The organism is Bacillus sp. P4_E1 (assembly GCF_056401715.1).
This window is the reverse complement of sequence record NZ_JBFUIV010000010.1, coordinates 115,344-173,014: the sequence shown is the minus strand read 5'-3', so window position 1 is coordinate 173,014 and position 57,671 is coordinate 115,344. Positions and strand designations below refer to the sequence as shown.

At 35.2% G+C, this 57,671-nt stretch carries 49 protein-coding genes and 2 pseudogenes (2 of these 51 cut by a window edge); 34 read left to right on the top strand and 17 right to left on the bottom strand.

What is annotated here, in order from left to right:
* From AC1DS7_RS15925 to AC1DS7_RS15890, 8 genes and pseudogenes are all read left to right on the top strand, one after another.
* Positions 1-502, top strand: the 3' portion of a protein-coding gene (locus AC1DS7_RS15925; protein ID WP_002140315.1) for a hypothetical protein. The gene continues 320 nt to the left of window position 1, outside the view; only the last 502 of its 822 coding nucleotides appear in the window; the start codon falls outside the window, past its left edge; the stop codon is at positions 500-502.
* Positions 503-545: 43 nt separating this feature from the next.
* Positions 546-1,274 (top strand): C39 family peptidase, encoded by a 729-nt coding sequence (locus tag AC1DS7_RS15920; protein WP_002125127.1) that lies wholly within the window; start codon positions 546-548, stop codon positions 1,272-1,274.
* A gap of 293 nt (positions 1,275-1,567) precedes the next feature.
* Positions 1,568-2,611: pseudogene (locus AC1DS7_RS15915) on the top strand (HAMP domain-containing protein); the annotation flags it as partial.
* The gene (locus AC1DS7_RS15910) at positions 2,603-3,550 is read left to right on the top strand and encodes a methyl-accepting chemotaxis protein (RefSeq protein ID WP_474372810.1); all 948 of its coding nucleotides are present in this window, start codon (positions 2,603-2,605) and stop codon (positions 3,548-3,550) included. The pseudogene AC1DS7_RS15915 and the gene AC1DS7_RS15910, both read left to right, overlap by 9 nt.
* 78 nt (positions 3,551-3,628) lie before the next feature.
* Positions 3,629-5,227 carry a sensor histidine kinase gene (locus AC1DS7_RS15905; RefSeq protein ID WP_002029689.1) on the top strand — a complete coding sequence of 533 codons (1,599 nt, stop codon included), beginning with the start codon at positions 3,629-3,631 and terminating at the stop codon, positions 5,225-5,227.
* A 1-nt stretch (position 5,228) separates the two neighbouring features.
* A complete protein-coding gene (locus AC1DS7_RS15900; protein ID WP_016101858.1) occupies positions 5,229-5,936 on the top strand; it encodes a response regulator in 708 nt (235 codons plus the stop codon).
* A 122-nt stretch (positions 5,937-6,058) separates the two neighbouring features.
* Complete coding sequence (locus AC1DS7_RS15895; RefSeq protein WP_002029691.1) at positions 6,059-7,405, top strand: 2-hydroxycarboxylate transporter family protein; 1,347 nt, start codon at positions 6,059-6,061, stop codon at positions 7,403-7,405.
* 59 nt (positions 7,406-7,464) lie between these two features.
* Positions 7,465-8,667 carry an NAD(P)-dependent malic enzyme gene (locus AC1DS7_RS15890; RefSeq protein WP_016101857.1) on the top strand — a complete coding sequence of 401 codons (1,203 nt, stop codon included), beginning with the start codon at positions 7,465-7,467 and terminating at the stop codon, positions 8,665-8,667.
* A gap of 293 nt (positions 8,668-8,960) precedes the next feature.
* Here AC1DS7_RS15890 and AC1DS7_RS15885 read toward each other — a convergent pair whose 3' ends face one another.
* Positions 8,961-9,485 carry a DUF4871 domain-containing protein gene (locus AC1DS7_RS15885; protein WP_002010428.1) on the bottom strand — a complete coding sequence of 175 codons (525 nt, stop codon included), beginning with the start codon at positions 9,483-9,485 and terminating at the stop codon, positions 8,961-8,963.
* 181 nt (positions 9,486-9,666) lie between these two features.
* The gene (locus AC1DS7_RS15880; RefSeq protein ID WP_002140321.1) at positions 9,667-10,593 is read right to left on the bottom strand and encodes a DMT family transporter; all 927 of its coding nucleotides are present in this window, start codon (positions 10,591-10,593) and stop codon (positions 9,667-9,669) included.
* A gap of 120 nt (positions 10,594-10,713) precedes the next feature.
* On the opposite strand from AC1DS7_RS15880, the gene pdxR reads away from it, so the two are divergent.
* A complete protein-coding gene (gene pdxR / locus AC1DS7_RS15875; protein WP_016101855.1) occupies positions 10,714-12,114 on the top strand; it encodes a MocR-like pyridoxine biosynthesis transcription factor PdxR in 1,401 nt (466 codons plus the stop codon).
* Positions 12,115-12,147: 33 nt separating this feature from the next.
* On the opposite strand, the gene AC1DS7_RS15870 is transcribed toward pdxR, so the two are convergent.
* From AC1DS7_RS15870 to AC1DS7_RS15860, 3 genes are all read right to left on the bottom strand, one after another.
* Positions 12,148-12,660, bottom strand: coding sequence for a GNAT family N-acetyltransferase (locus AC1DS7_RS15870; protein WP_002029700.1), 513 nt, complete (start codon positions 12,658-12,660; stop codon positions 12,148-12,150).
* 146 nt (positions 12,661-12,806) lie between these two features.
* Positions 12,807-14,270, bottom strand: coding sequence for a HAMP domain-containing sensor histidine kinase (locus AC1DS7_RS15865; RefSeq protein ID WP_016101854.1), 1,464 nt, complete (start codon positions 14,268-14,270; stop codon positions 12,807-12,809).
* 77 nt (positions 14,271-14,347) lie between these two features.
* Complete coding sequence (locus AC1DS7_RS15860) at positions 14,348-15,019, bottom strand: response regulator transcription factor (protein WP_002010439.1); 672 nt, start codon at positions 15,017-15,019, stop codon at positions 14,348-14,350.
* Positions 15,020-15,352: 333 nt separating this feature from the next.
* On the opposite strand from AC1DS7_RS15860, the gene AC1DS7_RS15855 reads away from it, so the two are divergent.
* Positions 15,353-15,475 carry a hypothetical protein gene (locus AC1DS7_RS15855; RefSeq protein ID WP_002029704.1) on the top strand — a complete coding sequence of 41 codons (123 nt, stop codon included), beginning with the start codon at positions 15,353-15,355 and terminating at the stop codon, positions 15,473-15,475.
* 362 nt (positions 15,476-15,837) lie between these two features.
* Here AC1DS7_RS15855 and AC1DS7_RS15850 read toward each other — a convergent pair whose 3' ends face one another.
* Together AC1DS7_RS15850 and fdhD are read right to left on the bottom strand one after the other, a co-directional pair.
* The gene (locus AC1DS7_RS15850; protein ID WP_002010444.1) at positions 15,838-16,344 is read right to left on the bottom strand and encodes a GNAT family N-acetyltransferase; all 507 of its coding nucleotides are present in this window, start codon (positions 16,342-16,344) and stop codon (positions 15,838-15,840) included.
* A 501-nt stretch (positions 16,345-16,845) separates the two neighbouring features.
* The gene (gene fdhD, locus AC1DS7_RS15845; RefSeq protein ID WP_002125147.1) at positions 16,846-17,652 is read right to left on the bottom strand and encodes a formate dehydrogenase accessory sulfurtransferase FdhD; all 807 of its coding nucleotides are present in this window, start codon (positions 17,650-17,652) and stop codon (positions 16,846-16,848) included.
* Between the two features lie 295 nt (positions 17,653-17,947).
* Here fdhD and fdhF point away from each other — a divergent pair, with 295 nt between their 5' ends.
* The 8 genes from fdhF to AC1DS7_RS15805 all read left to right on the top strand — a co-directional run bounded on the left by fdhF (position 17,948) and on the right by AC1DS7_RS15805 (position 30,221).
* Positions 17,948-20,890, top strand: coding sequence for a formate dehydrogenase subunit alpha (fdhF, locus tag AC1DS7_RS15840; protein ID WP_476999106.1), 2,943 nt, complete (start codon positions 17,948-17,950; stop codon positions 20,888-20,890).
* Between the two features lie 12 nt (positions 20,891-20,902).
* On the top strand, positions 20,903-21,385 hold the full coding sequence (locus AC1DS7_RS15835) for a helical membrane plugin domain-containing protein (protein ID WP_002140332.1): 483 nt from the start codon (positions 20,903-20,905) through the stop codon (positions 21,383-21,385).
* A 154-nt stretch (positions 21,386-21,539) separates the two neighbouring features.
* On the top strand, positions 21,540-23,411 hold the full coding sequence (locus AC1DS7_RS15830; RefSeq protein ID WP_016101852.1) for a glycerophosphoryl diester phosphodiesterase membrane domain-containing protein: 1,872 nt from the start codon (positions 21,540-21,542) through the stop codon (positions 23,409-23,411).
* A gap of 368 nt (positions 23,412-23,779) precedes the next feature.
* A complete protein-coding gene (gene ald / locus AC1DS7_RS15825; RefSeq protein WP_002010453.1) occupies positions 23,780-24,913 on the top strand; it encodes an alanine dehydrogenase in 1,134 nt (377 codons plus the stop codon).
* A 103-nt stretch (positions 24,914-25,016) separates the two neighbouring features.
* On the top strand, positions 25,017-26,432 hold the full coding sequence (locus tag AC1DS7_RS15820) for an amino acid permease (protein ID WP_016101851.1): 1,416 nt from the start codon (positions 25,017-25,019) through the stop codon (positions 26,430-26,432).
* Positions 26,433-26,558: 126 nt separating this feature from the next.
* A complete protein-coding gene (locus AC1DS7_RS15815; protein ID WP_016101850.1) occupies positions 26,559-27,119 on the top strand; it encodes a class I SAM-dependent methyltransferase in 561 nt (186 codons plus the stop codon).
* 349 nt (positions 27,120-27,468) lie between these two features.
* On the top strand, positions 27,469-27,846 hold the full coding sequence (locus tag AC1DS7_RS15810) for an ArsR/SmtB family transcription factor (protein ID WP_002010461.1): 378 nt from the start codon (positions 27,469-27,471) through the stop codon (positions 27,844-27,846).
* 20 nt (positions 27,847-27,866) lie between these two features.
* Entirely contained in the window at positions 27,867-30,221 is a 2,355-nt protein-coding gene (locus AC1DS7_RS15805) for a heavy metal translocating P-type ATPase (RefSeq protein WP_016101849.1), read from the top strand.
* A gap of 225 nt (positions 30,222-30,446) precedes the next feature.
* Here AC1DS7_RS15805 and AC1DS7_RS15800 read toward each other — a convergent pair whose 3' ends face one another.
* Positions 30,447-31,910, bottom strand: a complete 1,464-nt coding sequence (locus AC1DS7_RS15800; RefSeq protein ID WP_002169184.1) for a nicotinate phosphoribosyltransferase — start codon at positions 31,908-31,910, stop codon at positions 30,447-30,449.
* 199 nt (positions 31,911-32,109) lie between these two features.
* Here AC1DS7_RS15800 and AC1DS7_RS15795 point away from each other — a divergent pair, with 199 nt between their 5' ends.
* The 3 genes from AC1DS7_RS15795 to AC1DS7_RS15785 all read left to right on the top strand — a co-directional run bounded on the left by AC1DS7_RS15795 (position 32,110) and on the right by AC1DS7_RS15785 (position 35,384).
* Positions 32,110-33,381 carry a tetratricopeptide repeat protein gene (locus AC1DS7_RS15795; protein WP_016101848.1) on the top strand — a complete coding sequence of 424 codons (1,272 nt, stop codon included), beginning with the start codon at positions 32,110-32,112 and terminating at the stop codon, positions 33,379-33,381.
* Positions 33,382-33,383: 2 nt separating this feature from the next.
* Positions 33,384-33,515 (top strand): quorum-signaling peptide NprX, encoded by a 132-nt coding sequence (gene nprX, locus AC1DS7_RS15790; protein WP_016101847.1) that lies wholly within the window; start codon positions 33,384-33,386, stop codon positions 33,513-33,515.
* Between the two features lie 168 nt (positions 33,516-33,683).
* Positions 33,684-35,384 (top strand): M4 family metallopeptidase, encoded by a 1,701-nt coding sequence (locus tag AC1DS7_RS15785; protein WP_002188261.1) that lies wholly within the window; start codon positions 33,684-33,686, stop codon positions 35,382-35,384.
* A gap of 63 nt (positions 35,385-35,447) precedes the next feature.
* Here AC1DS7_RS15785 and AC1DS7_RS15780 read toward each other — a convergent pair whose 3' ends face one another.
* Complete coding sequence (locus AC1DS7_RS15780; RefSeq protein ID WP_016101845.1) at positions 35,448-35,996, bottom strand: TVP38/TMEM64 family protein; 549 nt, start codon at positions 35,994-35,996, stop codon at positions 35,448-35,450.
* A 399-nt stretch (positions 35,997-36,395) separates the two neighbouring features.
* Here AC1DS7_RS15780 and AC1DS7_RS15775 point away from each other — a divergent pair, with 399 nt between their 5' ends.
* Complete coding sequence (locus AC1DS7_RS15775) at positions 36,396-36,914, top strand: RNase A-like domain-containing lipoprotein (RefSeq protein ID WP_002125157.1); 519 nt, start codon at positions 36,396-36,398, stop codon at positions 36,912-36,914.
* Between the two features lie 14 nt (positions 36,915-36,928).
* Positions 36,929-37,201 (top strand): hypothetical protein, encoded by a 273-nt coding sequence (locus AC1DS7_RS15770; protein WP_016101844.1) that lies wholly within the window; start codon positions 36,929-36,931, stop codon positions 37,199-37,201.
* A 54-nt stretch (positions 37,202-37,255) separates the two neighbouring features.
* On the opposite strand, the gene AC1DS7_RS15765 is transcribed toward AC1DS7_RS15770, so the two are convergent.
* The 3 genes from AC1DS7_RS15765 to AC1DS7_RS15755 form a co-directional block, all read right to left on the bottom strand.
* A complete protein-coding gene (locus AC1DS7_RS15765) occupies positions 37,256-38,518 on the bottom strand; it encodes a VanW family protein (RefSeq protein ID WP_016101843.1) in 1,263 nt (420 codons plus the stop codon).
* Between the two features lie 234 nt (positions 38,519-38,752).
* Positions 38,753-39,769 (bottom strand): LCP family glycopolymer transferase, encoded by a 1,017-nt coding sequence (locus tag AC1DS7_RS15760; RefSeq protein WP_002029713.1) that lies wholly within the window; start codon positions 39,767-39,769, stop codon positions 38,753-38,755.
* Positions 39,770-40,101: 332 nt separating this feature from the next.
* Positions 40,102-41,280, bottom strand: a complete 1,179-nt coding sequence (locus AC1DS7_RS15755) for a NupC/NupG family nucleoside CNT transporter (RefSeq protein WP_000668860.1) — start codon at positions 41,278-41,280, stop codon at positions 40,102-40,104.
* 91 nt (positions 41,281-41,371) lie between these two features.
* Here AC1DS7_RS15755 and gloA2 point away from each other — a divergent pair, with 91 nt between their 5' ends.
* The 3 genes from gloA2 to aspA all read left to right on the top strand — a co-directional run bounded on the left by gloA2 (position 41,372) and on the right by aspA (position 44,779).
* Positions 41,372-41,758 carry an SMU1112c/YaeR family gloxylase I-like metalloprotein gene (gloA2, locus tag AC1DS7_RS15750; protein ID WP_001017670.1) on the top strand — a complete coding sequence of 129 codons (387 nt, stop codon included), beginning with the start codon at positions 41,372-41,374 and terminating at the stop codon, positions 41,756-41,758.
* Between the two features lie 107 nt (positions 41,759-41,865).
* Positions 41,866-43,164 carry a hemolysin family protein gene (locus AC1DS7_RS15745; RefSeq protein WP_002140341.1) on the top strand — a complete coding sequence of 433 codons (1,299 nt, stop codon included), beginning with the start codon at positions 41,866-41,868 and terminating at the stop codon, positions 43,162-43,164.
* A 181-nt stretch (positions 43,165-43,345) separates the two neighbouring features.
* Entirely contained in the window at positions 43,346-44,779 is a 1,434-nt protein-coding gene (aspA, locus tag AC1DS7_RS15740; RefSeq protein ID WP_002091005.1) for an aspartate ammonia-lyase, read from the top strand.
* Between the two features lie 43 nt (positions 44,780-44,822).
* On the opposite strand, the gene AC1DS7_RS15735 is transcribed toward aspA, so the two are convergent.
* Both AC1DS7_RS15735 and AC1DS7_RS15730 read right to left on the bottom strand, forming a co-directional pair.
* Entirely contained in the window at positions 44,823-46,442 is a 1,620-nt protein-coding gene (locus AC1DS7_RS15735; protein WP_002029741.1) for a lactate permease LctP family transporter, read from the bottom strand.
* 203 nt (positions 46,443-46,645) lie between these two features.
* Positions 46,646-47,035 (bottom strand): TlpA disulfide reductase family protein, encoded by a 390-nt coding sequence (locus tag AC1DS7_RS15730; RefSeq protein WP_229193886.1) that lies wholly within the window; start codon positions 47,033-47,035, stop codon positions 46,646-46,648.
* Between the two features lie 536 nt (positions 47,036-47,571).
* On the opposite strand from AC1DS7_RS15730, the gene AC1DS7_RS15725 reads away from it, so the two are divergent.
* On the top strand, positions 47,572-47,859 hold the full coding sequence (locus AC1DS7_RS15725) for an ArsR/SmtB family transcription factor (RefSeq protein ID WP_001075217.1): 288 nt from the start codon (positions 47,572-47,574) through the stop codon (positions 47,857-47,859).
* Positions 47,860-48,066: 207 nt separating this feature from the next.
* Positions 48,067-48,246, top strand: a complete 180-nt coding sequence (locus AC1DS7_RS15720; RefSeq protein ID WP_002091002.1) for an acid-soluble spore protein H — start codon at positions 48,067-48,069, stop codon at positions 48,244-48,246.
* A gap of 40 nt (positions 48,247-48,286) precedes the next feature.
* Here AC1DS7_RS15720 and AC1DS7_RS15715 read toward each other — a convergent pair whose 3' ends face one another.
* The gene (locus tag AC1DS7_RS15715) at positions 48,287-49,672 is read right to left on the bottom strand and encodes a peptide MFS transporter (RefSeq protein ID WP_016093355.1); all 1,386 of its coding nucleotides are present in this window, start codon (positions 49,670-49,672) and stop codon (positions 48,287-48,289) included.
* 381 nt (positions 49,673-50,053) lie between these two features.
* A complete protein-coding gene (locus AC1DS7_RS15710) occupies positions 50,054-51,022 on the bottom strand; it encodes an ABC transporter substrate-binding protein (RefSeq protein WP_016101841.1) in 969 nt (322 codons plus the stop codon).
* A 172-nt stretch (positions 51,023-51,194) separates the two neighbouring features.
* Between AC1DS7_RS15710 and AC1DS7_RS15705 the strand changes: the two genes are divergently transcribed.
* The 3 genes from AC1DS7_RS15705 to AC1DS7_RS15695 are packed head-to-tail and all read left to right on the top strand — an operon-like array spanning position 51,195 to position 54,088.
* Positions 51,195-52,199, top strand: a complete 1,005-nt coding sequence (locus AC1DS7_RS15705; protein WP_002010489.1) for a FecCD family ABC transporter permease — start codon at positions 51,195-51,197, stop codon at positions 52,197-52,199.
* Positions 52,196-53,254 (top strand): FecCD family ABC transporter permease, encoded by a 1,059-nt coding sequence (locus AC1DS7_RS15700; protein ID WP_016101840.1) that lies wholly within the window; start codon positions 52,196-52,198, stop codon positions 53,252-53,254. Before AC1DS7_RS15705 ends, AC1DS7_RS15700 begins: the two co-directional genes overlap by 4 nt.
* A 12-nt stretch (positions 53,255-53,266) precedes the next feature.
* Positions 53,267-54,088, top strand: coding sequence for an ABC transporter ATP-binding protein (locus AC1DS7_RS15695; RefSeq protein WP_002188271.1), 822 nt, complete (start codon positions 53,267-53,269; stop codon positions 54,086-54,088).
* Positions 54,089-54,120: 32 nt separating this feature from the next.
* Here AC1DS7_RS15695 and AC1DS7_RS15690 read toward each other — a convergent pair.
* Positions 54,121-54,850 (bottom strand): annotated as a pseudogene (locus AC1DS7_RS15690) (class I SAM-dependent methyltransferase).
* Between the two features lie 212 nt (positions 54,851-55,062).
* Here AC1DS7_RS15690 and AC1DS7_RS15685 point away from each other — a divergent pair.
* The 3 genes in view from AC1DS7_RS15685 to AC1DS7_RS15675 are tightly spaced (at most 60 nt apart) and all read left to right on the top strand, a layout consistent with a single transcriptional unit that may run on beyond the window.
* Positions 55,063-56,253, top strand: a complete 1,191-nt coding sequence (locus AC1DS7_RS15685) for a glycine C-acetyltransferase (RefSeq protein ID WP_476999105.1) — start codon at positions 55,063-55,065, stop codon at positions 56,251-56,253.
* 44 nt (positions 56,254-56,297) lie between these two features.
* Entirely contained in the window at positions 56,298-57,263 is a 966-nt protein-coding gene (locus tag AC1DS7_RS15680; RefSeq protein WP_016101837.1) for an L-threonine 3-dehydrogenase, read from the top strand.
* A 60-nt stretch (positions 57,264-57,323) separates the two neighbouring features.
* Positions 57,324-57,671: the 5' portion of an NUDIX hydrolase gene (locus tag AC1DS7_RS15675; protein ID WP_016101836.1), read on the top strand. Its footprint extends 75 nt past the window's final position; only the first 348 of its 423 coding nucleotides appear in the window; its start codon is at positions 57,324-57,326; its stop codon lies off the right edge, out of view.

Sequence of the window (57,671 nt, the reverse complement as noted above, 5' to 3'; positions counted from 1 at the left end):
AGTGAGGAAAGAAGCGTTGAAACTAGGAATATCTATAGAGAATACGTCGATTGTAAGTTTAATTGATCAAATTAATAAGATTAAAATTAATAATGAAGCAGAAAAGCTTGGTGTTTCAACTGAAGGAAAAGAAATAGAAGAGATTGAGGAAGAAATCTACGGAACGAAAGTTAGAGAAGAAGCAGAAAAGCTAGGTATTGCTCAACAAGGAAAAGAGATGGAAGAGTTAGCAGGGGAAGTGTACGAACAAAAAGTACAGGAAGAAGCAAAAAAATATCATATTGATTTATATGGCAAAGATATATATCAAGTATTAAGAGAAATAAATGAGCAAAAGGTAATAGAAATAGCAGATGAGCTAGGTATGGATAGAACGAATTTGAAGATTCAAGATTTAGCGGAGAAGATAAATCTTGAACAACCTGAAAAGGGAAAAGAGCTTAAGTTTGTTCCTATGGTTCAAACAGATGCTAATGCGTTTTATTCGTATTTAACGAATTAAAAAGGGCGTGAGAGTGATACGAAAATGGAAGTGGTATATATGTATGGCCTTACTATGTATAGGGGTATGGGGTGCATATACAAATGGAATTACAAAGTATGTGGAGAAAGTAAAGGGGTTACTATTTTCAAGTGTACAAAGTCAAAAACGAATAGAGTTTAGTAATAACGATGAAAAAGTCATGTTATCAAATGTGCCTTTAATTCAGCAATTACCAGAGTTAGATAGAGGCTGCGAAGTAACAAGTTTAGCGATGATGTTACAATACGCAGGTGTTTCTGTAGATAAGATGAAATTAGCAAATGAAATAAAAAAAGTTAATTTTATGGAAGATGGTGTACGTGGGAATCCGAATGAAGGATTTGTAGGGAATATTTATACCTTTTCTGAATCCGGATACGGTGTATATCACGGACCACTTTTTCAATTAGCAAAAAAATATTTACCGAATAAAGCTGTGGACTTAACAGGGAAGAGTATAGAAGAAATTTATAAGAGTGTAAAAGCAGGGCACCCGGTAGTCATGATTACGAATGCAACATATGCTCCTTTAGATGAAGATGAATTTACTACATGGGAAACAAATAGTGGGGATGTTTCTATTACGTATAATGAACATTGTGTTGTACTTGTTGGGTACGATAAGGAATCTGTATATATTCGAGATCCCCTCGATGATAGCTTAGATGTAAAAGTGCCAAGAGGAAAATTTGAACAGGCATGGGTGCAGATGGGGAGTCAGGCAATTAGCTATGTAAATAACTCCAAATAAATTAGGAAGAAGAGCATGAACTATATAACTATAAGGTGAAGGATAAAGATTTAAGGAATTGTAAGAGAAGTTTTGCAGATTTTTTTGAAGAGAAGCTGTTAAAAAACAAGAGAACTTTAGCTTATTATATATGCTAAAGTTCTCTTGTTTTTTAGGATTAAAATGTTTAGGAGAAGTGGATATGTAAAAATGCATAATTGACGAAAAAATTACATGTTATCATTATATATTGTTTTATACATGTTGATTGTATAAAATTACACAAGTGTTCTATTACATAAAGGAGGATTATTATGCAAAAAATATTTAACTGGGTTAAATGTATGAGTATCAAGAAAAAATTAATCATTTCATTTTTTCTTATTTTAACTATACCAGGACTTATTATCGGTGGTGTTTCATATCAAACTGCCAAAACAAATTTTGAACAACAAATTACAGGTAAAGCAAAGGAAAATATTTCAGTTTTAAATACTGTTATTTCTCAAAATATAGAAGAGAAATTTGTTGATGCGGCGTACTTTGCAGACATTTTAACAGAGGATACATATCCAAACGGACAAGAAGAAATAGTAAGAACGAAGTTAGCGCAATATATAAAACTTCATCCAGAAGTAGAAGGTATTTATATTGGAACACAGGCAGGAAAGTTTATAAGAGAACCATTTATCCAAATGGCTGATGGCTATAACCCAACAGATAGATCTTGGTATAAAGAAGCGCATGAAAATAAAGGAAAGGTAATTGTTACTGCACCATATCAATCAGCATCTACTAAAAATATGGTAGTGACAATTGCTAAAGAAGTAAAAGATGGTAAAGGTGTTATAGGAATTAACTTAAATTTAGATAACATCTTAAAAATTTCCAAAATGATTAACATTGGTGAAAAAGGTTATGCAGTTATTTTAGATCAAAATAAGCAAATTGTTAGTCATCCATCTAGAAAACCAGGTGCAAAAGTTACTGATCCGTGGATTAAACCAATTTATGAAGAAAAACAAGGAAATGTGTCTTATACAGAACAAGGTGATAAAAAGAATTTAATCTTTGCAACAAATGAGAAAACAGGATGGAAAGTAGTTGGAGTTATGTTCGACGAAGAAATTACCCAAGCTGCGAATCCAGTGTTTTATAAGACTTTGATTGTCATTGCTATCGCTATTGTATTTGGTAGTGTATTAATTTATTTCATTACAAAGTCTATTACAAGACCATTAAGAAAAATAGCTGACTCGGCACATAAAATTAGTAAGGGAGATTTGACAGAGAAAATTACAATCCATTCCAAGGATGATATAGGGAAATTAGGGAATTCATTTAATGAAATGTCTGCCTCTTTACAAGATGTGATTACTCAAATTAGTTTTTCAGCAGAACATGTCGCTGCATCGGCTGAAGAGTTAACAGCGAGCGTACAGCAAGCAAATGATGCGACAGATCAAATTACAATTGCAATGGAACAAGTATCAGGTGGGGCTGAATCACAAAGTCAAGGTGTTGAAGAAGGTGCGGCTACATTACAACAGGTAAATACAGCAATTCAAGATGTAACTGGAAGCGCGGAATCAATTTCTATCTCCTCATTACATGCGAGAGAAAGAGCTGAAGAAGGGGAAGAATTGGTTGAACAAACAGCAAAACAAATGCAGTCTATTTCTAAATCGGTATCCGAGTCAGATGCTATTATTAAACTTCTTGATGAGAAATCAAAGCAGGTAGGAGCTATTTCTGAAGCAATTCAAAATATTGCTACTCAAACGAACTTATTAGCTTTAAATGCGGCTATTGAGGCGGCAAGAGCAGGTGAGCAGGGAAGAGGATTTGCTATTGTAGCTGATGAAGTTAGAAAATTAGCAGAGCAATCAGGAGAATCATCTGGAGAGATTGCAAATTTAATTGCAGAAATTAAGGCTGATATTGAACATACTGTTAAGGCAATGGATAATGTGAGTGGGGAAGTTCAACAAGGCTTAGATGTTGTAACAAAAACGAAAGTAAGTTTTACAGAAATTTTAAGTTCTACTACTCATATTGTTTCTCAAGTTAATCAAATGGTAGAAACAACGAAGAGAATCGCTGGAGATGCAAATGAAGTGACAAACGCTATTGATGAAATTGCAGCGGCTGCAGAAGAAAATACAGCTAGTATGCAAAGTGTTGCAGCTTCAACAGAAGAACAAGTAAATTCGATGGAAGAAATTAGTTCGGCTTCGCAAAACTTAGCTGAGATGGCCGAAGAACTACAAGCAATGACTAGGAAATTTAAAGTATAATAACAGCAAATAAGTAAGGTGAAAATAATATCACCTTACTTATTTTTATATTCAGTAATTAGGGGAGTCATTAACGGGATGAAAAAAAGAAAAAGACTATGGAATTTATGGAAAACGATTACATTGTTAGTTTGTACAGTTGTAATTTTTTCTTTACTTGTTACAGATATATTAATTAGTCATAATGTAGAGCGGACAACGGAGGATAGCCAGGCAGAGAAAGCGAAAACAATTGCACATATTGTGGCGAATGATTCGATTGTAATCGATGGTTTGATTGGGAAAGCAGGTACTTCTGCAATTCAAACGTATACAAATAGGATATTAAAAAACACAGGTGTTCAATTTATTGTAGTTATGGACATGAATGGAATAAGAAAATCACATCCAGATCCTCAAAAAATAGGTCATCATTTTATTGGGGGAGATGAAGGGCCTGCATTGAAAGGAAAGGAACATGTATCGCTAGCAGAAGGAACTTTAGGTATTTCAATGCGAGTGTTTGTACCTATATTTTCTGAAACAGGTGAACAACTTGGCGCGGTGGCCGTTGGTATCTCGGCAGATAATGTAAAAGAGAGAGTTAAGGAAAGTAGACATATTATTTATATCGGTGTCGGAGTTGGAGTATTAGTCGGACTTATAGGAGCAATATTGCTAGCTAGACATATAAAGAAAAGTTTATTCGGTCTTGAGCCGCACAGGATAGCGAAAATTCTTGAAGAAAGAAATACGATGTTACAATCTGTAAAAGAAGGCATTATTGCTGTAGATAAAGAGGCGAGAGTAACGTTAATTAATAATGAAGCGAAACGGCTATTTAAAAAAAGTGGACTGGAAGAAGATTTTATTGGTAAAGATGTTGAGTTGTATATGCCAAATTCGCGTATAAAAGAAGTGTTGCAAACGGGAGAGGTACAATTAAACGAAGAACAAAATATTTATGGAATTACGATTGTGACGAATCGTGTTCCTTTATATGTAAAAGGAGAAATAGTTGGTGCGATTGCAACATTTCGTGATAAAACAGAAATTAGAAAACTAGCAGAGGAACTAACTGGTATTAGGCTATATGCGGAAGCATTACGGGCACAATCTCATGAATTTATGAATAAAATGCATGTCGTATTAGGGCTAACACATATGAAACAGTATGAAGAATTGCAGAAATATGTAAGTAGTATGGTATCAGAGCATCAATATGAAATTGGCGGGATTATGAAAAAAATTCAAAGCCCAGTATTTGCTGGATTTTTACTAGGTAAACTTAGTTATGCTAGAGAGAAAAATATAAAGTTAGTTATAAAAGAGGATTCTTACTTACCAGAAATATATGATGAACGTATCATTCATGAACTGATTACCATTGTCGGAAATTTAATTAATAATGCATTAGACGCAGTGACGAATTGTGAGAAGAAGCAGGTTGAAGTTGGAATACAATATGGGGATACATTAATAATTACAGTACAAGATACGGGGAAAGGCATACAAGAAGATAAAATTGATGCATTATTTATAAAAGGTTATTCTACAAAGGGTGATAATCGGGGGTATGGTTTGCATCTTGTAAAGGAAAGCATACAGCGAATAGATGGGGAAATTTATGTTCATTCATCGTTAGGAACCGGAACGACAATAACGATTGAAATACCTAAAAGTAGGGATGAGAGATAAGATGATCAAAGTTTTGATTGTAGAAGATGATCCGATGGTTGCGATGTTAAATAAGCATTATTTAGAGCAAGTGGGAGGGTTTGAACTTGTCCATGCAGTTAACTCAGTTAAAGAAGCGATAGAAGTGATAGAGAGGTCACGAGTAGACTTCATATTACTTGATATTTTTATGCCTGAGGAGACTGGATTTGAGCTTTTAATGTATATTCGAAATCAAGAAAAAGAAATTGATATTATGATGATTTCAGCTGTACATGATATGGGAAGTATTAAAAAAGCATTACAATATGGAGTTGTAGACTATCTAATTAAACCATTTACATTTGAACGCTTTAAGGAAGCATTAACGGTGTATCGAGAAAAATTTACTTTCATGAAAGAACAACAAAAAATTAGTCAATCGGAATTAGATTCGTTAATTTTACAAAAAGAAAAAAGAGAGTCCTTTGACTATAAAGAGCTTCCGAAAGGATTAACAAAGCAAACATTGCAACTCATTTGGCAGAAAATCGAATCGCTTAATGGACAAGCATTTACAACTGATGAAATGGCGCAATTAGTAGGGGTTTCGAGAGTTTCTATTCGAAAGTATGTAATGTTTTTGACTGAAATCGGAGTATTAGAGAATGAAATGGTGTATCAAAATGTGGGAAGACCGGTGAGTAAATTAAGGTGTATTGACCGGAATAAAATAGACTTTTACGTATAAGCGGCTTATTATAAGTCGCTTATACTTTTTTTAATTACAAAACCAATTACAAAACTTACAAAAACTATTTTTACTATTGAAAGCGTTTTAATATTGTTATTAAGAAAACAAGGGGGTGCCATATGGGAATTCAAAAAAATGTGGAAGCGGTATCATTTTCTGAAGGCAATGAATTGAAAAGTGAATCTTTCGCTTCTAAAATTATGAACGTTAAAATCGGTGTTATACCTTTACCGTTATATGTAGTATTGGCTGCTATTATTTATGGAGCATCTGTATATAATAAATTACCAGCAGATATGATTGGTGGTTTTGCAGTTATTATGATCATGGGTATTTTCTTAGGTGACATTGGGATGAGAATTCCAATATTAAAAAATATCGGTGGTCCAGCAATTCTCTCATTATTTATTCCATCGTTACTTGTATTTTTTAACTGGATGAATCCAGCTTCAATGGAAGCTGCGACCATGTTAATGAAAAAATCGAACTTTTTATATTTATATATTTCATGTTTAGTAGTTGGAAGTATTTTAGGAATGAACCGTAAAGTATTAGTACAAGGTTTCGTTCGTATGTTTATTCCTTTAGTAGTAGGGACGTTAGCTTCTGTAGCAGTAGGCTTATTAGTCGGTTCACTATTTGGATTTGAAATGAAGCAGACATTCTTCTTTATCATCGTACCAATTGTGAGTGGTGGTATCGGGGAAGGAATTTTACCATTGTCGCTAGCTTATAGTGATATTTTAAATGAATCATCAGCAACATTTGTATCACAGCTTATTCCGGCAGCTATTATTGGAAATATGTTTGCAATCGTGAGTGCAGGGTATATGAAGCGTTTAGGTGAGAAGAAACCGGAGCTTAGTGGGAATGGTGTATTAGTAAAAACAGACAATCAAGCAGATTTATTAAAGGAGCAAAATACAGAAAAACCAATTGATTTCTCATTAATGGGAGCAGGATTATTGATTGCATGTACATTCTTTATTTTCGGAGGATTCGCTTCTAAGTTTATCGGTATTCCAGGAGCAATCATTATGATTTTTTCAGCGGCAATTGTGAAGTACTTTAATCTAATGCCAGCAAAAATGGAGCAAGGAGCATTCCATTTATATAAATTCATTTCAAAGAATTTAACATGGCCATTAATGGTCGGTTTAGGATTGCTATATATTCCTTTAAAAGACGTAGCAGCAGTTCTTTCGGTAGGATATGTTGTTGTGTGCGCATCGGTTGTTCTTACAATGGTAGCGTCAGGTTTTCTTGTAGGGAAAGTGATGAAAATGTATCCAGTTGAATCAGCGATTGTAACTGGATGTCATAGTGGTTTAGGTGGAACTGGAGATGTTGCTATTTTATCAGCTTCAAATCGTATGGAATTAATGCCGTTCGCACAAATTTCAACGCGTTTAGGCGGGGCAGCAATGGTCGTAACAGCGACAATTTTATTAAAAATGTTTTCATGATCAAACAAGCTAGCTATATTCATATAGCTAGCTTGTCAAATTAAGGGGAGATTATAAGTATGTTAGAAAAACAAATTAATGAAAGATCATTGTTATTGCATAAAGAATTAGTAGGGAAAATTGAAATTACAAGTAAAGTAGAAGTGAATACAGCGGACGATTTAAGTTTGACTTATACACCGGGGGTAGCAGAGTCTTGTAAAGCAATTGCGGCAGATGAGGAAACAGCTTATGACTATACAGCACGTGGTAATATGGTTGCAGTTGTTTCAGATGGAACTGCAGTACTTGGTTTAGGGAATATTGGACCGAAAGCGGCTATGCCTGTTATGGAAGGGAAAAGTATTTTATTTAAGACATTTGCGAATGTAGATGCTTTCCCGTTATGTTTAGGGACGACTGATGTGGATGAAATCGTTACCCTTGTTAAAAATTTAGAGCCTACATTTGCAGGAATTAATTTAGAGGATATTGCAGCACCACGTTGCTTTGAAATTGAAAAACGATTAAAAGAAGAAACGAATATTCCTGTATTTCATGATGATCAGCATGGGACGGCTATTGTTGTTTTAGCAGCTGTTATTAATGCATTAAAAGTTGTAAGTAAACAAATGGACGATGTGAAAATTGTTATTAACGGTGCGGGTTCGGCAGGAATTGCAATTGGAAAATTATTATTAAAAGCTGGCGCAAAACACATTACGTTAGTTAGTTTAGAAGGTATTGTTTGTGAAGGTGAAACATGGATGAACGAAGCGCAAATCGAAGTTTCAAAGAAGACAAATCGAGAATACGTACGTGGAACATTAAAGGAAGCGATTCATCAAGCTGATATTTTCATCGGTGTATCTGCTCCTAACGTATTAACGAAAGAACTTATACAGACGATGAACGAGAAACAAATTGTGTTTGCAATGGCGAATCCAATCCCAGAAATATTCCCAGAGGACGCATTAGCAGCTGGAGCTGCTGTAGTTGGAACTGGTCGTTCTGATTATTCAAATCAAGTAAATAATGTATTAGCGTTCCCTGGTATATTCCGTGGTGCATTAGACGTACGCGCGACTGATATTACAGAAGAGATGAAATTAGCAGCAGCATATGGGATCGCTAACATAATTACGGACGAAGAGCGTAATGCGAATTATGTAATTCCAAATCCATTAGATAAAAGAGTTGTTCCAAGTGTTGCAGAAGTAGTAGCGAAAGCAGCCATTGATTCAGGTGTGGCACAGATTACGAAAATGCCAAGTTATAAATAGTCAAAAGCAGCGCCTTAAAAAGGCACTGCTTTTTTTGAGATAAGAAATCAAAATAATGAAGAAGTGTAAATTTATTCAAGCCCCTTTCATTATTTATTTAACTCCATTGCAACTTGTTTACCATTTATTAAAACCTCAGTTACTGCTACGATCACTTCTATCATTTTTTTCATCTCTCATCTCTCCTCGCGTCATTTCTTACTTTAAGTATAAGAGAAGAGAGATAATCCACCTATCGAAGTACGTGACGTAGAAATTACATTGTTGTAAGGAAGTGTTTCAGTTTTGTCACTTTATTCGGCATTGATTACAAATTGATCATAATATCTTTCATTCACATATATGTTTAATACCCATAATCCAGATGAAGGTAGTGACATTACGAGAGGGAGTTCCTTTACGGTTGTATCGACTGTATTTGAAGTAGTCCAAGTTTGTTTGGAGGTTTCTTTTTGAAAGAGTACTGGTGTTGGAGTTGTAGTTCCTTGTTTTAACGCGATAATAGATAGTTTTCCAGTTGGCATTTCAGGATCCAGGAAGAACCACATTATTTCATTTTGCTCATTTGCGATAATAGAGCTATCAGCCATTGCAATTTTTCTTTCAATGCCTTTTAACGGTATTTTTCCTTCTACGAATGATGGTGCTTCTTCCCAATTTACATCTTTTAAGACACTAAGGTGAAAAAAGGAAGGTGCGTTAATTTGAGAGGATGAAGTTTCTATTACTTCTTTTTTAGGTACATTTGAATCGGGTTGCGATTGCGCGCAGCCAGTAATGAGGAAGGAGAAAAGTAGCATAGTTCCGATTTTTTTCATGGTGCCACACTCCTAAATTTTATTGTTAGTGTAATTGTATTTGCTAGAAGACGAGACAATTCCTTTAAATCATAAAAAGAGGTCGTAAGTTTTGTACGACCTCTTTTGACATTTTCTATTCCAATTGTTGAGGGCTAATAATCAGTGGGGGATGGAACCCCCCACTGATTAAAGTTTCACTTTATATTTGCTCAGTTGAAAAGGTTGGTTCTCTCTCTTTTTGAGGCATTGTTAAGAAAATAACAGAAAGAACGATACATACTCCGCCTAATAATTGATATGCTCCAAAAGACTCATTAAGCCAAGCGATTGAAACGATGGCAGCTACAAGTGGTTCAATGCTAGATAAAATACTTGTTTCTGTTGCTGCTAAATATTTAAGACTCCCGATATAAAGAAGGAAAGAAAGAGTGCCACTTATAATGATAAGAATAAGCATAGAAAAAGTTTGAAGTGTGAAAGTTTGCGAAATCTGATTCCATCCAAAAGAACGATTACAAATAAGCAGTGCAATCCCTCCAATTAACATCCCCCAGCCAATTACTATAGTTGTTCCGCATTCTTTAATAAGGGAAGCCGGATGAAGGGTATAAAACGCAAAACCAATCGCTGTTAATAGGCCGAAAGTAATAGCTGCTTTAGATAAAACAATATTTTCGATTGAGCCATTTGTAATAATAAAGTATGTTCCTGTTAGCGCAGTTATAATTGCGAGTATTTGCATAGAAGCAGGGAATTTCTTTTGCTCAAACGCAACGTAAATGGTAATAAGAACAGGGCCTAGAAATTGAAATAGCGTTGCCGTTACGGCATTACTAATATGAACTGTTTCGATAAAAGCGTACTGCGCACCAAGCATGCCAAGAATAGAGAAAATAATAAGCTGTATAGAATGTCTAGGGTGTCTCCAAATTTGAAATATGTTTTGTTTCTTTATTAGTAAGAAAGACAAAATAAATACTCCTGCAAGCAACAAGCGAATTGTTAAAAAATCAATTGATGATACGTTCGTATGTTGAAATAGCCATTGAATCATCGGTCCAGATAATCCCCATAATGTGGCTCCTGTAATAATCATAATGAGTCCGATACGTCTACTTTTGTTCATGATCATGCATCTCCTCTTTAGTATTTGATTTTTTATGTGTGACATGATAAAAGGAATTATATATAAAATCTGGTACTGTAAAAAGTATCAGATTTTAGTTTTATTAAGGGGTCAGATATTATGTTAGAATTAACGCCTAATTTAAATATGAATAGTAAGAAGGCATTGTATGTGCAGTTGTATGAGTATATAAAAAAAGAAATTAAAGATGGAACGATTCTATCTTTTACGAAATTACCGGCTAAGAGGAAGCTAGCAACATATTTACAAGTAAGTAAAAATACAGTAGAGGCAGCTTATGAGCAACTTCTTGCCGAAGGATATATTGAGTCGATTTCTAGAAAAGGTTATTTTGTATGTGAAATCGAGCAAATGATTCATGCGGAAGGTAGCGAAGAGGTAATAGGGGAAATACCTTTTCAAGAGCAGGTATATAAATTTGACTTCACTCAAACGGGTGTGGATACTAGCACTTTTCCGTTTCATGTATATCGAAAAATTACGAACGAGGTATGGCAATTTGAAAATAAAGATTTACTTTTTATTGGACATCCGCAAGGGGAGGTAAGTTTACGAGAAGCAATCGCGAGCTATTTGTATGAATCTAGAGGTGTGCGATGTTCGGCTAGTCAAATTGTAATCGGAGCTGGTACGCAAATATTAGTGAAGTTGTTATTTCAATTGTTAAAAGGAAGTGGTTATGCAGTTGAAAATCCAGGCTACCACCGAAAGATGGTTGTTTTTGAACAGGGTGAACAAAATGTTCAAATGTTATCTTTAGATAAAGATGGTATTTGTATTTCAGAGTTAGAAAATAGTTCAGCTAATATTGTGTTTGTTACACCTTCTCATCAGTTTCCATATGGGATGATTATGCCTATCACGAGAAGGATGCAGCTTTTACAATGGGCGAAGAAAGAAGAAGGTAGGTATATTGTTGAAGATGATTACGATAGTGAATTTCGTTATTCGGGAAAGCCGATTCCAGCGCTGCAAGGGTTAGATACAGACGGGAAAGTTATTTATATGGGGACGCTCTCTAAAGCGCTATTGCCATCATTACGGATGAGTTATATGGTGTTGCCAAAATCCCTCATTAAGCAGTATCAAGAGCAATATTTATTTTACACACAAAGCGTTTCAAGAATGGATCAAGAGATCATTAGGAAATTTTTAAATGACGGGCATTGGGAAAAACATATTCATAAAATGCGTGTTGTGTACCGAAAGAAGAGAGACCGTCTTGTTTCGGTATTAGAAAAATATTTTTCTAATCGCATTGAAGTAATAGGGGAAGATTCCGGCCTACATATTTTATTAAAAGTGCATAATGGGATGGAAGAGAAAGAATTAATGGAAGCTGCAGCTGAAAGGAGTATTAAAGTGTATCCTGCTTCGATATATTATAAGGAAGAGACTTCTCCCAAAAGTACAGTATTGCTTGGATTTGCGACTTTATTAGAGGAAGAAATTGAAGAGGCCATTCAATTATTATATACAGCATGGTTTACAAGAAAGTAAAAAACATCCTCATAAATGGAGGATGTTTTTTTATTACTTTTCTTCATCTAGGAAAAGAACCATATGCTCTTCATCCCAATATTGTCCGTTATATTTTAATGAACGTTCTTGCACGCCAAATGTTTTAAAGCCTAATGACTCATAAAGTTTTTTTGCACCATCGTTTCCGACAACAACATCAAGCATAACTTGCTCTACTTCTAAAGATTTAGCAAGCTCAAGACATTCTTTAATAAGTGCTTTTCCCGCTCCAAGTCCGCGTGCTTTTGGAGACACGTATACTGAACCGATTTTTGCTTTATGTTCTTGTTTTACATATGGTTTCGTTTCCAGTGTTGCAACTCCGATTAAAGTGCCATCTTTAAATGCACCTAGTGTATAGTTCTCATCTTGTGCTAATTTTTGGGCTTTATATTCAATAGCACACTCTTTATTAATAATATCTTCATAAGAAGAGCTGAAAGCTTCCGGATTTTGTTTTAATCCTTCTACTCGAAGTTCTAAGTAAATTTCTGCTTCGTCTTTTGTTAATACATGGATATCCAATTGTATCACCCTCCAAATCTTTGACAGTTATACCTATATTTTATATTGAAATAAGAATAATTTCAAAAGCTTAGCTTATAATAGTTGGTTTTATAAATAAAATAGCACCAGTAGTGTTGACTACTACTGGTGATTTCACGCATATATTATACAAATGGTAATTCAATTATAAATTCTGTTCCGACTTCTAATTCGCTTTTAACTTCAATAGAACCATTATGAAGTTCTACAATTTCTTTTGCAACGGCCAGTCCGATACCTTTTCCACCTGTAGCTCGTGTTCTGGATTTATCGACACGGTAAAAGCGATCAAAAACATGTGGGATATCTTCTTTTGGAATACCTTCACCTTCATCTTGTACACTTATTGTAAAAGTATTCGCACTGGTTAGTACACGTATTATTATAGAAGTGTTTTCTGGTGAATGTTGATAAGCGTTGTGTAATAAATTTAACATAACTTGTTCCATACGTCTTTCGTCTATGCAAACTTCTAAATCATCTTTGCAATGTACATGGAGTTGCATTTGTTTGTTTGTTAATGTTGTTTTTGTTTTTTCAACCATTCGTTCTAAAAATGGTTTAAGAATTACTTTTTGTTTTTTTATAACAAACTGGTGTTGCTCTAATTGTACAAGCATAAATAAATCTTGTACGAGATCGGTTACACTATCCGTTTCGTCTTCAATGATTTGTAAGTATTCTTCACGTTCTTCTTTCGTTAGAGAATCTCTTTTTGCTACCTTTGCATAACCTTTCATATAGGTTAATGGAGTTAGTAATTCATGCGCTACACTAGCGAGAAATTCGTTTCGTTCTTTTTTCATATACGTAAGTTCACTAGATAAATCTTCAATCGTTTTTGCTAAGCTTCCAAGTTCATCATTTCGTTTAATTCCTAATTGAATCGGCTTATTTAATTTTGACATTTTTTCTGTCGCCCGCTTCATTTTTATAAGCGGTTCTGTAATAACACGAGAAAAAACAAAGACAGAAATAGTAGTTAAAATAAGTGTCAAAACACTAATGATAAGAAATTGATTCATGAGTTTAAGTAACATATTTTCTAAGAAAGATGTCTTTAATAACATATATAACTTACCTTGAAATCCTTGAATTTCCAGCGGGCTTACTGTTGAGATGAATTTTGATTTTTTCCAGTTTTTTTCAACGATTAATCCACCTTCTGGGATAGTCTCTGTTTTACAAGTAAGTTGTTTTTGCATTTCTTTCGTTACGGGTTCTGAGGTAGAAATAATTTTGCCGTTATTGTCTGTTATAATGATAGCTATATCAGAGTTAGCAATTAATTCTGATTCAACTAAGTGTTCAGCCTCAGTGTTGATATCAAACTCGGGGTACACAGCACGTTTAGGCCGTTTACTGTGTTCAGCGCTTTCTGTGAGTTGCCTTTCTTTAGAATATGCACCCCACTTCGCGCGGTTTTTAATCATTTTACTATAGCGATTTCCTTTCTCTAAAAGAGCAAGAGTTTCCTCTTCAATGCGTATGTTTGAAAGGTTCTTATAAAAAGATACGAAGGCAATTGTTTCAATACATAAAGCTAATATTAAAAAGTATGTCCCAACTTTAAGGGAAAGTTTGCTCATGTTCTCACCATACCTTATTTCATATAGAGTGAAACTTTAATCAGTGGGGATTTATCCATCCCCACTGATTAAAGTAATTATTCACTTTTCCATTTATATCCGACTTTATAGACGGTTTCTAAGTAATCTTCAACTGGAAATTCTTTTTTGCGTAATTTATCACGGATATTACGAATATGTGAATCGATAGTTCTGTATTCGATGTCTGTTTGATAGCCCCAAATTTTTTCAATTAAATCATCACGGCTGTAAGCACGGTTTGTATTTTGTAAAAAGAGTCCAAGTAACGAGAATTCAATAGGAGTTAGTGAGATTCTTTCACCATAAACTGTAACAGTATGTTTCGTTTTATCCCACTCAATACCATTGAAGCTAACAAAGCCATCTTTCTTCGTACGGCGTAATATAGCCTCGATTCGCGCGACTAATACATGCTCATCGAATGGTTTTGTAATGTAGTCATCTGCTCCCATAGTCAGACCTTTGACCATATCATAATTTTGGTTGCGAGCTGTTAGCATAATAATTGGAACGTTGGAAATTTGACGGATTTGATAGCAAGTATCCCACCCATCCATATTCGGCATCATAACATCTAATAAAATAATATCGAAGTCCTTTTGTTCGATTAATTCTAGCGCTTCAAGGCCAGAAGTAGCTTTCATACAAAAATAGCCACGAGGGCTTAAGAACAGATCTAACAATCGTAACATACGTTCTTCATCGTCTACTAATAAAATTTTCACCATAATCTTGTGCACCCCAAACTATTCATTCTACTTGTATAGTTTACATGAAAATAATAAAAAACTCTTTTTATGTGATTGAATGGATGGCTGATTTTTTCAATCAGGGCAATTGACATAAAAAATGCACTAGTTTTGCACAACTATTTTTTATAATAGAAAACGTAGCGACACAAATACCCTATGTTGCGACATAACGTCATGTCATTTTATTTATAAAATGACAATTCCATTCTATTGTGTATGTGAGATAGAGAGGGTTTTCGTATTCACCTCGCATCGGATAAGAAAAATTTCCTATCTCACACTTTTTTTAATATAAAGGGGATTGTACACATGAGTAAAAAAGTAGAACGTTTACAAAAAGAAAAGCAAGATCGTAATGCGATTGTAATGTGTGTTGCGGTATCTATGCTTATTATGATAAGTTGTGTAAATAAATTTTTCGGGATTTTATAATAGAAAAAAAGCTTATTGCTTCTTAAGAAGCAATAAGCTTTTTTAATGTGTTCTATATAATAAACCAGGGTAGAATTGCCAGTCCAGAAGTTACAATTGCTGTAGCAAATATTAAAAAGATAGCTTGTTTGTTTTGTTTCATGTTACATTCTCCTCTACATATCAATTGCATGCTATACGTTCATTTAATAATTAGCGGGAGACGGATCCTCCTCGCTGAGTGAAGTTTCACTTTATATTTTTAGTATAACGAATGGAAAGGATTGGAACGATCGATAAAGGTGACATGAAGATTACATTGTTGTAATGAAAAAAGCATCTTAATTAATAAGAAGATGCTTTTGAAAAATTATATTAAAATGTTAATTATTTAAGAATAAAACCATATGCTCTTCGTCCCAATATTGGCCATTATGTTTTAAGGACCGTTCTTGCACACCGTAAGTTTGGAAGCCGAGGGACTCATATAATTTTTTTGCAGCAGTGTTATCAGCGACAACATCAAGCATAAGCTGTTCTACATGTAATTTATCGGCATTTTCAATAATCGCTTTAATTAAAGCTCGTCCTGCACCGAGGCCACGCGCTTTTGGAGAAACAAAAACTGAGCCGATTTTTGCCTTATGCTCCTGCTTAATAAATGGCTTTGTTTCTAGAGTAGCAATACCGATTAAATCATTATCTTTGAAGACACCTAGAGTATACTTATCCGGATTGCTTAATCGCTTTGCCATAGCAGCGACAGGGTTTTCCTGTTTAAGAACATCTTCATAAGAAGAGCTAAAAGCCTCAGGGTTTTTCATTAAACCTTCCATACACACTTTCAAATAAATTTCTGCATCCTCTGTTGTTAATAAGCGAATTTCCATAGTTGTAACCTCCTAGATTGATTCAAATTTAATTCATTAACTTTGTAAGATTAAGTTTAGTTAAATGTATTCTGTGACTATTCTTTCTTAATTTGTAAAAGAATGAAAAGATTATGCTACTATGTTTTCATTTTATTTATCCCGCTATTTGTGGGCAGTAAAACTCCTACCTCAAAATTCGGCTGGAGCAAAGAAGTTAGGTGGGAGCCCTGCTGCCCGTAAAAGCCCGATTGGTGAAGGCTAATAATCAGTGGGGGATGAACACCTCCCACTGATTATAGTTTCACTTTATGTAATGAAATTATATATTAACTTTATTAACTATTCAAGGTTTTAATATGTTACATTTTTATAACTAAAATTTCCACTTTGTAAAGGAGTCATTTTTATCCAACTATTCGTGGGAGTCGGATTGCCCGTAAAAGCCCGATTGGTTGGGCTAATAATCAGTGAGGAGGGAAAAACCCTCGACTGATTAAATTTTCACTTTCTTTTACGTATTCAATCGTTTATTTTGTAGCCATCGATTCGTTCCGGATGTGTATAAATATTGCAAGATCCATTTCGAATAAATCCTACTACTGTAATACCTAAATCGTGGGCGAGTTGCAGAGCTAGTTTAGTTGGAGCTGATTTAGATAGAACAATTTCGCAACCTATTTTTGAAACCTTTAACAAAATTTCAGATGAGATGCGTCCGCTAAACGCAATGATTTTCCCTTGAACAGAGATATTGTTTCGTAAACAATGACCGTATATTTTATCTAGCGCATTATGTCTTCCGATATCCATTCTTGATAAAAGAATGTTATTTCGATCACATAAAGCGGTATTATGCACACCACCCGTTTGGCGAAATGTAGTTGAAGATTGTTGTAAGGAAGTCATTAGGTGAAAACATTCTTCCGGAGTAATAGTTATATGTATATCATGTAACTTTTTTGCTTTTGCTGCATCGTTGACGAAAACAAAACCTTGTCTACTTTTCCCGCAACAAGAAGTTACGTACCGTTTATTATATAAAGTTTGATAGAGCGGATTAATTTTTGATGATTTTACATGGACAATTCCGTTTTCTTTTTGGATCCATAATTCTTCAATATCTTTATAAGAAGAAATAATTCCTTCAGAAATTAAAAAACCGGTTACCATATCTTCAATGTAATTAGGAGTGCATACAACTGTTACGTATTCTTCGCTATTTAATTTAATTGTAATGGGAGATTCCGTAACAACCTCATCGGTTTGTTTTGAAAATGTACCAGATTGATAACGTACAATTGTATATGTTTCTTGAATAGGCCCCATATTAAATTCCCCTTTATATGTATTTTTCTCCATATTTATCATAAAACATCGAAAAAACAAAAGCATCTACTAACAAGAAGATGGCAGATTATTTTGGTTATTATTGTATATGTACGATATAATAGATTTGTAGAATAGCGACATTTTCAAGCTTTCGTAGTTATACCTTATAACATCTAGAATCGACTTCCAAAGGAAAGTATTTCAACAGGGCGCTTCAAAAATATGTACAACACAATTATGAAAACGGATTCATAATTGTGTTGTACAGTTAGTTGTAAGGAGAGGGGAAACTATGACAGAACAGACAGCCCGTGTAACCGTTGATGGTAAAGAATTTTTCGTATCAGGTGAAAAGACGATACTCCAATTGTTTAACGAAAGTAATTTAGAACATCCTCAAATTTGTCATGTACCAGAGGTAGATCCTATTCAAACTTGTGATACATGTATTGTAGAAGTGAATGGAAGTTTATTACGTGCCTGTTCGACGAAGTTGGAAGATGGCATGCATATTGAGAGGCAATCGGAACGTGCAAAGGAAGCACAAACTGAAGCGATGGATCGAATATTAGAGAATCATTTATTGTATTGTACAGTATGTGATAACAATAATGGTAACTGTAAAGTCCATAATACAGTACATATGATGGAGATTGAAGAACAGAAATATCCATATGAACCGAAAGTAAGTGCATGCGAAGTGGATACGTCGCATCCATTCTATCGATACGATCCAAATCAATGTATTGCTTGTGGGCAGTGTGTAGAAGTATGCCAAAATTTACAAGTGAATGAAACTTTATCGATTGATTGGAGTTTAGACCGTCCACGTGTTATTTGGGACAATGGTGTGAGTATAAATGACTCGTCTTGTGTTAGCTGTGGGCAATGTGTAACAGTTTGTCCTTGTAATGCATTAATGGAAAAAACGATTCTAGGAGAAGCTGGATTTATGACTGGTTTAAAACCAGATGTGCTAAATCCAATGATTGATTTTGTAAAAGATGTAGAGCCTGGATATAGCAGTATTTTAGCAGTTTCAGAAGTAGAGTCCGCGATGCGTAAGACGAAAATTAATAAGACAAAAACAGTTTGTACATTTTGTGGTGTAGGTTGTTCATTTGAAGTATGGACGAAAGATCGTCAAATTTTAAAAGTGCAACCTGTTTCAGATGCACCGGTTAATGGTATTTCCACATGTGTAAAAGGAAAATTCGGATGGGACTTTGTGAACAGTGAAGAGCGTATTACAAAGCCGCTAATTCGCCAAGGAGATATGTTTGTTGAGGCTTCATGGGAAGAGGCTCTTGAAGTTGTTGCATCTAATATGCAACATATTAAATCAGAGTATGGTAGCGATGCGTTTGGGTTTATTTCTTCTTCGAAAGTAACAAATGAAGAAAACTATCTTATGCAAAAACTAGCTCGTCAAATATATGGAACAAATAATGTAGATAACTGTTCCCGTTATTGCCAATCTCCAGCAACAGACGGTTTATTTAAAACTGTCGGTATGGGCGGAGATGCTGGAACAGTGAAAGATATTGCTGAGGCAGGTCTTGTTATTATTGTTGGGGCAAATCCAACAGAAGGACATCCTGTACTTGCAACTAGAGTGAAGCGTGCTCATAAATTACATGAACAAAAACTAATTGTCGCAGACCTTCGTAAACATGAAATGGCGGAGCGTGCTGATATATTTGTTCACCCGAGTCAAGGGACGGATTATGTATGGCTTGCTGGGATAACGAAATACATTATTGATCAAGATTGGCACGATAAAAAGTTCATAGCCGAAAATGTAAAGAATTTTGATGAATATAGCAAAATGCTAGAAAAATATACGCTTGATTATACTGAGGGAATTACAGGGATTTCTAAAGCTCAGTTAAAAGAAATGGCTCGTATGGTATATGAAGCAGATGGTACTTGTGTACTTTGGGGAATGGGTGTAACTCAAAATACAGGAGGAAGTACAACGTCAGCAGCAATTTCAAATTTACTTCTCGTTACAGGTAACTACCGTCGTCCTGGTGCCGGTGCGTATCCGTTACGCGGGCATAATAACGTACAAGGTGCTTGTGATATGGCAACATTACCGAACTGGCTTCCGGGTTACCAAGCTGTTTCAGATGATGTGCATCGTGCGAAATTTGAAAAAGCATACGGTACTACCATTCCGAAAGAACCGGGATTAAATAATATCGCAATGTTACTTGCGGCCGAAGAAGGAAAACTACGTGGTATGTATGTTATGGGAGAAGAAATGGCTTTAGTAGATTCAAATGCCAACCATGTACAACATATTTTAGCGAATTTAGACTTCCTTATTGTTCAAGATATGTTCTTATCGAAAACAGCTCGTTTCGCCGATGTTATTTTACCAGCAGCACCAAGCTTAGAAAAAGAAGGAACGTTTACGAATACAGAGCGCCGTATTCAAAGATTATACGAAGTATTGAAACCGCTTGGTGATTCAAAACCAGATTGGTGGATTTTACAAAAAGTAGCTCGTGCACTGGGCGGAGACTGGAATTATGGAAGTCCAAGTGAAATTATGGACGAAATTGCATCGCTTGCACCGTTATACTCTCAAGCGACGTACGACCGTCTAGAAGGCTGGAATAGTTTATGTTGGGGTAGCCATGATGGTAGTGATACACCATTATTATATGTAGATGGATTTAACTTCCCAGACAAACTAGCACGTTTATCACTAGATGAATGGGTTCCGCCAGTTATAGCACCAGATGAGTATGATTTACTATTAAATAATGGCCGTATGCTAGAGCATTTCCATGAAGGGAATATGACGAATAAGTCGGCTGGTATTTTATCTAAAGTGTCTGAAGTATTTGTTGAAATTTCACCTGAACTTGCTAAAGAACGCAATGTGAAAGATGGTGGTCTTGTAGAGTTAGCATCACCGTTTGGAAAAATCAAAGTACAAGCGCTTGTTACAGATCGTGTAACTGGAAATGAGTTGTATTTGCCGATGCATGCGACAGTAAATGAAGAGGCAATCAATATTTTAACAGGAACAGCAACAGACATTTATACGTGTACACCAGCTTATAAACAAACAATGGTGAAACTGCGCGTATTACGTGAAAAAGGAAATCGTCCGTTACCATCTTCAAACCCGAGAGATAAAAAACGTCATCCGCAAAATGGTGTTGAAATCGAGCGAAAGTGGCAAAGAAAACAATACGTATCACTTGTGGACCAGAATTAGGGGGCGGAGATAATGGCAAAAGAGATTACTTTAATTAAAAAGAAGATTGTAACAGAAGAAGAAAAAAAACAGCAAGTAACAGATGAGTTGTTAAATGATCTAGCTGAGAATAGAGAAGCAGTAGAAGAGACGATGCAGCTATTAGCGCAGTTGCAAAAAGCAGGAATTTTAGATGCAGCAATTAGTTTACTTGCTGCAAAAGAAGATGTTTCCAAAATAGCTGTTGAACAATTGAATCGTGAACCAGTAAAAAACGCATTAAACAATATGATGGGGGCAGGAGAGGCATTATCTTCAGTGGACCCAGAAATAACGAAACAAATAACATCTAGTTTAGTCACTGGATTACAATTTGCAACAGAGGAATTAAATAGTGGTAAAAAAACAAAAGTGATGGATTTCTTTAAAGTGTTAAAAGATCCAGATATCAATAGAGCAATTACATTCGGTTTTAGCTTCTTGAAAGCATTTGGTCAAGGGTTAGAGAAAAAATAGAGTAAATGAAAAAGTGATGGCAAGTAGCCATCACTTTTTCATTGTATGTATAAGAGTGTTCATGTTAAGCGGAATATATTATTATTAAAAAGATGGGTTGGAAATGGAAATATGGAATCCATCTCAAATATCGTTTTAGAATGTGGAGGAATATATGCAACACCGTAAAAGACTATCTATACCAGGGGTAATGGGACATTCCTTTCAAACAGTTAGATTTGCTTTTTGGAATGTATTAACCTTTCAACTTGCTTATAAATTATTAGCAGCGATTGTATTTGTCCCGCTATTTGGGATCATTTTTAATAAGTTATTGTATTTTGGTGGTTATGCAAATGCGACGAATGATGAATTATTAGCGTTTTTAAAGACACCATACGGCATTTTGGCAATCGTAATTTTATCATTGTTAGCACTGTTTCTTATCTTTACGGAATTTGCGGTGCTTATTATCATTTCGTACTTCGCTCATAAAAGACAAAAGGTGAAATTACGTCCGATTTTATATAAAACCGTAACGTATTTACCTACTCTTTTCACATATTGCTTACCAGGATTTATTTTATATGCTGTCGTATTGTTACCTCTTTTAAATCTTGGATATGAAACGGCATTAATTCCGCAAATTCAAATTCCTAACTTTATTACAGGAGAACTGTTTAAGACAACGATGGGACAAGTTGGTTATTACACGTTCTTTGCTGTAGTTGCGTATTTGAACCTTCGCTGGATTTTTGTTCTACCTATTGTTGTTTTAGAGCAAAAGCCGTTTCGCACAGCAGCACGTAAAAGTGCAACGTTAGTAAAAGAAAGTTTTTTTAAAGTACTATTCTTTTTAGTAGGATTTTTTATTTCAATAGGGATTGTGTACGGTGTATTTTTGGGAATGTATTTATTGTGTCTATGGGGCATGTATGAATTTACAAATCCACAGGGAACATTTGCATTATTAGCAGAATCAACAATGTCTGTATTTTTAACGAGTACATTGTATTTATTTAGTTTTATCGTGACGCCATTTTATGTTATGGCAATAACACGATTGTATTTACAAAAGGTTCCGGTTGAAGATGTTTTATTAGAAGAAGGATTAGATTATTCGAAAACAAAAGCAGATAAATGTTTCTTCCAAAAACATCGTTGGAAATTTATTGGTGTATATATTGTAGGAATTATTACTGCCGGAATGGTCGTTGCCTTCATTGTAACGTTTATTTCAAATTCATATAAAGAACCAATTATTATGGCTCATCGTGGTTATATTTCAAAAGGTGTAGAGAATACGAAAGAAGCTCTGCAGGGGGCTATTGATGCCAAAGCAGACTACGCTGAAATTGATGTACTGCAAACAAAAGACGGTGAACTAGCAGTTATACATGATTTGAAGCTAAAACGTCTTGCGAATGCTAATGTTCACGTGTCAGATTTAACGATGGAGGAGTTAAGAGAGCTTACCCTTAGTCAAGATGGGTTTTCAGGACAAATAAGTACACTTGATGAGATCATTAAGCTGGCAAAAGGAAAAATCAAACTTAATATTGAAGTGAAGCTCCATGGTGGCGAAAAAGATTTCGTAAACAAAGTATTAAAAGCGATTAAAGATAATGAATTTGAGAAGCAATGTGTCATTCAAACGTTACACTATCCGCTTATTAAAGAGTTTAAACGTGCAAATCCAAATATAAAAGTAGGATACATACTGTATGCGAGTAGAGCTAACTTAAAGAATGTGAAGGCTGATTTTTATGTAGCAGAAGAATACATGTTAAATAAGAAATTAGTAAAAGAAGCAAGGAAGCTAAACAAGCCAATTTACGTATGGACAGTAAATGATATGGAAAGTTTAAAGGCATATTATAAGTTAAACGTGGATGGTATCATTACCGATTATCCTGAAGACGCACGTGAAACAATTAAGATGTTAAAAGAGCAAGAAGATCGTGAAAGTGATATGTTTGATAAAATTACCGAGACGACAGAAGATCTATTTTCAAAGTTATTTATGATCTATCCAGCTGCTGGCTAAATGCCAGTAGCTGTTTTTTTGTGAAAAGAATATATTTCTAAAGTATTGAACAAAGTAATAAGTGTATATGTATACGTCATTACTTAGTTTTTTACATTGTTACATTATTGTCAAATAATAAATAATTACTATGCATTTTGAATGGATATAATAGAAATAGAGTAATAGATGATGGAGTGGTACGGAGAACCCAATAAAATCAATGTTTTATATATTTACACTATTCTAAATATATAAACTTTTAAAAAATAGTATGTTAGCGTTTTCATAACTTTTAAGTTATGCTAGAATAAGGACATAAGTTATTAATTATTTAAAAAAGAAAAAAGAATTCCTTTTTTCTGTTAATTATAAGGGGGCATTTCATTATGCGTATTGGGGTACCAGCAGAAATTAAAAACAACGAAAACCGTGTGGCAATGACACCAGCAGGTGTTGTACATTTAGTTCGTAACAATCACGAAGTATTCATTCAAAAGGATGCAGGTGTAGGATCTGGTTTCACAGATGCTCAGTATGTTGAAGCGGGAGCAAAAATTGTTGATACAGCTGAAGAAGCTTGGAACATGGAAATGGTTATGAAAGTTAAGGAACCAGTTGAAAGCGAATACAAACACTTCAGCGAAGGTTTAATCTTATTCACATACTTACACTTAGCTCCAGAACCAGAATTAACAAAAGCGTTAATCGAGAAGAAAGTTGTTGCTATCGCATATGAAACAGTACAATTAGAAAACCGTTCATTACCATTACTTGCACCTATGAGTGAAGTAGCTGGTCGTATGGCTGCACAAATCGGTGCGCAATTCCTTGAGAAAAACAAAGGCGGTAAAGGTATCTTACTTGCAGGTGTTCCAGGAGTTAAACGTGGTAAAGTAACAATTATCGGTGGTGGACAAGCTGGTACAAATGCTGCTAAAATTGCAGTTGGACTAGGTGCGGATGTAACAATCATCGACTTAAGTGCAGAACGTCTTCGTCAATTAGATGACATTTTCGGAAACCAAGTAAAAACTTTAATGTCTAATCCTTACAATATTGCAGAAGCTGTAAAAGAATCTGATCTTGTAATCGGTGCAGTATTAATCCCAGGTGCAAAGGCTCCAAAACTTGTAACAGAAGAAATGATTAAATCAATGGAACAAGGTTCTGTTGTTGTAGATATCGCGATTGACCAAGGTGGTATTTTCGAAACAACTGACCGTATTACAACTCATGATAACCCAACTTATGAAAAACACGGCGTTGTTCACTATGCAGTTGCAAACATGCCAGGTGCGGTTCCACGTACATCAACTCTTGCATTAACAAACGTAACAGTACCATATGCAGTACAAATTGCTAACAAAGGCTACAAAGAAGCTTGCCTAGGCAACACTGCATTATTAAAAGGTATTAATACATTAGAAGGCTATGTAACATTCGAAGCAGTTGCAGAAGCTCACGGTGTAGAGTACAAGGGTGCTAAAGAATTATTAGAAGCAGAAACAGTATCTTGCTAATAGAAGCATTATACAAAACAAAATCGAACAATATATAAAACAACATGATAAGAGCTAAGAGATAATACCTCTTAGCTCTTCTTGGTAAAAGGGGGCATTCATCGTGGCCAACCTATTTAAAAAGAAATCCGTTACGCAATTGTTAGGGGAAAGTAAAAGTAAAACTTTGACGAAAACGCTAGGGGCATTTGACCTAACAATGCTAGGGATTGGTGCGATAATTGGTACAGGAGTTCTAGTATTAACTGGATTAGTAGCAGCAAGAGATGCTGGTCCAGCAGTTATTTTTTCATTTATGATTGCAGCAATTGTTTGTGGATTTGCAGCTTTATGTTATGCAGAGGTTGCATCTGCACTTCCTGTTTCAGGTAGTGTGTACACATATTCATATGCAACAATTGGTGAGTTTATTGCCCATTTAATGGGATGGACATTGCTATCCGTATATGTCGTAACGACTGCCGCAGTAGCTGGTGGATGGACAGGTTATTTCAATAATTTAGTGAGTGGATTGGGACTTGAAATTCCAAAAGCGTTGTTAACGATTCCATCGCAAGGTGGTATGGTGAACTTACCCGCAGTTATCGTTACGTTGGTGATAACTTGGTTATTATCACGAGGTACAAAAGAAAGTAAGCGTGTGAATAACATAATGGTATTAATTAAAATTGGTATTGTTGTTTTATTCATTGCAGTTGGTGTATTCTACGTGAAACCAGAAAACTGGATACCATTTGCACCGTACGGCTTAAGTGGAGTCTTTGCCGGAGGAGCAGCAGTATTCTTCGCTTTCTTAGGATTTGATGCATTAGCAACTTCTGCTGAAGAAGTGAAAAATCCACAACGTGATTTGCCGATTGGTATTATTGCTTCATTAGTCATTTGTACAATCATTTATGTTGTAGTTTGTCTCGTTATGACAGGTATGGTTTCTTATAAGGAATTAGATGTACCTGAAGCGATGGCCTATGTATTAGAAGTTGTAGGACAAGATAAAGTGGCTGGTGTAATCGCTATTGGAGCTGTAATTGGTATTATGGCTGTAATTTTCGCATACATCTACGCTACGACACGTGTATTCTTCGCTATGAGCCGTGACGGTTTATTGCCAAAATCTTTTGCGAAAATTAACAAGAAGACAGAAGCACCAACATTTTCAGTTTGGTTAACAGGAATTGGTAGTGCTTTAATTGCCGGATTTATCGATTTAAAAGAATTGTCGAATTTAGCGAATATTGGAGCGTTATTAACATTTGCGATGGTTGGTGTAACTGTCATCATTCTTCGTAAAACGCACCCGAAATTACAACGTGGATTTATGGTACCACTTGTACCAATCTTACCGATTATTTCAGTTGCAAGCTGTCTATTCTTAATGGTAAATCTACCGTTAAAAACATGGATATACTTCGGTGTTTGGTTAGCAATCGGAGTGGTTGTATACTTTGTTTATTCGAAAAAACATAGTCATTTAAAAGACGATGGAAGTTCGCAAGATAGTTTAGAAAAAGCTAATTAAAGGGATATAAAGTTAGTAAGCCTTGTGCGTCTAGGGAGCGCGCAAGGCTTTTTCTTTTGGGGAAATAAAGGAGACCAATGTTATGTTGTCGAATTTTTATGTCGGAATATAAGAAGGGGTGGAAAGATGGAGACGAAAGTTGTCGTTGGAGCAGAGGGATATAATAATAATCCAGGTTGGTTACATACAAATGAGGATGAATTAAATTTATTAAAAAGAGAAACGTGGCTTAATAAATTTCAGCCTAATTCTTTATCGGTAATTTTAGCTGAACATGTATGGGAGCATTTGTCGTATGAAGAAGGTATAGAAGCAGCTAAAATATGCTTTGAGTTTTTACAAGATGATGGTTATATTCGTTGTGCAGTGCCGGATGCATTTTTCCCCAATGAAGAATATCAGCGTGGTGTGCAAGTGGGAGGACCTGGCCCGTTAGATCATCCAGCTGCAAGTCATAAAATTGTACATAACTACAAAACGATTATATCTATGTTTGAAGCAGTAGGTTTTCAAGTAAAGCTTTTAGAATACTGTGATGAGAATGGCCAGTTTCATTATAGTGATTGGGAAGAGAACGGTGGATTTATTTATCGATCGAAACGTTTTGATCATAGAAATCAAGATGGTAAATTAGGATTTGCTTCGTTAATTGTGGATGCAGTAAAAGTTAATAAAGTGAAACTTTAATCAGTGGGGGCTTCATCCCCCACTGATTATTAGCCCTCACCAATCGGGCTTTTACGGGCAGTTAATCTCCCACCTAACTTCTTTGTTCCAGCTGCATTTTGAGGTGGGAGTCTTACTGCCCGTTAATGCGGGATAAATAAGAAGGGATGCACGGTAGTTTTCGTGCATCCTTTTTGTATGAAGGGCATGATAGATGCGGAGAATATTTATATATTTATTTTGAAATATAAACGAAATGTTTTAAAAAATGTATGAGAATTCATTGACACATATGAATGGACGCTCATATAATAAAGATATAAGACATATGAATAGTTGTTCATATGTTCAAATAAAGAGGTGAGCTGTGATGGCTGAAAATAAAGTAGAAACGCAACAGGAAGCATGTTCTCAAACGGTAATTCACGAGGAAATCGTGGATCAAGTAAAACAAACAATTCCGACTGATGAAAGTTTAAGTAAAGTAGCAGAATTATTTAAAGTATTAGGTGACCGTACACGTACGAGAATATTACATGCATTATTTGAAGCTGAAATGTGTGTTTGTGATTTAGCTTATTTATTAGGAATGACGCAATCTTCAATCTCACATCAGCTTCGTGTATTAAAGCAAGCGAAGCTTGTAAAGAACCGTAAAGAAGGAAAGGTAGTTTATTACTCATTAGCTGATCAACACGTAATTCATATCTTCGAGCAAGCGTTTGAACACGTAAACGAGGAAGAATAAAAAAGCGAGGAGGGAGAACGATGGCAGAAGCATTAGTGAAAAAGAAACTTATGCTAGAAGGTTTAGATTGTGCAAATTGTGCAATGAAAATTGAAAAAGGTGTTGGGAATATAGAAGGGGTAACATCTTGTTCCGTAAACTTTGCAACAAAAACGATGCTTTTAGAAACACCGCAAAATAAAGAAAATCAAGTTGTTACGGAAGCGAAGCAACTTGTTACAAAATTAGAGCCACATATTAAAGTGCAAGAAGAGCAAAAAACAAAATCAGTAAAAGAAGTATTTGTATTAGAAGGCTTAGACTGTGCAAATTGTGCAATGAAGATTGAAAATAAGGTAAAGGAAATGCCAACAATTTCAGAAGCGACTGTTGATTTCGTATCAAAGAAATTACGAGTAGAAGTTGCAAATAAACGAGAACTTGAATCGACTGTACAAAATATAAAAAATGTTGTTCAAAAGTTAGAGCCTGATGTAAAAATTGTTCGTGAAGAGGAAAAAGGACACGACCATGATCATGGTGATGGAAATGTGAAAAAGATGATAGGAAGATTAGTAGTCGGTGGAATTTTGACAGGAATTGCTGCATTAGCCGGATTACCGCAAATGATAACAATTCCATTATTCGTCCTTGCTTATTTATTAATAGGTGGAGATATCGTTTGGAGAGCGGTAAGAAACATAACTCGCGGCCAAGTGTTCGATGAAAACTTTTTAATGGCAATTGCAACTTTAGGAGCTTTCGCGATTCAACAATATCCAGAAGCGGTAGCAGTTATGCTATTTTACCAAGTAGGGGAACTGTTCCAAAGTATTGCAGTAAATCGTTCTCGAAAATCAATTACGTCATTAATGGATATTCGTCCTGACTATGCGAATGTGAAAGTTGGAAACGAAACGAAACAAGTATCACCAGAAGATGTGCAAATTGGTGAGTATATTATCGTAAAACCAGGTGAAAAAGTACCGTTAGACGGGAAAGTAGTTGAGGGAACATCAATGATGGATACTTCAGCGTTAACAGGTGAGTCTGTACCGAGGGAAGTAGAAGTTGGTAATGACGTATTAAGTGGTTTTGTAAACCAAAATGGTGTATTAATTGTCGAAGTTACAAAAGAGTTCGGTGAATCCACGGTATCGAAAATTTTAGACTTAGTACAAAATGCAAGTAGCAAAAAAGCGCCAACAGAAAACTTTATTACAAAGTTTGCACGTTATTATACTCCTGTTGTAGTTATAACAGCAGCAATAATGGCATTTATTCCACCACTTATTTTAGAGGGTGCTACATTCTCCGATTGGATTTATAGAGCTTTAGTGTTCTTAGTAATCTCTTGTCCATGTGCGCTCGTTGTATCGATTCCTCTTGGATTCTTTGGCGGTATTGGTGGGGCATCTAAAAGTGGTATTTTAGTAAAAGGAAGTAACTATTTAGAAGCATTGAATGATGTGAAATATATCGTTTTTGATAAAACAGGAACATTAACAAAAGGTGTCTTTAAAGTTACGAAGATGGAGCCTAGTGAAGGTATCACAGCTGAAGAGCTATTAGAATATGCAGCATTTGCAGAAGTATATTCAAATCATCCGATTGCACAATCTATTCGAAATGCATATGGAAAATCAATCGATGAAAATGCTATTGAAGACTATAGTGAAATTTCTGGTCATGGTACGGTTGTAAAAGTACAAGGAAAAGAAATTTTTGCAGGTAATGCTAAATTAATGAGCAAAGAAAACATTACATTTAAGCAACCAAATACAGTAGGTACACTAGTTCATGTTGCTGTAGATGGTAAATATGCAGGGTATATTGTTATCTCTGATGAGGTAAAAGAGGATTCAAAACAAGCAATTCAAAAGTTAAAAGAACTAGGTATTAAGAAGACAGTCATGTTAACTGGTGATGCAAAATCAGTCGGGGAAGCTGTTGGTAAAGAATTAGGTTTAGATGAAGTTCATGCCGAATTATTACCACACCAAAAAGTAGAAGAAATCGAAAAAATTGATGCAGCAAAACGCGGTAAAGAAAAGATTGCATTCGTCGGTGATGGTATTAATGATACGCCAGTACTAGCAAGGGCAGACGTTGGTATTGCGATGGGCGGCTTAGGGTCAGATGCAGCAATTGAAGCTGCTGACATCGTTATTATGACTGATGAGCCTTCAAAAATTGTGACAGCAGTAAAAATTGCAAAACGTACACGTAGCATCGTATGGCAAAATATTATATTTGCATTAGGGGTAAAAGGGTTAGTGTTATTACTCGGCGCCTTTGGTATTGCAACAATGTGGGAAGCAGTCTTCTCAGATGTTGGTGTGACGTTACTTGCAGTATTAAATGCAATGCGTGTACTACGAGTAAAAGATTTATAAAAAAGAGGACGCAATTGCGTCCTCTTTTTTATTGGTTATTTTGTTGAAATTGACTCAAGAAAATAATATCAAATATTATTTTGTTTTTTAAATAATTTAATATATAAATTTACAAAAATATAATATTCTTCTTATTATTTTAATATATTTTTTACAAATATCCATATAGTATTGAAAAGTGGAGAAGTGGGGGAGGGACAAAACCCCACTGATTAAAGCTTCACTTTATTTTTGTATATTTTTTTCAACCTGTTCTCGAACAGTTTGAATATAATTCATTTTATGATCCCAACATTCTTGGCTTAAATCGACAGGGTACTCTTCAGGGTTTAAAGTTCGCATATACTCTTCCCAAAATAGTGAGAGGCTGCGTTCATTATACTTTTGAATATCTAATATATTAGGTAATTCATACGCTCTTTTACCGTTAATGAAAATATCTTGATGTAGTTCGCGTGCTTCAAAGCTTGTTACGAATTTACTTATATATGTATGAACTGGATGAAACATTTTTAAACGCTCTTCTTTTCCGGGTTCTTCTGACTCTAAAGCAATATAATCGCCCTCTGCATGATCGTTAACACGGTTAATAATACGATAAACTCGTTTAAGTCCTGGGGTTGTAATTTTTTCAGGATTAGATGAAATCTTAATCGTATCATTTAATTTTCCGTCAGTATCTTCAATAGCGACTAGTTTATAAACAGCCCCTAATGCTGGCTGCTCAAAGGATGTAATCAGCTTTGTACCAACACCCCATACATCAATTTTTGCCCCTTGAGATTTCAAGTGCATAATCGTATATTCATCTAAATCGCTAGAAGCGATAATTTTTGTGTTTGTAAATCCAGCTGCATCAAGTTGTTTTCTGGCCTCCTTTGATAAATATGCCATATCACCACTATCAAGGCGAATGCCATAAAAATCGATACGATCCCCGAACTCTTTTGCAACACGAATCGCATTTGGAACACCAGATTTTAATGTGTCGTATGTATCGACAAGAAATACACATTTTTTATGTGTTTCAGCATATTTTTTAAATGCAACATATTCATCGCGATATGCTTGAACGAAAGAATGGGCATGTGTGCCAGCTACAGGGATGCCAAATCGTTTCCCTGCGCGAACGTTACTTGTAGATGAAAAACCACCAATAAAGGCAGCTCGTGTTCCCCAAAGGGCAGCATCAAACTCATGAGCGCGTCTTGTACCGAACTCTAAAAGCTCATCATTATTTGCAGCGTGCTTCATACGTGCAGCTTTTGTAGCAATTAATGTTTGGTAATTTACAATATTTAAGAGGGCGGTTTCAATTATTTGTGCCTCGCCAAGCGGTGCATCAACACGTAATAATGGTTCGTTATTAAAAACAACTTCGCCTTCTTGCATACTACGAATCGTGCCAGTAAATTTCATGTTTTGTAAATAATGAAGGAAGTCTTCTTCAAATTGCAGCTCTGCTAAATAAGCGATGTCACTTTCGGTAAAGCTGAAATTTTCTATGTACTCTACAATTTTTTCAAGACCAGCAAAAACAGCATAGCCGTTTTCGAATGGAAGCTTTCGAAAGTATAGATCAAAAACAGAACGGCGAGTATGAATACCATCTTTCCAATATGTATAAGCCATGTTGATTTGATATAAATCTGTATGTAAGGCGTAACTATCGTCTTTATAATGATTCATTGCGAAAACACCTCCGTAATTTGGTTATAGTATACCAATTTTTCCCCTTTCGTAGCAAAGAAGTAATAGGGGATTGAAGTCAAGAGAGAAAAAAATGAAATAATGCATATTTTTTAGAAAATTTACATTTATCAATTTATATTTCTCTAGATTTTATGTATTATTAGAGTAGTGGGGGTAATGAGAATGGAGGAGGACAATGCAACAAACATTAGAAAAAATAGGCAAGCAAGTTTTTTATAAACGGCTACAGCAAAAAATGACACAAGAAGAATTATGTCAGGGCATTTGTTCTGTCTCATACTTAAGTAAGATCGAAAATGGAAAGATTGAAGCATCAGAAGAAATTCTACAATTGCTCTGCACAAGACTAGAAATTGCTGTGACGGATTTGAGAGATGTAGAAGAAGATGTGAAAGTGAAGTTGGACGAGTGGTTGAATGCATTAGTTCATTTGGACAAGCAACAAGTAGAGCGCATATACGAAGAGTTGCAAGGTGAAATGAAGCATGTGTTGGATTTTGAAATTATAAATTATTATAAACTGCTGTATACACGTTATTTAATTATGAAAAGGGATATATCTGCAATTGAAGAAGAATTAGAGAGATTAAAGAAAGTCTACAAAAAGTATTCTCCATTTCAGAAGTTATTATATACGTACAGTAGAGGGTTATTGTGCTGTTTGCAGTATAGATGGAAGGATGGACTAGACCACTTATTAAAAACAGAAGTAATGGCCAAGGAACAAGGGTATCATGAAACGGGTATGTACTATAATATAGCGCTTGCATATACTCATTTAGATATTCATCACCTTGCAATTCATTTTGTGAATATAGCATTAGAAGGATTTCGTAGTGAATATAAGTTTAGAAATATAATTAATTGCCAGATACTTATTGCAGTAAGTTACACAGAAAAAGGTCAGTATGAAGAGGCCTTAAGAATGTATGAGAGTATATTGAGGGAGGCCACATCTTTTGCGGATAAGGATGTACTTTTAGCTATTACTTTAAGCAATATGGGAAGTATATATTATAAAAAAAGCAAATATCAGCAGGCGAAGAAATATTATTTGGATAGTCTGCAACTTCAAAAACAAGTAGATTTAAACTATCTAGATACAATATATGAACTGGCATTAGTATGCATTAAATTAGAAGAATTAGAAGAGGCAAAGGAATGGATTGATAAGGGAATTGTTGCAGCAAAACAAGAAGAGAGATTTAATGCAAAGTTATATTTGCTTTTAATTCTTAGATATAAACATTTTGAAGAAGCAAAAGATTATAAAGTATTTTTGGAAAATGAGGCTATTCCTTTGTATAAATCTGCGGGAAATAAAATAGAATTAAAGAAAGTATACGTTGAACTCGCAGAACATTTCGCTAGTTTATCGAGATTTGAGGAAAGTAATCGATATTATAGGTTAGTTATTGATTTGATGAATGATAATAAGGAGGAGTGAAAATGAAAAAGATGGTATTTGGAGTATTGGCGTTTATAGTAACTCTTACAGTTGTTGGAGGAATACATCAGTATAGTAGTAAACCTGATATCGTTGGTCAACAAGCTAAAACGGTTCAACAAATTAATTCATAACCAAAAAACCCCTTTCCAAACGGAAAGGGGTTTCTCAATATTTGCTCCCGAAAATTCTACAAAACTTGAGAAAACAATTATTTGAATTTTTAGTATATTAATAGTGGAAACATAATGATAATATGAAACTACTCTTTTTCAAAAATTTTTTATTAGGGGGAATGTTAGATGAAAAAGAAGAGTTTAGCGTTAGTGTTAGCGGCAGGAATGGCAGTTACTACGTTCGGAGGGACAGGCTCTGCATTTGCGGATTCTAAAAATGTACTCTCTACGAAGAAGTACAATGAGACGGTACAGTCACCTGAGTTTATTTCTGGTGATCTAACTGGAGCGACTGGTAAGAAAGCGGAATCTGTGGTGTTTGATTACTTAAACGCAGCAAAAGGTGATTATAAGCTAGGGGAAAAGAGTGCACAAGATTCTTTCAAAGTGAAACAAGTGAAAAAAGATGCTGTAACTGATTCAACAGTAGTACGTATGCAACAAGTTTACGAGGGAGTACCTGTATGGGGGTCTACTCAAGTAGCTCACGTAAGTAAAGATGGTTCTTTAAAAGTATTGTCTGGAACAGTTGCTCCTGATTTAGACAAGAAGGAAAAGTTAAAAAACAAAAATAAGATTGAAGGCGCAAAAGCAATTGAAATTGCGCAACAAGATTTAGGAGTAACACCTAAATACGAAGTGGATCCAAAAGCGGATTTATATGTATATCAAAATGGTGAAGAAACGACATATGCATACGTTGTGAATTTAAACTTCTTAGAGCCAAATCCAGGAAACTATTACTATTTCATTGAAGCGGAAAGCGGTAAAGTGTTAAATAAATATAATAAACTTGATCATGTAACGAATGATGATAAGTCACCAGTTAAGCAAGATGCTCCTAAACAGGAAGCGAAAGCGGTTGTAAAGCCTGTAACAGGGACGAATAAAGTTGGAACTGGTAAAGGTGTATTAGGAGATACGAAATCGCTTAATACAACGTTATCTGGATCATCTTACTATTTACAAGATAATACGCGCGGAGCAACAATTTTCACATATGATGCGAAAAATCGCTCAACATTACCAGGAACATTATGGGCAGATGCAGATAATGTTTTCAATGCAGCGTATGATGCAGCGGCAGTAGATGCTCATTACTATGCAGGTAAAACATATGATTACTATAAAGCTACATTTAACAGAAACTCTATTAATGATGCAGGAGCACCATTAAAATCAACAGTTCATTACGGAAGTAAGTATAATAATGCATTCTGGAACGGCTCACAAATGGTATACGGAGATGGTGATGGTGTAACATTCACTTCATTATCTGGTGGCATTGATGTAATTGGCCATGAATTAACACATGCTGTTACGGAAAATAGCTCGGATTTAATTTATCAAAATGAATCAGGAGCGTTAAATGAAGCAATTTCTGATATTTTTGGTACTTTAGTAGAATTCTATGATAACCGTAACCCAGATTGGGAGATTGGTGAAGATATTTATACACCTGGTAAGGCGGGAGATGCACTTCGTTCTATGAGTGATCCAGCGAAATATGGTGACCCAGACCATTATTCTAAGCGTTACACTGGTTCAAGTGATAACGGTGGCGTTCATACAAACAGTGGTATTATTAACAAACAAGCTTATTTATTAGCAAATGGTGGTACGCATTCTGGTGTAACTGTAACTGGTATCGGTAAAGATAAATTAGGTGCGATTTACTACCGTGCAAATACACAGTATTTCACGCAATCTACTACATTTAGTCAAGCACGTGCTGGTGCAGTACAAGCTGCAGCTGATTTATATGGTGCTAGCTCTGCAGAAGTAGCAGCAGTTAAGCAATCATTTAGTGCTGTTGGTGTAAACTAAGGCTTTAAGGGATAGTTATTAATAAAATACCTCAAAAATAAAGAAGGAGCATAGGCTCCTTCTTTATTTTTTTCTCCATTTTTTCCACAAATAAAATAATCCAACACAACCTGCGATTGTAATAATCCATTTCGCTTCATTTGTTCCGTTAATGACATGATATGCAGAATATACTTCAATCAATAAAGCCGGTATTTTCCCTATTGTGCTGGCAATACTGAAAGAGAGTAATGACATTTTGCCTAGAGCTGCAAATAAAGTAACGATACTTGATGGGATGAAAGGTATGAATCGAAACGATAGAACGAGTAGAAAGGCCTCTCTACCTTCTACATAAAGTAGGCGTTCTACCATTGGATACTTATTTACTTTGTTGTGAGTGAATTTCTGAAGGCCTATACGATAAATATAAAACGAGATAATAGCCCCTAATGCCTCACCTGCAATCGAAATAATGGTTCCGTTTGTTACACCGAAGAGTTGTATATTAATAGCGGTCAAAAAAATACTAGGGATAAAACCTAAAAGACTGATGATGATGTTAATTAATATACTAAGTGGAATTGCGATTGAATAATAGTCTGTTAAGAAGTTTTGAATTGTTTCAGCCATTGTTTAAAATCCTTTATCTTTTTTTGCATTACACCATATTTCTATTGTGTAGGCAAGTGCAAATTTACATAATGTAGGAAACTGTTGATAGAAAGGGATTTGTATACCTTATATAGGTATTGGGTATATGAAAGTAGGGGTATATTTAGTTTGTTTAAAAAACACTCCATAAATCCTGTATTTAAAGGGTTTGTGGAGTATTTCGATTGGTGTTTTCATCTGGGAAATAATTATAAAAACATGGGGGTATATTTTAAAAAGGGCGAAAAATAGTGATTTGATGAAAGGGGGGTGGAAAATATAGCAAAATGAATGAGGATTTCAAAACTGTATACATTTTTTCTTTGTGAAATTGACTTTTAGTGGAGTTACGATAATAATCATGGAAGAGGTGATACGATGAAACGATTAAGTAGTCTTTTCTTGAGTAGTTTATTGGCACTAATGCTGATTTTAAGTGGATGTGCAGGAAAAGAACAAAAAACAGAAAAACCAAAAGAGGATCATTCTACATCAGTAGAAAAAATTAGTGATAATATTTTAGATGAAATGGAAGGGCCACCTAAAAATGGTCATACGATTGAAAGGCATGTAGGCAAATCAGAAGAGGATTTGAAGAATCGTTTGAAGACAGATAAAGTTTCAGCGGCAAGTACATACTATGATAAGGAAACAGCGACAAAGGCTGTGAAAGATAGTTTAAAACAACATGATAAAGAAATTCAGGATTGGTTGAAAAACTCTAAAGAGGCTCGTCTTGTATTGAATACAACTCATTCATTCCCAGTTGGAAAAACAGTAATAAAGAAAAATATGAATGTAAAAGACAAACTAGTAAAGACTGTTACTGTTTTAGCGAGAGATAAATCAGGAAATCTAGGATTTAAGATTATTACTTCTTATCCATCAGATAAATAAAGGGGGGAGTATATATGTATCCAACATTACAATACTTTCTTAAATCGTACTGTACGTTAAGTATTCATGAGGATGAAATAGTAAGCGTGATGGAAGAGTTTATAGAGCAAGAGGACGAAGAGATTGTTTTGAAATTACGCGATGAATTAGTAAATATGAAGAAAAAGAACGCGTGGGAAGAAGCGTGCGTATTAGCTGCGAAGCAAGGCAATCGTGTGTGGTCTTTAGAAGAAACGAAAGATCATCTGGGGATTTTTTTACTATTATTGCAAAAGAAAAAGGCGTGAGTAGATCACGCCTTTTTGTATACGCTTTTTGAAATTTGTCCGTTTGATATTATCTCATTGTTTTGGGGCACTTTTATATACGCTTTTTGAAATTTGTCCATTTGAGAGTACTTCACCGTTTTGTGTTACTTTTTTATACGTAACCGCTGTTATTTTATCACCAGTATTACTAATTACTTGAGAAGAAACTTCAACATTTTTACCAGTATTTGTACCGAAAATACGTGTAGTAATACTACCGCCATTTGAAAATGCTTGAATGTAAATATGCTTACCTGTATTGTTTTTAAATTTTAAATCCGGACCATAATCTGCCACTGCTGCATCCTGCCCAAGTGGTAAATAATTTACGGGCATAGAATGATTGCTTCGAGAAACAATTCCTAAATCTGCCCTTAAAGCTGCGCTGTATAAAGTACTACTTACTTGGCAAACGCCTCCGCCTGCACTTTGTATAACTTTACCTTGTGAATATACTGCTGCGGATTTATAACCATGTGCAGCATCAGTTACGCCAACACGGCCATTAAAACTAAACGTTTCATCAGGTGCTACAATAACTCCACTTAACGTATTAGCTGACTTATTTACGTTATAGGATTGATTTCCATTACGGCCAGCCATTGGGGTAGAGTATTCAGCAATCACTTCTTTAATCCCCATTTGTTGTATATCTTCTGTAGAACGTTCAGGTTTTATTAGTGTAACTGGTAATACAACATCGGGTGTGCCAGAAGTAATAGCTGCGCTTGTTAAATCGGTTAATTTTCCTTTATCAATTTTTTCTCCATTTTGACTTTGGCTAATATTTACTGTAGAGCCTTCAACACTTAATTCGGCGTTGACAGGATTCTTTAATGTTTCATTATATTTATCCTTTATAAAGGTTTCATAAGTTGTTGTATTTAATTGTGGTGTTAATTTATAGTCACGTTTTACTTCACCGTTTTCAGCTTGCTTACGCATGTTGTAACGATTCATTACGTTCCCTTCTTGTTCTTTAAAGATATTGTCGACAATATCCTTCTCTTTATAATCTACTCCTAAATTTTTCCATGTGTAATTTTGCTTATCATTTTGGAATACGTAGTTAAGAGATTTTTGATTTAATTCATTCATCTTTTGATTAACAAGGGCTTGAATATCTGCTTTATTTTTTCCATCAAGAGAAATACCTTCAAATGTAGTGTTTGGTAGTGCAGTTGTATTTAGTTGATTATTTAATTTGGATACATATTGATATCCACCAATACCACCAACACAAAGTAATATGCCACCAGCAATAGCGGAACCGATCAGTATTTTGCTTAGCTTCATTTATTTCCCCCCAGAAAAATTTGTATAAATATATGTATTACATTTTTTGTATAAAAATGATGAAAATAACATTATGTACGTCCTAGTATACTATTATTTTCACTACGTGTGTAATGTTTTCATAAAAAATGTTACACTGCTGTAATAATTGTCTCTTTTTGTCACAATATGCATGAGAAATATGTTGAAAATTATAATAAAAAGGCTGCTTAGAAAAATCTAGCAGCCTTTTTATTATAATTTTTTATGCTCATTTTTATTCGTAACACCGAGATGTTCTTGAAGTGTTGTCGATATATCATTAACACTCTTTTCGTTTGGAACGTAATAATAAATACCACCTATATATTTATCAGTACCTTCCACTTGCAATTTATCCATTTTTAAATTTGAATCCATTGAATTTTTTGCAATAGTCATCATATCATCAAAAGTTAAATTTGTTTTTAAGTCTGTATCGACAGCATCTAATAGGCTTCCGATTTTATTAATGGAATTGAGAGATAGGGCTTTTTCAGCAATAGCTTCTAAAACAAGTTGTTGTCGTTGACCGCGCATATAATCACTGTCAATATGGCGAGTTCTAGCTAGTGCAAGTGCTTCTTCTCCATTTAAATGTTGACGCCCTTTTTTTAGGTGAATTGCATCTGCTTCGTCGCTACTATTTTGTTCTGTGAACTCAACTGGAACGTCGACAGTTATACCACCTAGAGAATCAACAATCTTGATAAAGGATTTGAAATTAAATTTTACATAGTAATCAACTGGTACATCTAAAAATTTTTCTACTGTATCAATTGTGCTGTCTACACCACCAAATACATGTGCATGTGTAATTTTATCATATTTATCACGTGATTTAATGAAGACGCGTGAATCACGTGGAATGCTGACTAGTTTAACAGATTTATCATTTTTATTAATTGTTGCAAGTAGTAATGCATCTGTACGAGTCGCTTTTCCGTAACCTTTTTCCCTGATATCACTTTCATCAACACCCATGATCAGGACAGAAATATTATCAGTCATAGGTTTAACAGCTTTTTCACGTTTGCTGGATTTATCTCCTCGGCCGAGTTCAGAATAAGCGTTGCTTAAGACGGATTTTGCTTTACTGTATATATGGAAGGAATAGCCTCCTGCTCCCATTGCTACAATAAGTAATGGAATAAGAATGAACCAAAGTAGGCGCTTTTTCTTTGAGCGTCCTTTTTTGGCTCGAGTTTCGTTGTTAATGTCGGATTTCATCATTTTTTCTCCTTTAAAACAATCAAAGTGTATACATCTAGAAGCGTATTAAAACACATAAAAAATATTTTACGCTAAATAAAAGGTATTGTACATGTATAAAAAATAGATGTATTGATTATTTATCCCGCATTAACGGGCAGTAAAACTCCCACCTCAAAGTCCAGCGAATGCAAGGAAGTTAGGTGGGAGATAACTGCCCGTAAATGCCCGATTGGTGAGGGCTAATAATCAGTGGGGGATAGCCCCCTCTGATTAAAGTTTCACTTTATAAGACATCTATTCGTTATTGTATACAAAAGACAGGGATAAGAAAATGATAAAATTTTACCTAATTAAAGCATAATACTTACAATAATCGCAGATAAAATACTAACAAGAGTAGCGCCGTATAGTAATTTTAGGCCGAAGCGGGCAACAACATTTCCTTGTTCTTCGTTTAACCCTTTTACCGCACCGGAAATAATTCCAATGGAAGAAAAGTTGGCAAAAGAAACGAGGAAGACAGAAATAATACCAACTGTACGGATAGAGAGAGTGCTGGAAATTTTACTAAGATCCATCATTGCTACAAATTCATTTGTTACAAGCTTTGTTGCCATAATGCTACCCGCTGTGACAATTTCAGAACTTGGTACGCCGATAAGAAATGCAATAGGGGCGAATACATAGCCTATTAATTGTTGGAAAGTAATGCCGAATATAATGAGGAATAGGTCATTAATGCAACTCATTAATGCGACGAATCCAATGAGCATAGCACCGACGACAATTGCTACACGAAAACCATCAAGAATGTATTCTCCAAGCATTTCAAAGAAACTTTGTTTTTCCCCTTTTATTACCAAAATGTCTTCATCATCGTTAACGTCGTAAGGGTTAATAATGAGTACGATAATAAAACCACTAAATAAATTGAGAACGAGTGCGGTTACTACATATTTTGGTTCAATCATTGTCATATAGGCACCGACAATGGACATAGATACTGTTGACATAGCAGAGGCGCAAAGTGTATATAGTCGATGTTTTGGAATTTGGGCTAATTGTTTTTTAACCGTAATAAAAACTTCTGATTGGCCGACAATAGCGGAAGCGATGGCGTTGTAAGATTCTAATTTCCCAAGACCATTTATTTTACTAAGAAAGAAACCAATCCAACGAATAAAGAATGGTAGTATTTTGAAATGTTGTAATATACCAATTAAGACGGAGATAAAGACAATCGGTAATAATACGTTAAGGAAAAATGGCATTTCCCCTTTATTTGCAAGACCGCCAAATACAAAGTTTATACCACTGGCAGCATACTCAAGTAGCCTCGTAAACAGGCTAGAAATTACCGTAATAAGTATGAGACCAATTTCTGTATTTAATAATAAATAGGTTAAAATTAATTGTATAATAAGCATGATAAAAATTGGTTTAAATTTAATATGTTTCTTATTGTTGCTAGCAATATAAGCAAGGAAGAAAACAACGATAAGTCCCACGAAAAAAGTAATAAATTTCATAGTAAGCCCCCTAAAAGAGATATTCTGCTATATATGTTTTTCATTTCAAGGGAGAATATGCATCTTTGGTAAAGAAAGGAATAGAGAGAGCATGAATATATGTAGAGTGCACCACGTTGCAATTATTTGTTCGAATTATGAACTGTCAAAGGATTTTTATACTCGGATATTAGGTTTTAAAGCGATAAATGAAGTATATAGAAAAGAACGAGATTCTTATAAGTTAGATTTATGTGTAGGGGAAGAGTATCAAATTGAATTATTTTCATTTCCTAGTCCACCTGAGCGCCCAAGTTTTCCAGAAGCAGCTGGACTTAGACATTTAGCATTTGCTGTTACAAATATAGAAGAAGCTGTAAACCATTTAAAACAATGCGGTGTGGAGACTGAAGCGATACGTATGGATGAAATTACGGATAAAAAATTTGTCTTTTTCCAAGATCCTGATGGCTTGCCTTTAGAATTGTATGAGGCTTGAAATTGGTGAATTTTATATAGGGTTGCTTTCAAATAAATGAAGAAACTAAAGTGAAACTTCTTTTTTAAAGGAGGTGTAACTTTAGCTAAGAAAGCTAAAGGACATATGTGGATATTTTAAAATTACTGATGGTAGCCATCCTTATTGCGTTAACAGCATTTTTTGTGGCTGTTGAGTTTGCAATTATTAAGGTGCGTAGCAGTCGTATTGATCAACTCGTTAGTGAAAAACGACGAGGAGCATTGGCAGCTAAAAAAGTAACTTCGAATTTAGATGAGTATTTATCAGCATGTCAGTTAGGTATTACAATTACTGCTTTAGGGCTTGGGTGGTTAGGAGAGCCCACTATAAAACATATACTCGAGCCGTTGTTTTTAAAACTACACTTATCTCCTGCAATTGCAAGTACAGTTTCATTTATTATTGCCTTTGCAGTTATTACGTTTTTACATGTTGTCATTGGTGAACTTGCTCCGAAGACGCTCGCTATACAAAGGGCAGAGCAAGTTAGCTTATTATTATCGAAGCCAATTATTTACTTTTACCGAGTAATGTATCCGTTTATTTGGGCTTTAAATGGTTCTGCAAGGCTTGTAACAGGGTTATTCGGATTACATCCGGCTTCTGAACATGAAGTAGCTCATTCGGAGGAAGAATTACGATTAATCTTATCTGAGAGTTATGAGAGTGGAGAGATTAATCAAAGGGAATTTAAATATGTAAATAATATTTTTGAATTCGATAATAGAGTCGCAAAGGAAATTATGGTACCTCGTACGGAAGTTGTAGGTTTATATGAGGACGAACCATTTGAAACACATATTAAAATAATCGCACAAGAAAAGTACACGAGATATCCCGTATTTGGTGAAGATAAAGATGAAATTATTGGGATGGTTAATGTAAAGGATTTATTTATTCGTTATATGGATGGTAATCGAGAAGAGGGGTGCTCGATTACGCCATATACAAGACCAGTTATTGAAGTGTTAGAAAATATCCCTATTCATGATTTGCTATTACAAATGCAAAGAAAACGAATTCCATTAGCTGTATTATATGATGAATATGGTGGTACAGCGGGGATCGTTACACTAGAAGATATTTTAGAAGAAATTGTTGGAGAAATCCGAGATGAATACGATGAAGATGAACACCCGCCTATAGAGCATATAAGTGAAGGGTGTAAAATCGTAGAGGGAAAAGTGCTTATTAGTGAAGTAAATGATTTATTTGGCATACACTTAATCGCTGATGATGTAGATACAATTGGTGGCTGGATTATGGTACAAAAGCAAATCGTTGCTGAAGGAGATATTATTGAAAAACACGGCTTTTCTTTTAAAGTTCTTGAAAAGGATATGCATCAAATTAAGCGAGTTGAAATAAAGAAAGTAGAAGAATGAATGGATTTTCTATTATATAAACTTTAATAAAAAGTATATATAGAAAAATAAATGTTTGCGCTTTCAAAAAAGGTGCTATATAGTGAAAGTGGATACTGAAGAATTCATTTAATGATACTCGTATTTTATAGGGCGAATTCTTTAGATAAGGATTTAGAATGAAAAGTATAGGTGATGAAAAATGATAGCAACGAAGGATATACGTATAGAAAAAGATTTTTTAGGTGAAAAGGAAGTACCGAGTGTAGCTTATTATGGTGTACAAACATTACGTGCCGTAGAAAACTTTCCTATTACAGGATACCGCATTCATCCGTCACTCATTACGGCAATGGCAATTGTAAAAAAAGCGGCAGCGCTTGCGAATATAGATACAGGTTATTTAGCTAAAGATATCGGACAAGAAATTGCAGAAGCGGCACAAGAGATTGTTGATGGAAAGTTCCATGATCAATTTATCGTAGACCCGATTCAAGGCGGAGCAGGTACTTCAATTAATATGAATACTAATGAAGTAATTGCAAATAGAGCCTTGGAACGTATGGGATACGAAAAAGGTGAATATGCGAAAATTAGCCCAAACACTCATGTGAACATGGCCCAATCAACAAATGATGCGTTTCCAACTGGGATTCATATAGCAACTCTTATGATGCTGGAAGAACTTCTTGTTACAATGGAAGAACTTCACTCTGCTTTTCATGATAAAGCAAAAGAGTTTGATCACGTTATTAAAATGGGGCGTACGCATTTGCAAGATGCAGTTCCAATTCGCCTTGGGCAAGAATTTGAAGCATATAGCAGAGTGCTAGAGCGTGATATAAAAAGAATTAAACAGTCTCGTCAACATTTATACGAAGTTAATATGGGTGCGACAGCTGTCGGTACGGGATTAAATGCAAACCCTACTTATATAGAACAAGTTGTGAAGCATTTACGAACTTTTAGTGGTTTCCCTCTTGTTGGTGCAGAGCACTTAGTTGATGCGACGCAAAACACAGATGCATATACAGAAGTATCTGCAGCACTAAAAGTATGTATGATGAATATGTCTAAAATTGCAAATGACCTTCGTATTATGGCGTCTGGTCCACGTGTTGGGTTGGCGGAAATTCAATTACCAGCTCGTCAACCAGGTTCATCTATTATGCCGGGTAAAGTAAATCCAGTTATGGCAGAAGTAATTAACCAAGTTGCTTTCCAAGTAATTGGAAATGACCATACAATTTGCCTAGCGTCAGAAGCTGGACAATTAGAGTTAAATGTAATGGAGCCGGTATTAGTATTTAATTTAATTCAATCCATCAGTATTATGAACAATGGATTCCGTGTATTCCGTGAATATTGTATTAAAGGAATTACAGCGAATGAAGAGTTGCTTAAGCAATATGTTGAAAAAAGTGTTGGAGTTATTACAGCAGTGAATCCTCATATTGGTTATGAAGCAGCTTCTCGCATTGCACGTGAAGCAATCGCGACAGGAAAGTCTGTTAGGGAGCTATGCTTAGAACATGGTGTACTTACAGCAGAAGAGCTTGATATTATTTTGGACCCATACGAAATGACGCATCCTGAAATTGCTGGTGCATCTTTATTAAAAAATAAAAAAGTATAAAATAAAACACCGATCCCCCTTATATAGGGATCGGTGTTTTATTTTAAAAGATATTAAATACAGAGTTAAGTTGAAGTAAGCTAATAATAGCTAAGAAGATTAAACTATATTTCATTACTATTTTAAATAGAGCAGATTCTTGACCAACTAGTCCAACTGCTGCACAAGCAACTGCTACAGATTGTGGTGAAACCATTTTTGCGATTGTACCACCAACTACGTTTAATGAAACGAGAGTAGATGGTACGATGTTTAACTGATCGGCAGTTACTGCTTGAAGTGGTGCGAATAATGAACCACTTGATACGACTGAACCTGTAATGAATACGCCAATCCATCCTAAGATTGGAGAAAGAACTGGGAATGCATTTCCCGTAGAAGAGAATGCAAGTCCAAGTGTAGATGACATACCAGAGTAGTTTTCTACGTAAGCTAAAGCGATAACGCTACAAATTGTATATACTGGAACTTTTAGTTCTTTTATTGTTTCGATCATTAATTCTTTAATCATTTTGCCGTTTACACGGTAGACGATAAGTGAAACGATGATTGCTAATACAATCGCAGTAGTTGTAGAAGAGAATACATCTAGTTTGAAAATCGCTGCGAAAGGTGTATCAGCCTTTGTAATTGGTGCAGTTTTCATAACCGCATTATGAAGACCAGGGAATTGAATGTTAAATACTAAGTTTGCCAATGGACCATCCGGAGCAAATAAAGCTTTAATTGGTTTTAAATTAAAGATTGTTACAAATGCAGTTAAGAATACGAATGGGGACCAAGCATATAAAATTTGATTGAATGTATGAGATTCTTTTTCTTCTTGTTTTTCTTCTTTAGCAGAAGATTTTGGTTGCCAAACACGTAAGAATAATGTAAGAGCGACCATACTTACGACTGCTGCGAAAATATTAGTAAGTTCAGCGCCTAAGAAGTAAGTCACAAGGAACTGAGTAATTGCGAAAGAAACACCACTTACAAGAATACCTTGCCAAGTTTCTTTAATGCCTTTAAATCCATCTACCATTGAAACAAGTAAGAACGGTAAAACAATGCTAATGAATGGCAAAATGTAAACAGCTTGACGACCGACAGTTAATGCATCTAGCCCAGTTAATTGTGCAGGTACTGTAACTGGAATACCCATAGCACCCATAGCACCACCAGCGATATTAGCTACTAAGCAAATACCTGCTGCTTTTAATGGATTAAAGCCCATACCTACAAGTAATGCAGCTGTAATAGCAACTGGAACACCGAAACCAGCTGCGCCTTCTAAGAAAGCACCGAAAGAATAAGCGATTAATAATACTTGTAAACGCTGATCATTTGTAATACTTGAAATGCTATCACGAATGACATTGAATTGTTCTGTTTTAACAGTTAATTTGTAAAGGAAGATAGCTGCGATAACGATAGTACAAATTGGATAAAATCCAGATAAAACACCGAATCCGGCAGATGCTACAGCTACAGTTGCGGGCATTTTATAAACAAATATAGCAAGAATAATAGCGACGATCACACTATAAAGCCCAGCCATGTAACCTTTCATTTTGAATCCCACTAAACAAATAATGAAGCAAAAAATTGGGAGTGCTGCGATTAGTGCAGATAACCAAATATTGTTTAATGGGTCATAAATTTGTGTCCAAGTACTCATAATAATGACAACTCCTATCTATTATATGTGAAGAAATTCACATTATTTGTGAAACTATTCACAATCAACTTACATGCTTAGTATATTCTCCTTCAACACTATTGTCAACGTGAAAAAGTATAATTATTCCATAATAGTATTAAAAGTAACATTTTGTTCATAAAGTAGACAAAAAGCGTAATCAAATTGATTTGAATACGCTTTTATAAATTATTGACATATTCTTTCATTTTTTCATATGTCATTGGTCCTACATGCTTATATTGAATAACACCGTTTGAATCGATGACAAAAGATGTTGGAATACTGATAATTTGATATGCAGCACTTGCCTGTCCTTTCTGATCTAATAGGACGGGGAAGGTATATTTGTTTTCTTCAAGAAATTGTTTAACATTGTTCGGGTCTTTTTCAGTAGCTGTCGCATTTACAGCAACAAGTTCAATCCCCATATCTTTAGTATCGTGATAAAACTTTTCCATATCAGGCATTTCTATTTTGCATGGACCACACCAGCTTGCCCAAAAGTTCAATATTACTTTTTTTCCTTTATAGTCTGTAAGACGAACTTCTTGACCAGTGGTTGTTTCCAGAAGGAAATCGAGGGCAACATTGCCAACTTCAGTTCCAATGGGGATGTTTGATTTTGAAGCTATATCTTCTTTTTTGTCTAATAGGAAGTGATTGATAATAGTCCAGCCAACCGCAATGCTAAGTAACACAATAATAAACCATTTTTTAATACTACATCCTCCTTACTTAAATTTCCATTTCCATCGTAACAAATTGGTTAAATATGGTCAAATTACTTTACGATAGGTTATCAATTATGGACGGTATTTTACAATATCATTACTGTACATTTCAGTAAGGTGAAAATATAACAAAAAGGCTGATAAAACAACGTTTGTAAGCAAAGTATCACTAGCCTTTTGTTTTGCTTTTTTATTGTATCATATAGTATAATATTCAAAATCAGGAGGGATTTTTTCCTGAACTGTGTGCTGATAAAAGGAGGAAAAATTTTTCAGCATTATAGGTTGATAAAGTTATGTCGTAACAGGAAATATAAGAACAGATATATAAATAAATAATAAAGAAAATAAAAAACGAAAATGAGGGGAACTTTATGAACCAAAATCAATTTGACTGTCGTATTTCAGAAGAAGACGTACAGATGTTAAGAGCATTAGCTCATCCACTTCGTCTACGTTTAGTAATGGAACTAATGCAGCGTGGAACATGTAATGTAACACAATTACAAGAGGTATTAGAAATACCACAATCAACTGTTTCACAGCATTTAACGAAATTAAAGCAAAATAAAGTAGTACGCTTTGAGAGACGCGGGTTAGAAGTGTATTATCAAATTCATAACGATAAAGTAAGTGAAGTAGTAAAAACATTATTTTCTTAATTTTTGAATATTATGGAAAAAAGACGTGTGAAATATACGTCTTTTTTTATTTGGGAAGGATCTAATAATAGGAAGATTTGAGAGCGTATATATTAGCGCGTGAGCAAGAAACAAACTATCGGTTGAAGTGCTAAATTGATGGAATATATTTTGAAGGGATATGAAAAGATAGAAAGGAGTGTAGTAAGAAAAAGGAGGGATAGTAGTATGGATGTGACACGTGTGAAACAAATCTTATCTTCTTCAAGTAGAATTGACGTTACATATGAAGGCGTACCAGTATGGATTGAGAGCTGTGACGAGCAGAGCGGAGTTGCTCAAGTGTATGACGTATCTAATCCTGATGAGAGCGTTCATGTGGACGTGACGGCTTTAGAGGAGAAATAATAAAAAAGACGCTTCTAATTTTAGAAGCGTCTTTTTTGTGTTATTCCATCATACTCGCAACTTTTTTAGAGAAGAGAAGGAGTACAAATCCTAAGACGATAACGATAATACCGATACTTGCAAATACTTCAAGGTATCCTAATGATTGTGTAAATGAAGCAAGTTTACCTGCTAACCAGTTAGCCATACCCGTACCAGCTAACCATACCCCCATTAGTAATGATGCTAATTTTACAGGAGCAATCGCACTTACCATTGATAGACCGATTGGTGATAAGAATAACTCACCAATTGTATGGAAGAGATAAGTGATAACGATGAATAATAAGTTCGCTTTTACAGTTATATCTGCTTCACTACTTCCAGTCTTTAGAACTGCTAATGTTAAAGCAAGGTAACCTATACCTAGTAAAATCATACCTAATGCCATTTTTGTTGGCACTTTTAAATCACCGCGTTTTGTTTTAGAAAGTTTTAACCATAACATAGATACGAATGGTGCAAGTAGTACGATGAATGCTGGGTTAACTGATTGGAACCAAGAGGTTGGAACTTCCCAACCGAAAATTGTACGATCAACAAATTTATCTGTATAAAGTGTTAGAGAACTACCAGCTTGTTCAAATCCTGCCCAGAAGAATACTACGAAACAAGTTAAAATGACAATTGCCCAAGTACGATTTTTCTCTTGCTTTGTTAAAGGTTTCTTTTCGATTACAGGTTGATTTTTTGATTTTTTACCGACAACTGTTGTTCCTGCTTTACCAAGGTAACGAGGAGCTAATAAGTTGAAAACAATTTGTCCAATAATCATACCGATACAAGCTGCTAAGAATCCGTATTTATATCCCATAACAATAACGCCATTAGCGCTTGTTTTAAAGAAATCTTCTGCTAAAAATCCACAAATAAGTGGAGCGAAGAAAGCACCTACGTTAATACCCATATAGAAGATAGTAAATGCACTGTCACGACGTGAATCATTTTCACCATACAATTCACCTAACAGTGTAGAAATATTTGGTTTGAAGAATCCATTACCAATAACTAATAGTATTAATCCAAGGAGTAGTCCTGTTTTTGTATTCATTGAGAATAGTACAAAGTTTCCGATTGCCATAATAATTCCGCCGAGAGTAATGGCATGACGTCTTGTAATATAATGATCCGTTAGCCATCCGCCTATAATTGGCATGAAATATACTGCCGCTGTAAAAGTACCGTATAATTGTACTGCGACTGCTTTATCAAATCCTAACCCGCCACTAACAGCAGCAGTTGTTAAATAAAGAACTAAAAGGCCGCGCATTCCATAGTAACTAAATCTTTCCCACATTTCTGTTAAGAACAACAAATACAACCCTGGTGGATGTTTTTTTGGTGATTGTTGCTCTCCAGCTTTGTCTAATTTTAAAGCTGCATCCATTTTTGTTTCCCCCTAATCCTGTATAACGGATATTTATGTAATCATTTTAATTTACAAAATATTTAGAAGTCAATAGAATTATATGGAAATAGAAAGAAAATTTCTAAAAAAGTTCTATTGTTCTTCAACCGTTATTGTATTTTGCCCTGAAAACTCGATAATAAGCGTTTTCAAATGTAGTAATTGAATTCTAAACGAATTCAAAATAGTGATTAATCAGAAAATTTAGATTAAAATATTTATTCTGATATAGAGAAAAAATATTTTATTTACTTTTATAATATAACATATTGGGAATAAAAATACAAAATGAAATAATGTGACACTTCAGTGAAATGAAAAAAAACAGCTCCATAAAAGAGGGAGCTGGTTAGAATGAAATTATTTAACAAAGCGTTTTTCAATATCATCTAGTAGTAAGTTAGCGGCCATTACACCGCCAGCTGTATTCCAAATAACGTCGTCAACTTTGTATGCTTTTCCGTTCTTTACTGCATTTAAGTTTTTAAAGAGAGGGTCGTTTATATATTCTTTTTCTAGTTCAGAACCTTTTTTCTCATTGCCTTTATCGAATGTGAAGTAGAATAATACATCGCCATCCATTGCCGAAATACGCTCTTTAGATACGTTACGTTCTGCGAAATCATCTTTGTTTTGATCTCCAGGACGTTTAAATCCAAGTTCTTTTAAAATAACACCAGAGAATGTATCGCCATGATAAATACGAACATCACCAGGCATAAAACGTACCATAGAAATTTCTTGATTTACTTTATCGCCAAGTTGGCCTTTCAAATCTTTCATACGTTTTTCGTAATCAGCTAAAACCTTTTGACCTTCTTTTTCTTTATTTAAAGCCTTTGCATAAAATGTGAAGTTATCTTTCCATTCACCGCGTAATGTTTCAGAGAACACAGTAGGTGCGATTGCTTTTAGTTGCTCGTACACTTTTTCGTGACGCATTTTGTTACCGATAATTAAGTCTGGTTTTAAAGAAGCAATCGTTTCAACGTTAACTTGTCCTTCGTCGCCAACAACTTTTACATCTTTCATTTTATCCTTAATATGTGGATACCACGGATCACCAGTCCAAGACTTTACAGCACCAACGGGTTTCACACCTAATTCAAGTAAAGCTTCAGTTCCTTCATTCGTTAAAATAACTACACGTTTTGGATTAGCAGGAACTTCTGTTTTACCCATTGCGTGTTCAACGGTAATCATTTCTTTTTTATTATCTTCTTTTGTTGATTCTTCTTTGTTATTTGATTTTCCACAAGCACTTAAAAGAAGTGAAAAAGCTAGTAGAAATACAAATACTGTAAACGATTTCTTTTGCATGAAATTCATTATGTACCCCCTACATGTTGAGAATATTTTTCAATAGCAAGCATGATATTAAGCTTTTATCTTTTGATTGTCAATATATATTACTGAAAATAGTTCTCATTATCGTTGACAATGAGAATTAAGTTGAAATACACTTACAACGTATCATTATACATTGAAGGGGAAACGCTGCATGTTATTAAAAACAAATCAAGCAAAATGGATTGGATTATTTGTTGGAATCGTTGCAGTCGTTATTTGTATTTGGGGAAGTATTATTTTCGGATATACAAATACGAGCTGGAAATTAGCTTTAGATGCTTTTTTCCATTTTAATGGTTCAAATGAGCATATTATTATTCAAAATGTGCGTCTACCAAGGGCGTTAATTGCAGCAAGTGTTGGTGCTAGTTTAGCCATTGCGGGTTGTTTAATGCAAACTTTAACAAAGAATCCGCTTGCTTCTCCAGATTTTATTGGATTAAATTCAGGCGCTGCGTTCTTTATAGTTGTAGCAATTGTACTCTTTTCCGTGACATCATTATCAGCTTTCACATGGATTGCCTTTTTAGGAGCGGCAGTTGCAGCAGTACTTGTATTTGCCTCTAGTTCTTTAGGAAAAGAAGGGACAACGCCTCTTAAGTTAACATTAGCAGGTGTAGCGATAAGCGCTTTATTTTCATCATTAACACAAGGGTTACTTGTATTAAATGAAAAAGCATTTGAAGAAGTGTTATTTTGGCTTGCCGGATCTGTGCAAGGAAGAAAGTTAGAGATTTTACAATCAGTATTCCCGTATTTATTAATAGGCTGGATTGCATCTTTTATGATGGCAGGGAAAGTAAATACATTAATGATGGGGGAAGATGTCGCAAAGGGGCTCGGACAACGAACGATTTTAATGAAATCATTCGTGTTACTTATTATTGTACTGTTGTCTGGTGGTTCAGTTGCGGTTGCTGGTCCAATTGGATTTATTGGCATCGTTACTCCTCATTTCGCAAGAGCTCTTGTTGGGGTAGATCACAGATGGAGAGTACCCTATAGCGGATTGTTAGGTGCAATACTATTAATCTTGGCTGATATAGCAGCAAGATATGTCATTATGCCACAAGAAGTACCAGTAGGGGTTATGACAGCATTTATCGGGGCCCCATTCTTTATTTATATTGCACGTAAGAGAGGGCTTAGCAAATGAAGAAGTATATTCCGTTTCGTATTGGAAAAGGCGAGCTCTCGTTTTTAATGTATAAACGAGCTTGTCTCGTCTTATTGAGTTTACTAGTTGTTTTAATAGGATTATTTTTTGCGAGTGCAGGTATGGGAGATATGAAAATTGCTCCTTATGACGTATGGCAAGCGATTACCGGAAATGGTGATGCGATGTCAAATATGGTTGTAAATAAATTTCGTATGCCACGTATTTTAATTGCTATCCTCGTAGGAATTGCGCTTGCGGTAGCGGGCTGTATTTTACAAGGGCTCGTTCGAAACCCACTTGCTTCTCCTGATATCATCGGAATTACGGGCGGGGCAAGTGTTGCAGTTGTACTCTTTTTAGCTATATTTAGTGATAAAAACAATGCGTTAACAGTAAGCATTCATTATATGCCGCTAGCAGCTTTTGCTGGGGCAACAATTGTAGCGTTTTTTGTATATTTATTTGCCTGGAAAAATGATGGATTATCACCGATTAGTCTCGTTTTAATTGGTGTTGGATTTTGGGCATTAACGAAAGCAGCAACAACTTTATTTATGTTGTTAGCGCCAATTTATCAAGCAAGTCAAGCGAATGTATGGATCACAGGTACTGTTTACGGTTCTTCATGGCAAAATGTTATGGTACTTGCGCCGTGGGTTCTTATTTTAACGGTAATATCATTTATAGCGGCTAGACATTTAAATGCTCAAGAGTTAGGGGATGATATTGCGGTAGGACTGGGTGTTCCTTTAACGAAGTCACGCGTATTCATGTTATTACTTAGTACAGCTTTAATTGGCGGGGCAGTTGCCTTTGCAGGAGGAATTGGATTTGTTGGTTTAATGGCACCTCATATTTCGCGAAGATTAGTTGGCTCTTTCTACGGTGCATTGCTCCCAGTTGCGGCGATTATCGGTGCAATTCTAGTACTCGCTGCAGATTTAATTGGGCGTACAGTTTTCGCACCACTTGAAATTCCAGCAGGGGTATTTACATCAGCAATTGGTGCACCTTATTTTATTTATTTACTTTATAAAAGTCGGAATTCATAAAGGGAGATGAATATGCAAAAAGCATTGGAGACGAAACGCTTGACGCTGTCGTATGGTGAAACGATTATTATTGATGAGCTGAATTTAGAAATTCCAAAAGGGGAAATTACAATCTTCATCGGTTCTAACGGTTGTGGGAAATCAACTTTATTACGTTCACTAGCTAGATTATTAAAGCCAACAACCGGTGACATTTTGTTAGATAATCAAGCAATTCAAAGTATGCAAACGAAGCAAATTGCTCGCCAAATGGCAATTTTACCGCAAGGGCCACAAGCTCCAGAAGGACTTACAGTATTGCAACTTGTAAAGCAAGGACGTTATCCATATCAAACATGGCTGAAGCAATGGTCCGAAAAAGATGAGGAAATGGTACAAAAAGCGCTTGCTGCAACGGGTATGACAGAATTTGCTGAGCGTGATGTTCATGCCCTTTCAGGTGGACAACGTCAACGTGCTTGGATTGCAATGACCCTTGCACAAGATACAGATATTATTTTGCTTGATGAGCCGACTACATATTTAGATATGACGCACCAAATTGAAGTGTTAGATTTATTATTCGAATTAAATGAAACAGAGAAAAGAACGATTGTTATGGTATTGCACGATTTAAATTTGGCATGTCGTTATGCAGACAACATTGTAGCTATTCAAGATAAACAAATATATGCGCAAGGTAAACCAGAAGAAGTTATTGACCAGAAGTTAGTTCGGGATGTATTCCGTATGGAGTGTCAAATAAGCGCTGATCCGTTATTTGGGACACCGCTCTGTATCCCGCATGGAAGAGGAAGACGTGTATTTAAAGAGGCTGTTCAGGCGATGAGATAACGAAAAAAGACGATGAGGATTCATCGTCTTTTTTATTTTCGGCAAGAAAATAATAGAAAAAGGGGAATACGTAAACGTCGTTCATATTCTTCTTCATCTTGAAAACAGTTTCGATTTGGTGTAGCTTCTTTTAAGCTTGTAATCGTAAATCCGGCTTGTTGTAATAATGTAAAATATTCTTCCGTAGTCCGGTGATATTTAATAACTTCTTGATCAATCCATGGCTCAACTCGTTTTCCTGTTTCGAAATAATCATCGACGAGCCAACTAGTTCTTTTACCACTCGTTTGCAAGCTTTCAAATGAAGAGGTAATAACGGGATGTTGAACGCTAAAGGTGAAGGTTCCGTTTGTTTTTAAAGTTTGAAACACATTTTGAAAAATGATATCAAGGTGTTCAATATAATGTAAGGCGAGTCTAGATGTTACTAAATCAAAAGTAGAAGGAGGGTATGTGTAGTCTTTGAGGTTTAAAAAATGAACGGTGCCATTTTTATTTTCTAGTTGTTTTTTAGCTTTTTCATACATAAGCTCGGAGCCTTCAATACCAGTGTAAGAGTGGCATCCATGTTCTAATAATTCTTCGCCGAATTTAGCCACCACAATCTAAATCGAGGATTTGTTTTCCAGTTACATTGCCAATGAGCTGAAAGAATGCTGGTTTTTCAAGGGATTCGTTTGGACTATTTTCTCGATATCTTCGCTGCATATATTGCTCTAAAAACGATTCGTTATTATATACATCAGATTCAGTAAACGCCATTTTAAAAGCCTCCTAAATATTTTTTTAATTCTATCAAATATGAAAAGTAAATGATAGATTTCTTGTAATGAATCATTTATAATCTAAAATTGTAAGCGGTTTCTTTAAACTATTTTTCTATAATAAATTCTGAAAACGTGTTAAGCTATTAGAGGGATTATTAGAACTATTAAGATAATAATCCGCTTACATGAACGATGGGAGGCTTCACGATGTCTAGTAAAACACTTGCAAATTTTTTAGAAGAAAATTTAGAGGATTTAAAATCAAAGGGGCTTTATAACGTAATTGATCCGCTTGAAAGTCCAAATGGGCCGATTATTACAATTGGCGGAAAAGAATATATTAACTTATCTTCAAACAACTACCTTGGATTAGCGACTGATAATCGCTTACAAGAAGCAGCAATTGGTGCAATTCATAAGTACGGCGTTGGAGCAGGAGCTGTTCGTACAATTAACGGTACTTTAGATTTGCATATTAAATTAGAAGAAACAATTGCAAAGTTTAAACATACAGAAGCAGCAATTGCTTATCAATCAGGATTTAACTGTAATATGGCAGCGATTTCAGCTGTTATGGATAAAAATGATGCGATTCTTTCGGATGAATTAAACCATGCATCTATTATTGATGGTAGTCGTCTATCAAGAGCGAAAATCATCGTTTATAAGCATTCTGATATGGAAGATTTACGCAAAAAAGCAATCGAGGCAAAAGAATCAGGTCTTTATAATAAATTAATGGTTATTACAGACGGTGTTTTCTCAATGGATGGAGATATTGCAAAATTACCAGAGATTGTTGAAATTGCAGAAGAACTGGATTTAATGACATATGTAGATGATGCACACGGTTCAGGTGTACTTGGCAAAGGTGCAGGTACTGTAAAACATTTCGGCCTTTCTGATAAAGTTGATTTCCAAATTGGTACATTATCAAAAGCAATTGGGGTAATTGGTGGATATGTAGCTGGGAAACAAAACTTAATCGATTGGTTAAAAGTGCGTTCACGTCCATTCTTATTCTCAACAGCTTTAACACCAGCTGATGCAGCTGCTTGTATGAGATCAATTGAAATTCTAATGGAAAGCACAGAGTTACACGATCGTTTATGGGAAAATGGTCGCTATTTAAAACAAGGGTTAAAAGAACTTGGCTTTAACATTGGAAAAAGTGAAACACCAATTACACCTTGTATTATTGGTGATGAAGTATTAACACAAGAATTTAGTAAACGTCTAAATGAAGAAGGCGTTTACGCAAAATCTATCGTATTCCCAACCGTAGCAAAAGGAATGGGACGCGTTCGTAATATGCCTACAGCAGCTCATACGAAAGAAATGCTAGATGAAGCAATTCGTAAGTATGAAAAAGTAGGGAAAGAAATGGGTATCATTTAAGTAACGACATCTTTTGAATAGCTTGCAAATGGGGAGTGGGAAAAATGAAAAAAATTCTAGTAACCGGTTCTTTAGGGCAAATTGGTTCTGAACTAGTAATGAAACTTCGTGATGTATACGGCGCATCAAATGTTATTGCAACAGATATTCGTGAAACAGACAGTGAAGTAGTAACGTCTGGTCCATTTGAAACGTTAGATGTAACGGATGGACAAAAATTACATGATATTGCAAAGCGTAATGAAGTAGATACAATTATTCATTTAGCGGCTTTACTTTCAGCAACTGCAGAAAAAAATCCGTTATTTGCTTGGAATTTAAATATGGGCGGACTTGTAAATGCATTAGAAGCAGCACGTGAATTAAACTGTAAGTTTTTCACGCCAAGTTCTATCGGTGCATTTGGTCCATCAACGCCAAAAGATAATACACCACAAGATACAATTCAGCGTCCTACTACGATGTATGGGGTAAACAAAGTAGCAGGAGAATTACTATGTGATTATTATCATCAAAAGTTTGGCGTTGATACGCGCGGTGTACGTTTCCCAGGCTTAATTTCTTACGTAGCTCCTCCAGGAGGCGGAACAACTGACTATGCAGTTGAAATTTATTATGAGGCGATTAAAAAAGGTACATACACCTCATACATTGCAGAAGGAACATACATGGACATGATGTATATGCCAGATGCTTTACAAGCAATCATCTCATTAATGGAAGCTGATCCAAATAAACTAGTTCATAGAAATGCGTTTAACATTACAGCAATGAGCTTTGAACCAGAGCAAATTGTAGCATCAATCCGTAAACACATTCCGAACTTTACAATGGATTACGCAGTAGATCCAGCTCGTCAAACAATCGCTGATAGCTGGCCGAACTCTATTGATGCAACAGCAGCAATGAAAGAGTGGGGCTTTAAAGCAGAATATGATTTAGACAGAATGACAACTGATATGCTGGCTAAGTTAAAAAAAAAGCTCGCATCTGAGTTAGTAATGAATTAATAGGAAGAGCCGATTCTTAGGAATTGGCTCTTAATTATTTTAGGAAGGGAGAAAAGCAACATGCGAAGAGTTGATGTTGTATATGCATTAATACACGATAGCGAAAAAGATAAAATATTAATGGTACATAATGTAGAACAAAACGTTTGGTCATTGCCAGGCGGGGCTGTTGAAAAAGGTGAAATATTAGAGCAAGCACTAGTAAGAGAAGTGAAAGAAGAGACAGGTTTAACTGCTACACTCAGTGGACTTGTTGCAATAAATGAGAAGTTTTTTGAAGAGAAGGGACATCATGCATTATTTTTTACATTCCGAGCAAATGTTGTAACAGGTGAACTTCGTGCAGAAGATGAAGAAGAAATTTCCGCAATCGAGTGGGTGGATCGGACAATCGCAAATGAAAGATTC

What these genes read in the sequence shown, in the direction of transcription:
- AC1DS7_RS15920 (WP_002125127.1), top strand. Translation starts at nt 546, where the DNA reads ATGGCCTTACTATGTATAGGGGTATGGGGTGCATATACAAATGGAATT.
- AC1DS7_RS15910 (WP_474372810.1), top strand. Translation starts at nt 2,603, where the DNA reads ATGTCTGCCTCTTTACAAGATGTGATTACTCAAATTAGTTTTTCAGCA.
- AC1DS7_RS15905 (WP_002029689.1), top strand. Translation starts at nt 3,629, where the DNA reads ATGAAAAAAAGAAAAAGACTATGGAATTTATGGAAAACGATTACATTG.
- AC1DS7_RS15900 (WP_016101858.1), top strand. Translation starts at nt 5,229, where the DNA reads ATGATCAAAGTTTTGATTGTAGAAGATGATCCGATGGTTGCGATGTTA.
- AC1DS7_RS15895 (WP_002029691.1), top strand. Translation starts at nt 6,059, where the DNA reads ATGGGAATTCAAAAAAATGTGGAAGCGGTATCATTTTCTGAAGGCAAT.
- AC1DS7_RS15890 (WP_016101857.1), top strand. Translation starts at nt 7,465, where the DNA reads ATGTTAGAAAAACAAATTAATGAAAGATCATTGTTATTGCATAAAGAA.
- AC1DS7_RS15885 (WP_002010428.1), bottom strand. Translation starts at nt 9,485, where the DNA reads ATGAAAAAAATCGGAACTATGCTACTTTTCTCCTTCCTCATTACTGGC.
- AC1DS7_RS15880 (WP_002140321.1), bottom strand. Translation starts at nt 10,593, where the DNA reads ATGAACAAAAGTAGACGTATCGGACTCATTATGATTATTACAGGAGCC.
- pdxR (WP_016101855.1), top strand. Translation starts at nt 10,714, where the DNA reads ATGTTAGAATTAACGCCTAATTTAAATATGAATAGTAAGAAGGCATTG.
- AC1DS7_RS15865 (WP_016101854.1), bottom strand. Translation starts at nt 14,270, where the DNA reads ATGAGCAAACTTTCCCTTAAAGTTGGGACATACTTTTTAATATTAGCT.
- AC1DS7_RS15860 (WP_002010439.1), bottom strand. Translation starts at nt 15,019, where the DNA reads ATGGTGAAAATTTTATTAGTAGACGATGAAGAACGTATGTTACGATTG.
- AC1DS7_RS15855 (WP_002029704.1), top strand. Translation starts at nt 15,353, where the DNA reads ATGAGTAAAAAAGTAGAACGTTTACAAAAAGAAAAGCAAGATCGTAAT.
- AC1DS7_RS15850 (WP_002010444.1), bottom strand. Translation starts at nt 16,344, where the DNA reads ATGGAAATTCGCTTATTAACAACAGAGGATGCAGAAATTTATTTGAAA.
- fdhD (WP_002125147.1), bottom strand. Translation starts at nt 17,652, where the DNA reads ATGGGGCCTATTCAAGAAACATATACAATTGTACGTTATCAATCTGGT.
- fdhF (WP_476999106.1), top strand. Translation starts at nt 17,948, where the DNA reads ATGACAGAACAGACAGCCCGTGTAACCGTTGATGGTAAAGAATTTTTC.
- AC1DS7_RS15835 (WP_002140332.1), top strand. Translation starts at nt 20,903, where the DNA reads ATGGCAAAAGAGATTACTTTAATTAAAAAGAAGATTGTAACAGAAGAA.
- AC1DS7_RS15830 (WP_016101852.1), top strand. Translation starts at nt 21,540, where the DNA reads ATGCAACACCGTAAAAGACTATCTATACCAGGGGTAATGGGACATTCC.
- ald (WP_002010453.1), top strand. Translation starts at nt 23,780, where the DNA reads ATGCGTATTGGGGTACCAGCAGAAATTAAAAACAACGAAAACCGTGTG.
- AC1DS7_RS15815 (WP_016101850.1), top strand. Translation starts at nt 26,559, where the DNA reads ATGGAGACGAAAGTTGTCGTTGGAGCAGAGGGATATAATAATAATCCA.
- AC1DS7_RS15810 (WP_002010461.1), top strand. Translation starts at nt 27,469, where the DNA reads ATGGCTGAAAATAAAGTAGAAACGCAACAGGAAGCATGTTCTCAAACG.
- AC1DS7_RS15805 (WP_016101849.1), top strand. Translation starts at nt 27,867, where the DNA reads ATGGCAGAAGCATTAGTGAAAAAGAAACTTATGCTAGAAGGTTTAGAT.
- AC1DS7_RS15800 (WP_002169184.1), bottom strand. Translation starts at nt 31,910, where the DNA reads ATGAATCATTATAAAGACGATAGTTACGCCTTACATACAGATTTATAT.
- AC1DS7_RS15795 (WP_016101848.1), top strand. Translation starts at nt 32,110, where the DNA reads ATGCAACAAACATTAGAAAAAATAGGCAAGCAAGTTTTTTATAAACGG.
- nprX (WP_016101847.1), top strand. Translation starts at nt 33,384, where the DNA reads ATGAAAAAGATGGTATTTGGAGTATTGGCGTTTATAGTAACTCTTACA.
- AC1DS7_RS15785 (WP_002188261.1), top strand. Translation starts at nt 33,684, where the DNA reads ATGAAAAAGAAGAGTTTAGCGTTAGTGTTAGCGGCAGGAATGGCAGTT.
- AC1DS7_RS15780 (WP_016101845.1), bottom strand. Translation starts at nt 35,996, where the DNA reads ATGGCTGAAACAATTCAAAACTTCTTAACAGACTATTATTCAATCGCA.
- AC1DS7_RS15775 (WP_002125157.1), top strand. Translation starts at nt 36,396, where the DNA reads ATGAAACGATTAAGTAGTCTTTTCTTGAGTAGTTTATTGGCACTAATG.
- AC1DS7_RS15770 (WP_016101844.1), top strand. Translation starts at nt 36,929, where the DNA reads ATGTATCCAACATTACAATACTTTCTTAAATCGTACTGTACGTTAAGT.
- AC1DS7_RS15765 (WP_016101843.1), bottom strand. Translation starts at nt 38,518, where the DNA reads ATGAAGCTAAGCAAAATACTGATCGGTTCCGCTATTGCTGGTGGCATA.
- AC1DS7_RS15760 (WP_002029713.1), bottom strand. Translation starts at nt 39,769, where the DNA reads ATGATGAAATCCGACATTAACAACGAAACTCGAGCCAAAAAAGGACGC.
- AC1DS7_RS15755 (WP_000668860.1), bottom strand. Translation starts at nt 41,280, where the DNA reads ATGAAATTTATTACTTTTTTCGTGGGACTTATCGTTGTTTTCTTCCTT.
- gloA2 (WP_001017670.1), top strand. Translation starts at nt 41,372, where the DNA reads ATGAATATATGTAGAGTGCACCACGTTGCAATTATTTGTTCGAATTAT.
- aspA (WP_002091005.1), top strand. Translation starts at nt 43,346, where the DNA reads ATGATAGCAACGAAGGATATACGTATAGAAAAAGATTTTTTAGGTGAA.
- AC1DS7_RS15735 (WP_002029741.1), bottom strand. Translation starts at nt 46,442, where the DNA reads ATGAGTACTTGGACACAAATTTATGACCCATTAAACAATATTTGGTTA.
- AC1DS7_RS15725 (WP_001075217.1), top strand. Translation starts at nt 47,572, where the DNA reads ATGAACCAAAATCAATTTGACTGTCGTATTTCAGAAGAAGACGTACAG.
- AC1DS7_RS15720 (WP_002091002.1), top strand. Translation starts at nt 48,067, where the DNA reads ATGGATGTGACACGTGTGAAACAAATCTTATCTTCTTCAAGTAGAATT.
- AC1DS7_RS15715 (WP_016093355.1), bottom strand. Translation starts at nt 49,672, where the DNA reads ATGGATGCAGCTTTAAAATTAGACAAAGCTGGAGAGCAACAATCACCA.
- AC1DS7_RS15710 (WP_016101841.1), bottom strand. Translation starts at nt 51,022, where the DNA reads ATGAATTTCATGCAAAAGAAATCGTTTACAGTATTTGTATTTCTACTA.
- AC1DS7_RS15705 (WP_002010489.1), top strand. Translation starts at nt 51,195, where the DNA reads ATGTTATTAAAAACAAATCAAGCAAAATGGATTGGATTATTTGTTGGA.
- AC1DS7_RS15700 (WP_016101840.1), top strand. Translation starts at nt 52,196, where the DNA reads ATGAAGAAGTATATTCCGTTTCGTATTGGAAAAGGCGAGCTCTCGTTT.
- AC1DS7_RS15695 (WP_002188271.1), top strand. Translation starts at nt 53,267, where the DNA reads ATGCAAAAAGCATTGGAGACGAAACGCTTGACGCTGTCGTATGGTGAA.
- AC1DS7_RS15685 (WP_476999105.1), top strand. Translation starts at nt 55,063, where the DNA reads ATGTCTAGTAAAACACTTGCAAATTTTTTAGAAGAAAATTTAGAGGAT.
- AC1DS7_RS15680 (WP_016101837.1), top strand. Translation starts at nt 56,298, where the DNA reads ATGAAAAAAATTCTAGTAACCGGTTCTTTAGGGCAAATTGGTTCTGAA.